Origin of the sequence: Pseudomonas gregormendelii, from assembly GCF_017114825.1 — a bacterium.
Classification (GTDB): Bacteria; Pseudomonadota; Gammaproteobacteria; order Pseudomonadales; family Pseudomonadaceae; genus Aquipseudomonas; species Aquipseudomonas gregormendelii.
The window spans coordinates 1-45,398 of the sequence record NZ_JADEVO010000042.1 but is presented as its reverse complement, the minus strand read 5'-3'; the positions used below and the strand labels follow the sequence as shown (position 1 = coordinate 45,398).

The 45,398-nt window shown below is 58.8% G+C and carries 41 protein-coding genes and 1 pseudogene; 17 read left to right on the top strand and 25 right to left on the bottom strand.

The annotated features are described in order from the left end of the window. Positions 1-308: 308 nt before the first annotated feature. A pseudogene (locus tag IMW75_RS27050) lies at positions 309-386 on the top strand (outer membrane lipoprotein carrier protein LolA); the annotation flags it as partial. On the opposite strand, the gene IMW75_RS22840 reads toward IMW75_RS27050, so the two are convergent. After that, positions 382-1,386: an amidohydrolase family protein gene (locus IMW75_RS22840; protein ID WP_045060550.1), complete on the bottom strand. Its 1,005-nt coding sequence runs from the start codon at positions 1,384-1,386 to the stop codon at positions 382-384. The pseudogene IMW75_RS27050 and the gene IMW75_RS22840 overlap by 5 nt on opposite strands. Positions 1,387-1,539: 153 nt before the next feature. Here IMW75_RS22840 and IMW75_RS22835 point away from each other — a divergent pair, with 153 nt between their 5' ends. Both IMW75_RS22835 and IMW75_RS22830 read left to right on the top strand, forming a co-directional pair. Then, positions 1,540-1,956 carry an OsmC family protein gene (locus IMW75_RS22835; protein WP_205893846.1) on the top strand — a complete coding sequence of 139 codons (417 nt, stop codon included), beginning with the start codon at positions 1,540-1,542 and terminating at the stop codon, positions 1,954-1,956. Positions 1,957-2,017: 61 nt separating this feature from the next. Beyond that, positions 2,018-2,878, top strand: a complete 861-nt coding sequence (locus IMW75_RS22830) for a pirin family protein (protein WP_205893845.1) — start codon at positions 2,018-2,020, stop codon at positions 2,876-2,878. 108 nt (positions 2,879-2,986) lie between these two features. Here the strand turns inward: IMW75_RS22830 and htpG are convergent, their stop codons facing one another. From htpG to IMW75_RS22815, 3 genes are all read right to left on the bottom strand, one after another. After that, entirely contained in the window at positions 2,987-4,891 is a 1,905-nt protein-coding gene (gene htpG, locus IMW75_RS22825) for a molecular chaperone HtpG (protein WP_045060594.1), read from the bottom strand. A gap of 81 nt (positions 4,892-4,972) precedes the next feature. Continuing rightward, complete coding sequence (locus IMW75_RS22820) at positions 4,973-5,425, bottom strand: PaaI family thioesterase (protein ID WP_045060547.1); 453 nt, start codon at positions 5,423-5,425, stop codon at positions 4,973-4,975. After that, complete coding sequence (locus IMW75_RS22815) at positions 5,422-5,898, bottom strand: PaaI family thioesterase (RefSeq protein WP_045060546.1); 477 nt, start codon at positions 5,896-5,898, stop codon at positions 5,422-5,424. The genes IMW75_RS22820 and IMW75_RS22815 overlap by 4 nt, the downstream gene beginning before the upstream one ends. A gap of 157 nt (positions 5,899-6,055) precedes the next feature. Here IMW75_RS22815 and IMW75_RS22810 point away from each other — a divergent pair, with 157 nt between their 5' ends. Continuing rightward, positions 6,056-6,292 (top strand): hypothetical protein, encoded by a 237-nt coding sequence (locus IMW75_RS22810; protein ID WP_045057766.1) that lies wholly within the window; start codon positions 6,056-6,058, stop codon positions 6,290-6,292. A 77-nt stretch (positions 6,293-6,369) separates the two neighbouring features. Here the strand turns inward: IMW75_RS22810 and IMW75_RS22805 are convergent, their stop codons facing one another. The 12 genes from IMW75_RS22805 to sdhC form a co-directional block, all read right to left on the bottom strand. Further along, positions 6,370-6,771 (bottom strand): MAPEG family protein, encoded by a 402-nt coding sequence (locus IMW75_RS22805; RefSeq protein ID WP_205893844.1) that lies wholly within the window; start codon positions 6,769-6,771, stop codon positions 6,370-6,372. Further along, a complete protein-coding gene (locus IMW75_RS22800; protein ID WP_045057764.1) occupies positions 6,771-7,508 on the bottom strand; it encodes a DUF599 domain-containing protein in 738 nt (245 codons plus the stop codon). Before IMW75_RS22800 ends, IMW75_RS22805 begins: the two co-directional genes overlap by 1 nt. A gap of 275 nt (positions 7,509-7,783) precedes the next feature. Beyond that, positions 7,784-9,097: a branched-chain amino acid transport system II carrier protein gene (gene brnQ / locus IMW75_RS22795; protein ID WP_205893843.1), complete on the bottom strand. Its 1,314-nt coding sequence runs from the start codon at positions 9,095-9,097 to the stop codon at positions 7,784-7,786. A 390-nt stretch (positions 9,098-9,487) separates the two neighbouring features. After that, on the bottom strand, positions 9,488-10,369 hold the full coding sequence (sucD, locus tag IMW75_RS22790) for a succinate--CoA ligase subunit alpha (protein WP_010166265.1): 882 nt from the start codon (positions 10,367-10,369) through the stop codon (positions 9,488-9,490). Then, the gene (sucC, locus tag IMW75_RS22785; protein ID WP_045057762.1) at positions 10,369-11,535 is read right to left on the bottom strand and encodes an ADP-forming succinate--CoA ligase subunit beta; all 1,167 of its coding nucleotides are present in this window, start codon (positions 11,533-11,535) and stop codon (positions 10,369-10,371) included. The genes sucD and sucC overlap by 1 nt, the downstream gene beginning before the upstream one ends. A 199-nt stretch (positions 11,536-11,734) precedes the next feature. Then, the gene (gene lpdA, locus IMW75_RS22780; protein WP_045057761.1) at positions 11,735-13,171 is read right to left on the bottom strand and encodes a dihydrolipoyl dehydrogenase; all 1,437 of its coding nucleotides are present in this window, start codon (positions 13,169-13,171) and stop codon (positions 11,735-11,737) included. A gap of 98 nt (positions 13,172-13,269) precedes the next feature. Then, positions 13,270-14,496, bottom strand: coding sequence for a 2-oxoglutarate dehydrogenase complex dihydrolipoyllysine-residue succinyltransferase (odhB, locus tag IMW75_RS22775; RefSeq protein WP_205893842.1), 1,227 nt, complete (start codon positions 14,494-14,496; stop codon positions 13,270-13,272). Between the two features lie 42 nt (positions 14,497-14,538). After that, on the bottom strand, positions 14,539-17,370 hold the full coding sequence (locus IMW75_RS22770) for a 2-oxoglutarate dehydrogenase E1 component (protein ID WP_045057759.1): 2,832 nt from the start codon (positions 17,368-17,370) through the stop codon (positions 14,539-14,541). A 265-nt stretch (positions 17,371-17,635) separates the two neighbouring features. Beyond that, the gene (locus tag IMW75_RS22765) at positions 17,636-18,340 is read right to left on the bottom strand and encodes a succinate dehydrogenase iron-sulfur subunit (RefSeq protein WP_045057758.1); all 705 of its coding nucleotides are present in this window, start codon (positions 18,338-18,340) and stop codon (positions 17,636-17,638) included. 11 nt (positions 18,341-18,351) lie between these two features. Beyond that, the gene (gene sdhA, locus IMW75_RS22760) at positions 18,352-20,124 is read right to left on the bottom strand and encodes a succinate dehydrogenase flavoprotein subunit (protein ID WP_205893841.1); all 1,773 of its coding nucleotides are present in this window, start codon (positions 20,122-20,124) and stop codon (positions 18,352-18,354) included. Positions 20,125-20,127: 3 nt separating this feature from the next. Further along, positions 20,128-20,496: a succinate dehydrogenase, hydrophobic membrane anchor protein gene (gene sdhD / locus IMW75_RS22755; RefSeq protein WP_045057756.1), complete on the bottom strand. Its 369-nt coding sequence runs from the start codon at positions 20,494-20,496 to the stop codon at positions 20,128-20,130. Next, on the bottom strand, positions 20,490-20,864 hold the full coding sequence (sdhC, locus tag IMW75_RS22750; protein WP_045057755.1) for a succinate dehydrogenase, cytochrome b556 subunit: 375 nt from the start codon (positions 20,862-20,864) through the stop codon (positions 20,490-20,492). Before sdhC ends, sdhD begins: the two co-directional genes overlap by 7 nt. A gap of 362 nt (positions 20,865-21,226) precedes the next feature. On the opposite strand from sdhC, the gene gltA reads away from it, so the two are divergent. Continuing rightward, positions 21,227-22,516 carry a citrate synthase gene (gene gltA / locus IMW75_RS22745; protein ID WP_003222994.1) on the top strand — a complete coding sequence of 430 codons (1,290 nt, stop codon included), beginning with the start codon at positions 21,227-21,229 and terminating at the stop codon, positions 22,514-22,516. A 684-nt stretch (positions 22,517-23,200) separates the two neighbouring features. Here gltA and IMW75_RS22740 read toward each other — a convergent pair. The 3 genes from IMW75_RS22740 to IMW75_RS22730 form a co-directional block, all read right to left on the bottom strand. Beyond that, entirely contained in the window at positions 23,201-24,859 is a 1,659-nt protein-coding gene (locus tag IMW75_RS22740; protein WP_045057754.1) for a cation acetate symporter, read from the bottom strand. Further along, the gene (locus tag IMW75_RS22735) at positions 24,856-25,167 is read right to left on the bottom strand and encodes a DUF485 domain-containing protein (RefSeq protein WP_042558286.1); all 312 of its coding nucleotides are present in this window, start codon (positions 25,165-25,167) and stop codon (positions 24,856-24,858) included. Before IMW75_RS22735 ends, IMW75_RS22740 begins: the two co-directional genes overlap by 4 nt. A gap of 251 nt (positions 25,168-25,418) precedes the next feature. Then, entirely contained in the window at positions 25,419-26,270 is an 852-nt protein-coding gene (locus IMW75_RS22730) for a glycine betaine ABC transporter substrate-binding protein (RefSeq protein WP_205893840.1), read from the bottom strand. A gap of 300 nt (positions 26,271-26,570) precedes the next feature. On the opposite strand from IMW75_RS22730, the gene IMW75_RS22725 reads away from it, so the two are divergent. Next, positions 26,571-28,169 (top strand): glycoside hydrolase family 17 protein, encoded by a 1,599-nt coding sequence (locus IMW75_RS22725; protein WP_205893839.1) that lies wholly within the window; start codon positions 26,571-26,573, stop codon positions 28,167-28,169. Between the two features lie 144 nt (positions 28,170-28,313). Here IMW75_RS22725 and IMW75_RS22720 read toward each other — a convergent pair whose 3' ends face one another. Continuing rightward, the gene (locus tag IMW75_RS22720) at positions 28,314-28,682 is read right to left on the bottom strand and encodes a hypothetical protein (protein ID WP_205893838.1); all 369 of its coding nucleotides are present in this window, start codon (positions 28,680-28,682) and stop codon (positions 28,314-28,316) included. 223 nt (positions 28,683-28,905) lie between these two features. Here IMW75_RS22720 and IMW75_RS22715 point away from each other — a divergent pair, with 223 nt between their 5' ends. Then, positions 28,906-30,204, top strand: a complete 1,299-nt coding sequence (locus IMW75_RS22715) for a serine/threonine protein kinase (RefSeq protein WP_045057749.1) — start codon at positions 28,906-28,908, stop codon at positions 30,202-30,204. Beyond that, a complete protein-coding gene (locus IMW75_RS22710; protein WP_045057748.1) occupies positions 30,197-30,985 on the top strand; it encodes an MlaA family lipoprotein in 789 nt (262 codons plus the stop codon). The genes IMW75_RS22715 and IMW75_RS22710 overlap by 8 nt, the downstream gene beginning before the upstream one ends. Positions 30,986-31,130: 145 nt before the next feature. Here IMW75_RS22710 and IMW75_RS22705 read toward each other — a convergent pair whose 3' ends face one another. Next, complete coding sequence (locus IMW75_RS22705; RefSeq protein WP_205893837.1) at positions 31,131-32,045, bottom strand: DUF808 domain-containing protein; 915 nt, start codon at positions 32,043-32,045, stop codon at positions 31,131-31,133. A 134-nt stretch (positions 32,046-32,179) separates the two neighbouring features. Between IMW75_RS22705 and IMW75_RS22700 the strand changes: the two genes are divergently transcribed. Beyond that, positions 32,180-32,785, top strand: coding sequence for a TetR/AcrR family transcriptional regulator (locus IMW75_RS22700; protein ID WP_205893836.1), 606 nt, complete (start codon positions 32,180-32,182; stop codon positions 32,783-32,785). 99 nt (positions 32,786-32,884) lie between these two features. On the opposite strand, the gene IMW75_RS22695 is transcribed toward IMW75_RS22700, so the two are convergent. Then, positions 32,885-33,343 carry an REP-associated tyrosine transposase gene (locus tag IMW75_RS22695; protein ID WP_045057746.1) on the bottom strand — a complete coding sequence of 153 codons (459 nt, stop codon included), beginning with the start codon at positions 33,341-33,343 and terminating at the stop codon, positions 32,885-32,887. A 197-nt stretch (positions 33,344-33,540) separates the two neighbouring features. Next, positions 33,541-33,981 (bottom strand): GlcG/HbpS family heme-binding protein, encoded by a 441-nt coding sequence (locus IMW75_RS22690; RefSeq protein ID WP_045057745.1) that lies wholly within the window; start codon positions 33,979-33,981, stop codon positions 33,541-33,543. Between the two features lie 267 nt (positions 33,982-34,248). On the opposite strand from IMW75_RS22690, the gene gcl reads away from it, so the two are divergent. The 8 genes from gcl to IMW75_RS22650 all read left to right on the top strand — a co-directional run bounded on the left by gcl (position 34,249) and on the right by IMW75_RS22650 (position 43,840). After that, entirely contained in the window at positions 34,249-36,024 is a 1,776-nt protein-coding gene (gene gcl, locus IMW75_RS22685) for a glyoxylate carboligase (protein ID WP_205893835.1), read from the top strand. 65 nt (positions 36,025-36,089) lie between these two features. Beyond that, complete coding sequence (gene hyi, locus IMW75_RS22680) at positions 36,090-36,872, top strand: hydroxypyruvate isomerase (RefSeq protein ID WP_205893834.1); 783 nt, start codon at positions 36,090-36,092, stop codon at positions 36,870-36,872. Positions 36,873-37,021: 149 nt separating this feature from the next. Next, a complete protein-coding gene (locus tag IMW75_RS22675; RefSeq protein WP_045061178.1) occupies positions 37,022-37,912 on the top strand; it encodes a 2-hydroxy-3-oxopropionate reductase in 891 nt (296 codons plus the stop codon). 151 nt (positions 37,913-38,063) lie between these two features. Then, entirely contained in the window at positions 38,064-39,344 is a 1,281-nt protein-coding gene (locus tag IMW75_RS22670) for a glycerate kinase type-2 family protein (RefSeq protein WP_045061179.1), read from the top strand. Further along, entirely contained in the window at positions 39,334-40,749 is a 1,416-nt protein-coding gene (gene pyk, locus IMW75_RS22665; RefSeq protein ID WP_205893833.1) for a pyruvate kinase, read from the top strand. The genes IMW75_RS22670 and pyk overlap by 11 nt, the downstream gene beginning before the upstream one ends. Positions 40,750-40,894: 145 nt before the next feature. After that, on the top strand, positions 40,895-41,809 hold the full coding sequence (locus IMW75_RS22660) for an urea transporter (RefSeq protein ID WP_205893832.1): 915 nt from the start codon (positions 40,895-40,897) through the stop codon (positions 41,807-41,809). Between the two features lie 21 nt (positions 41,810-41,830). Further along, positions 41,831-42,655, top strand: coding sequence for an ion transporter (locus IMW75_RS22655; RefSeq protein ID WP_045061182.1), 825 nt, complete (start codon positions 41,831-41,833; stop codon positions 42,653-42,655). Positions 42,656-42,841: 186 nt separating this feature from the next. Continuing rightward, positions 42,842-43,840 (top strand): sulfate ABC transporter substrate-binding protein, encoded by a 999-nt coding sequence (locus IMW75_RS22650; RefSeq protein ID WP_205893831.1) that lies wholly within the window; start codon positions 42,842-42,844, stop codon positions 43,838-43,840. 199 nt (positions 43,841-44,039) lie between these two features. Here IMW75_RS22650 and IMW75_RS22645 read toward each other — a convergent pair whose 3' ends face one another. Both IMW75_RS22645 and IMW75_RS22640 read right to left on the bottom strand, forming a co-directional pair. Continuing rightward, entirely contained in the window at positions 44,040-44,438 is a 399-nt protein-coding gene (locus tag IMW75_RS22645) for a RidA family protein (protein WP_205893830.1), read from the bottom strand. 121 nt (positions 44,439-44,559) lie between these two features. Next, entirely contained in the window at positions 44,560-44,895 is a 336-nt protein-coding gene (locus IMW75_RS22640; protein ID WP_205893829.1) for a DUF6124 family protein, read from the bottom strand. Positions 44,896-45,398 lie beyond the last annotated feature (503 nt).

Sequence of the window (45,398 nt, the reverse complement as noted above, 5' to 3'; positions counted from 1 at the left end):
TGGTGAGAGAGGCGATCCTAATCTACAACCAGGAGCGCCCGCACCTGTCCTTGAAATACAAAACGCCCGATGCGGTGCATCGGGCGTTGGGGTGAAACAGGTGTAAACCTATTTCAGGACTAGACATCGATTTCTTGCACCCTGCGGCGCGCCCCAGGCTTTTCGCGAGCGATGGTCGTTAACAATGACTCTGGGCACCTGCCCCCCCGCGGCGCCTTCAGGTTTTTCGCGAGCAAGCTCGCTCCTACAACGGGCGACGTTTTCGCGAGCAAACGTACAATGCAACTGTAGGAGCGAGCTCGCTCGCGATGGTGGTTAACGATGACACTGGGCACCTGACACCCCGCGGCGCCCTCAGGTTTTTCGCGAGCAGGCTCGCTCCTACAAGGGGCGTGGCAGGATTGCGAGGAAATTGTCGCGGGCGACCTTTTTGGCAACGTCCTCGGGCAACGCATCCAGAAACGGATCGAAGCTGCGCATTTCCTTGCCGAGCTTGTTGAAGCGGCCCACCACGTCCGAACCGACCATGAAACGCTCCGGAAAGCGCTCCACCAGTGCCAGCCACTCCTGGCGCGGCTTGCCCTGCTCATCCAGCAGATACGGGGTCAGCAGGCTCCAGGACAGATCGATGAATAAATTGGGATAGGCCTCCAGCATGCGGGTCAGGGTCGGCAGCAGGAAATCCAGCTGGACTTGGTGCCGGTGAATTTCCGCACTGGTACCGGCATGGGCCCAGATGAATCGGGTGTGCGGATGGTTGCGCAACGGCTCTTCGATTTCCGCGAGGTAGAGCGGATTTTTCTCGCGCTTGGAGGTGATGTTGGAATGCACCATCACCGGTAGATCATTTTCCGCAGCCAGGTGATAAATCCGCGTCATGGCCTCGTTATTGGCCCGGGGGGTGTCACCGGAGGTCAAGGCGGTGACGTCGTCATGCCGGGTGAAGACCTCGCCGATGCCCTGCCACAAGCCTGGATAGAGGTCGAGCATGCGCTGGATATGCGCCGCTGAGTTTTTGTCGTTGGGATTGAAGCCTGACAGGAACGGGTGAAAACGTTGACGCTGTTCGGGCGTCAACTTGCTCACTGCCGCCGCCACTATGACGTCGGTTGCGCTGTACCAGTAGGCATCCGCATCATCACCTGCGTAGTAACGAGGTCGCTTGGGCTCATCTTCATGCCATTTCTTCGCGACCGGAATACCGGAGATCATCACATGCTCGATGCGATTGTCAGCCATCGCCTTGAGCAGCTTGGGCATGCCCGCCGTTTCCTGGAAAAAATCCACGTAATGCAGATGGGCATCGCTGTAGGCATATTCGCGCGCATTGGCCGCCGCGCTTGATAGCGCCAGCAAGCAGGCAAGGCTGAGTCGGAACGGATGCACGGGCTATCTCCAGCGGTCAGGAACAGCGTAGACCCTGGAGGGAGCATCAGGGTTCACCGCGCAGGAAAGTGGAACGCTCACCCAACAGAATGCTCTATAACTTCACGGTCCGTTTTCATTGAACGATTTTTCCTACTGCCTGCGAGGTGCACCATGACAGTTACCGTCAATACCGTCTCCGCCGAAGGTTTTCGACACAGCGTACAAATCGACGACCATGAACTCTTTGCCGATGTGCCAACCAGTTCAGGGGGTGAAGGCACCGCGCCGGAGCCGCATGACTATTTCGATGCAGCCCTGGGCGCCTGCAAGGCCCTGACCCTGAAGATGTACGCCAAAAAGAAAGACATCCCGCTGACCGGCGTAACAGTCGAGGTCAAGCGCGACAACAGTGAAGAGCAGAAAGGTAAATATGCCTTGCACGTCAAGCTGACGCTCAAGGGCGTACTCACCGACGCCCAGCGCGAAGAACTGCACCGCGTGGCCGATCGCTGCCCTATCCACAAGCTGATGACCACCACCGACGTCAGCATCGAAACCCATCTGGCCGAGGGTGCATTCAGCCAATAGCGGCAGGGGTTGCGCAGGCGGGTTATGCTCTTGGCGTCACCCGCTCAGCCTGGAATGCACCATGAACTCTCCGCTCGTGATCCGCCCTCGCATCGAAGATGTCGCGGGCCAGCCGATTCTTCGCCCGTTGCCGTCGGCCAAGTGCCGCAGCGTCGGGCCCTTCGTTTTTTTTGACCACATGCTCGAAACCCGTTATGCCGCAGGAACGGGCATGAATATCCGCCAGCATCCGCATATCGGCCTTTCCACCCTCACCTACCTGTTTCAGGGACAGCTGCAGCACAAGGACAGCATTGGCTCCGATCAGATCGTCGCGGCAGGTGATGTCAGCTGGATGACCGCGGGCAGCGCCATTGCCCATGTGGAGCGTACGCCCGCCGCCTTGACGGAAACCGGCTTCACGATGCATGGCTTGCAGGTCTGGCTCGCCTCTCCGAAGGCGCATGAACAGGGGCCGGGACATTACAGCCACCATCCAGCGGCCACCTTGCCGGTGAGTGACAACCTTGGGGTACAGATCCGCATGATTGCCGGCTCAGGCTTTTGCCTGGAATCGCCGGTGCCGGTGCTTTCTCCTACGTTGTACGCGGAACTGCACCTGCAAACGGCCACCACCCTGCTGATTCCCACCGAACATGAAGAGCGGGCGCTCTATGTACTCGATGGCGAGGCACAGCTCAACGGCGAGACGGTTGAAGCGCATTCGCTGGTGGTGCTGCCGGCCGGGGAACAGATGACCCTGTTCGCCGAGAGCGACTGTCATGCAGTGTTGTTTGGTGGCGCGCCACTGGACGGTCCGCGACGCATCAACTGGAATTTTGTCGCGAGTGACCCGGCAGCGATCGATGAAGCGCGACGGCGCTGGGCGGCTGGGGATTGGCCGACAGTGCCGGGGGAAAGTGAGCGTATTGAGTTGCCTTGAGAGCTGCTTTGTAAATGCCTCCGTCATCCAGCAAGCCGGTTCTTGCAGGGAAAGCAGAAAACTCGATATAAAAAAACCCGCCGAAGCGGGTTTTTTATTGCAGCTCGGTTAAACCGACAACTCAACCAACAGCTTGTTGAGACGACGCACATACGCCGCCGGGTCCTTCAAGCTGTCGCCGGCCGCCAGGGCCGCCTGATCGAACAGGATGTGCGACAGGTCGCCGAAGCGCTCGTCGCTCTGCTCGCTGTCGAGTTTCTCGATCAACGGGTGAGCCGGGTTGAATTCGAAAATCGGCTTCGAATCCGGCACCTTCTGCCCACTGGCTTCAAGGATCTGGCGCATCTGCAGGCCCAGGTCCTGTTCGCCGATGGCCAGGATCGCCGGCGAGTCGGTCAGGCGGTGGGAAACCCGCACTTCGGCAACGGAATCGCCCAGCGCAGTTTTCAGACGCTCAACCAGCCCTTCTTTGGACTTGGCAACTTCTTCAGCGGCTTTCTTGTCCTCCTCCGAGTCCAGGTTGCCCAGGTCCAGGTCACCGCGTGCCACGTCAACAAAGGTCTTGCCGTCGAAATCGCTGAGGTAGCTCATCAGCCACTCGTCGATACGGTCAGTCAGCAGCAGCACTTCGATGCCTTTCTTGCGGAAGACTTCCAGGTGCGGGCTGTTCTTGACCTGGGCATAGGTCTCGCCGGTCAGGTAATAGATCTTGTCCTGACCTTCCTTGGCGCGAGCCAGGTATTCGGCCAGCGACACGACCTGCTCGCCTTCTTCGCCCTGTGTGGAGGCGAAACGCAGCAGGCCGGCGATTTTTTCCTTGTTGGCGAAATCTTCTGCCGGGCCTTCTTTCATGACCTGACCGAAGTTCTTCCAGAAGCCTTTGTATTGCTCAGGCTCGTTCTTCGCCAGTTTTTCCAGCATGTCGAGGACGCGCTTGGTCAGCGCCGATTTCATCGAGTCGATGATCGGGTCTTTCTGCAGGATTTCCCGCGAGACGTTCAGCGACAGGTCATTGGAATCGACCACGCCTTTGATGAAACGCAGGTACAGCGGCAGGAACGATTCGGCCTGATCCATGACGAACACGCGCTGCACGTAAAGCTTCAGGCCTTTCGGCGCTTCGCGCTGGTACAGGTCAAACGGGGCACGGGCCGGTACGTAGAGCAGCGAGCTGTATTCCAGCTTGCCTTCGACCTTGTTGTGGCTCCAGCTCAGCGGGTTTTCGAAATCGTGGGCGATGTGCTTGTAGAACTCCTGGTATTCCTCTTCCTTCACGTCATTGCGCGGGCGGGTCCACAGGGCACTGGCGCGGTTGACGGTTTCCCATTCAACGGCCGGTTGTTCTTCGCCTTCTGCTGCCGTGACTTCTTTTGGCAGTTCGATCGGCAAGGCAATGTGATCGGAGTACTTCTTGACGATGTTGCGCAGGCGCCAGCCATCAGCGAATTCGTCTTCACCGGATTTCAGGTGCAGCACGATGCGGGTGCCGCGCTCGGCTTTCTCGATAGTCGCCACTTCGAAGTCGCCTTCGCCCTTGGACGACCAGTGCACGCCTTCGCTGGCAGCATCGCCGGCACGACGGCTGTACACGTCGACTTTGTCGGCGACGATGAATGCAGAGTAGAAACCGACGCCGAACTGACCGATCAGGTGCGAGTCTTTCTTCTGGTCGCCCGACAGGTGTTTCATGAAGTCGGCAGTGCCGGACTTGGCGATGGTGCCCAGGTGGGTGATCGCGTCTTCGCGATTCATGCCGATACCGTTGTCTTCGAGGGTGACGGTTTTGGCGTCTTTATCGAAGCTCACGCGGATTTTAAGTTCCGCGCCACCTTCCAGCAGCTCGGGCTTGGCCAGGGCTTCGAAGCGTAATTTGTCGACAGCGTCAGAGGCGTTCGAGATCAATTCGCGAAGGAAGATTTCCTTGTTGGAATACAGCGAATGGATCATGAGGTGCAGCAGCTGCTTCACCTCGGTCTGGAAGCCCAGGGTTTCCTTTTGAGTTTCCACACTCATGGTCATCAAACTCCAATCAGATGGCAGTGGCCGCGACCTTCAGGGTCGGCGGCGGGTTGTCATCAGAGTTGGGGGCATGGATCAGGATTTCAAGGGCTCATCGATTTTGAAATGCGCTCGCGCCGTGGCAATCGGTTCATGTTGGGTGCTTTGCCAGGCGGTAATGGCCACGTTGGCAACACGCCGCCCCTGGCGGCACACCTGGCATCTGGCCCAGGTATCACGAAACTGCCCGGCCCGCAGGTAATCCAGGGAAAAGTCGATGATCTTCGGCACGCCCGGCGAACCGGTAAACACCAGCAGGTGCAGCGCTGCAGACAACTCCATGAACCCGGCAATCACTCCCCCATGGATCGCCGGCAATAAAGGGTTACCAATGTTGTCCTTGTTCGCCGGCAAGCGAAACAGCAACTCATCCCCCACTCGCGAGCATTCGACACCGATCAGCTTGGCGTAGGGAATCAGGTGCAACAGCGAGGCATAGTCGCCCTGCTCATGAGCCTGCTGCAGTTGCGTCTTGAAGGCGTCATTCATTTTGCACCTCCAGCCACAGCGGCGCCTGTGCCTTTGCTGCCCTTGATCACCTTGCCCATGCGCATGAAGGTGCCCACCACATGGGCTATGGGTTGCCCGGGATCGTCCTGGTAAGCGAAACCGCGGGCGAAGATCACGTCGGTGGTCACGCGGTAGCATTGCGCGAAACCGTACACGTCCTTATGCGGTTCAGCCGCGTGCATGTAGTCAATGCGCAGGTCGAGTGTGGGACAGACTTCGAATTCGGGCAGGACACAGAGGGTGGACATGCCGCAAGCGGTGTCCATCAGCGTGGTCAGGGCACCGCCATGGATGACGCCGGTCTGCGGATTGCCAACGATTTGGGCGCTATAGGGCAGGATGACGGTGAGCCCCTCCTGGCTAGCGCTGTGGACGCTCAGCCCAAGTACGTGACAGTGTCTCAACGCCGAAAGAAACCGCGTCGCGCGCTCAAAAACGGGGTTTTCAGCCATTTATCAAAATCCTTCCAAATGTTAAAGAATCGCATCAAGCACTGTCGCCAAAAGTTCCTGTAAGAATATTCTTATATATCTGTGTGATAGGAGGAACTTAACGCTGACGGCCATGCTCGAAAGGCCAGTAGATACTTTCCATAAGGAGAAACACCCCATGCAAAAGACTTTAGCTATTGCCTTGATGTTGACCGCTTCCCTTGGTCTCGCTGCTTGCGATAAAAAATCCGAGGACAAAGCTCAAGATGCTAACCAACATGCTGAGCAAGCTCAGCAAGACATGAACAAAGCACAGGATAAAGTGAACGACGCGGCCAAAGAAAACGCCGAAGCTGCCAAAGCTCAGGCCGAATCGAACGAAGCAGCAGCAAAAGAAGCAGCGCCTAAAAACTAAGACAGTTTTTAGCCTGCCAAAGAAAACCCGCCAAGTGCGGGTTTTCTTTTGCTTGTCATTTATGGCGCAAGCTGCAGTTAGAGCAAAATCGTTCTAAAAGTCGGACTAATCATCAACAGTAATGAACACACTAACCCGACGATCCACACCAGGCTGCGCTGCCAGGCCAGGTCTGCCCAGTAGCACAACAGGTAGATGACGCGGGCAATCACGAAGATCATCGCCAGCGAGTCAATCAGCCATCCCGCGGTTTGCGTGGTATGCGCCATCAAGACACCCACCGCAAAAAGAATGAAGGCCTCGATGCTGTTTTGATGCGCCGCCAATGCCCGTGCACCAAACCCGGTGAGTTGTGCCTGTTGCTGGCGTGGCAGGTGATTATTGTAGCCCCCCTGCTCTTTCATGGCCTTGGCCACCGGCATACGGGCCACGTATATCAACAGCGCACTGATAAACACGCACCAGAACGGAATACTCATCAAACAGCCTCCTTGTTTGCGTCAGGCAACGGTGCCTCTGTAGGGGTATAGACCATCACATCAAGAACGTCGGAATGAAACTCCCGGCGATAGAGCACCAGCACCACGCCGGCACTCATCAACATGAACAGCCAGGGGCTGACAAACCAGGCCAGCATGGTCATGCCAAAGTAATAGGAACGCAGGCCGAAGTTGAACTGGTTGGCCGCCATGGAGATGACTCGTGCCGCCCGGGAGGCGAAAGCCTTGCGCTCCTGCTCGGAGACGTGACGCTCTCCCACCATTGGTGCCGAGCCAATCAGGATCGCCGCGAAGTTGTACTGGCGCATGCACCAGCTGAAGGTAAAGAACGCATAGACGAACACCAGTGCCAGGCACAGTAATTTGATCTCGGACATGCCCTGTGACGCCTGTTGCACCATGGGGATATCGGCCAGCAGCGAAACCGCCCGCTCCGACGCGCCGAGGACTGTCAGGATACCGGCGAGGATAATCAAGGTGCTGGAGGCAAAGAACGACGCGTTGCGCTCCAGGTTGCCGACCACACTGGCATCGGCGATACGGTTGTCGCGCAGCAGCATGCGGCGCATCCAGTCTTCCCGATACAGGTGCAGCACACTGGCCAGGCAGGCGGTGTCCCGGGCTTTCCACGAGGCGTATCGGGTGTAGCCGCCCCAGCAGATGACGAACCAGAGCGCGGCAAGAAGGTGGATCAGATTGGCTTGGATGAACGACATGCGGGTCCTTGTGATGGAGTGGCCGGAACACCATACCGCTGTAGGAACGAGCTCGCTCGCGAAGAACCTGAGAGCAACGCGTTTATCCGGAAAACACGCGCCATGGTTCGCGACCTTCGCCAGCAAGCTGGCTCCTGCAATGGGTATTGCAATGCTTCGACGTTAGCGCAGAAGAAAAGGCACCGCATCTCCCCATAAAAAAATGCCCCGTATCGATTGATACGGGGCATTTCCATGTGGGCTCCAGCCCGCTTTTGACGGGCTGGCAAACCCGTTTAAGCCAGTGCTTCTTCGCGCTTGCCCAACAGGCGGTCACACACCACCGCGACCACCAGGGTCATCACCGACGGCACCAGCCAGGCCAGGCCTTGCTCGCTCAGTGGCAGATGGGTCAGTTGGGTCGGCATCCAGTCCGCCAGGCCCGCACCCTTGAGGGCGTCGATCAGGCCGAAGATGAACGACACCAGCATCACCGGACCGACGATGCGGCCCTGCTCATGCCAGAAGTCCTTGCAGAAGCTCAGTGCGACCAAGGCGATGCACGGAGGATAGATCGCGGTCAGGACCGGGATCGAGAACGCGATCAGGTTGGTGAGGCCCAGGTTGGACACCAGCAGCGAGAACGCGGCAAGGATGATCACCAGGGTCTTGTAGGACAGTGGCAACACGCGGCTGAAGTATTCAGCGCAGGCACAGGTCAGGCCGACCGCGGTCACCAGGCAGGCCAGCGAGATCAGCACCGCCAGGAAACCACTGCCCAGGGAGCCGAAGGTGTGCTGGACATAGGCGTGCAACACCGCCGCGCCATTGGTTGCGCCAGCGGCCACTTCATGGCTGCCGGAGCCCAGGCGGAACAGGCTGATATACACCAGCGCCAGGCCCACACCGGCAATGAGCCCGGCGATGATCGCATAGCGGGTGATCAAGGCAGGTGACTCGACACCACGGGAACGAATGGCATTGACGATGACGATGCCAAACACCAGTGCGCCCAGGGTATCCATGGTCAGGTAACCATTGATGAAGCCTTGGGAGAATGGTGCCGCCACGTACTCAGGGGTGGCCACGCCGATATCACCGGCCGGCAGCGCGAACGCCGCTATACCGAGCGCCGCCAGGGCGATGATCTTCAGCGGTGCGAGGAAGCGGCCCACGGTGTCCAGCAGACGCCCCGGATACAGCGAGATGAAGAACACCAGCAGGAAGTACACCGAACTGTAGAGGAACAGCGCCAGCGGGCTTTCGCCGGTCAACGGCGCCAGGCCAACTTCGAACGACACGGTGGCCGTGCGCGGCGTGGCGAACAGCGGACCCACGGCGAGGTAGCACGCGGCGGCCAGCAGGCCACCGGCAATTTTGCCGATCGGGCTGCTCAAGGCATCCATTGCGCCGCCGACCTTGGCCAGCGCGACCACAGTGATCACCGGCAGGCCGACCGCCGTGATCAGGAAACCCAACGCCGCCATCCAGACGTGCGGCCCGGACTGCAAACCGACGATAGGCGGGAAGATGATGTTGCCAGCCCCGACAAACAGGGCAAACGTCATAAAACCAAGTGCCAGAATGTCCTGGCCTTTCAACACTTTCATTAAGGAAATACCACACTACTGAATCGGAATTTAGAGAGGGATTTCCCTTGTGGGTGAGGGAAATGCTGTCGATCCGTATGGGACTGACCCGTTAAGCGCATGGCTGCCTTGTGGGCGGCGGACGCAAAATGGCGGCTAGACTAACGAATTTGTGCGGCAAACGCACTGTTAGGGGGCGAACTATCCGATACACGACATTTCCATGTCGCGTTTGCGTATGTAAAAGTCAAAGGATCGCAGCCTCGTTTCTCTCGGCAGCTCCTACAGGGGATTGCATTCCAACTGTAGGAGCTGCCGAGAGAAACGAGGCTGCGATCCTCTGATCTTCACAAACGACAAAGGCCACCCGAAGGTGGCCTTTGCCTGTAGAGCGTCAGCTAAGCGCGAAGCTTACTTGACAGCCCAACCGGTCAGCTCGGACAGAGCCTTGCCGATGTCTGCCAGCGAACGCACGGTTTTCACGCCTGCGTCTTCCAGGGCAGCAAACTTCTCGTCTGCAGTGCCCTTGCCGCCAGAGATGATTGCGCCAGCATGGCCCATGCGCTTGCCCGCAGGGGCAGTCACACCAGCGATGTAGGAAACAACCGGCTTGGTCACGTGTGCCTTGATGTAGGCAGCCGCTTCTTCTTCAGCCGAACCGCCGATCTCACCGATCATGACGATCGCTTCGGTCTTCGGGTCTTCCTGGAACAGCTTCAGGATGTCGATGAAGTTCGAACCCGGGATCGGGTCACCACCGATGCCGACACAAGTCGACTGACCGAAACCGGCGTCAGTAGTCTGCTTCACAGCTTCGTAGGTCAGGGTGCCGGAACGGGAAACGATACCGACCTTGCCTGGCAAGTGAATGTGACCTGGCATGATGCCGATCTTGCATTCGCCCGGAGTGATCACGCCTGGGCAGTTAGGGCCGATCAGGGTAACACCCAGTTCGTCGCACTTAACTTTAGCGTCCAGCATGTCCAGGGTAGGAATGCCTTCGGTGATGCAGACGATCAGCTTGATGCCGCCGAAAGCAGCTTCCAGGATCGAGTCCTTGCAGAAAGGAGCTGGAACGTAGATCACGCTGGCGGTAGCGCCAGTGGCAGCTACAGCATCTTTCACGGTGTTGAACACTGGCAGACCCAGGTGCTCGGTGCCGCCTTTGCCCGGAGTTACGCCACCAACCATCTTGGTGCCGTATTCGATGGCTTGCTGGGTGTGGAAACTACCTTGCGAACCGGTAATACCCTGGCAGATAACTTTGGTGTCTTTATTGATCAGGACGCTCATTATTTGCCCTCCGCAGCTTTAACGACTTGTTGAGCAGCGTCGGTCAGGCTGGTAGCAGCGATGATGTTCAAACCGCTTTCTGCCAGTACTTTAGCGCCCAGCTCAGCGTTGTTGCCTTCAAGGCGAACAACAACCGGGATTTTCACGCCGACTTCTTTCACTGCACCGATGATGCCTTCGGCAATCATGTCGCAACGAACGATGCCGCCGAAGATGTTGACCAGTACTGCAGCGACGTTAGTGTCGGACAGGATGATCTTGAACGCTTCGGTAACGCGTTCTTTGGTAGCACCGCCGCCCACGTCGAGGAAGTTGGCTGGTTTGCCGCCATGCAGGTTGACGATGTCCATGGTACCCATGGCCAGGCCAGCACCGTTGACCATGCAACCGATGTTGCCTTCCAGCGCTACGTAGTTCAGTTCGAACTTGGCAGCGTGCGCTTCGCGCGGATCGTCTTGCGACGGATCGTGGAAAGTCTTCAGCTTAGGCTGACGGTACATGGCGTTGGCGTCGATGTTGATCTTCGCGTCGAGGCAATGCAGATCGCCGTCAGCCTTGATCACCAGCGGGTTCACTTCCAGCAGGGCCAGATCGTGATCCTGGAACAGTTTGGCCAGACCAACGAAGATCTTGGCGAACTGGGCAACTTGCTTGCCTTCCAGACCCAGCTGGAAAGCCAGCTCACGACCCTGGAATGGCTGAGCGCCCACCAGTGGATCGATAGTGGCCTTGAGGATTTTCTCAGGAGTATCGTGAGCGATTTTCTCGATGTCCACGCCACCTTCGGTGGAAGCCATGAACACGATGCGACGGCTCGAACGGTCAACAACAGCGCCCAGGTACAGCTCTTTGGCGATGTCAGTGCACGATTCAACCAGGATCTTGGTGACTGGCTGACCGTTGGCATCAGTCTGGTAAGTCACCAGACGCTTGCCCAACCACTGTTGAGCGAATGCTTTGGCGTCTTCCTTGCTGCGAACCAGCTTTACGCCGCCCGCTTTACCGCGACCACCTGCGTGAACCTGGGCTTTGACAACCCATTCGGTCCCGCCGATCTTGTCGCACGCTTCTGCTGCTGCTTCCGGGGTGTCTACGGCGAAACCCTGGGATACTGGCAGGCCGTACTCAGCGAACAGCTGCTTACCCTGATACTCGTGAAGATTCATGCTTATTACCGTCTTCGTTAGGTACTGCGCATTCGGTGCTGCACTTGTTCAGTGCCGCACCACCTGTGACTGCTGCTTGCGTAGACGTTCCGGATAACCGGTGAGACTACGCAAGGCTGCGTCCGGCGGACATTCCGCGGTGAGTCTTGCACGCAAGGCTCACGACGGGCCTTCCGCCGTGGTTTCTTATTGTCTTGTCTTAACGCTTCTTGCGGTTGGCAATGTGGATGGCGCCGCCATTCACTGCCAGGGCTGCTTCGTGCAAGGCTTCGGACAGGGTCGGATGGGAGAAAACCATCATGCCCAGGTCTTCAGCACTGGTGCCGAATTCCATACCGATCGCGCCTTGTTGAACCAGTTCTGCAGCGCTCGGGCCAATCACATGGACGCCCAACACGCGGTCAGTCTTGGCGTCGGCGATGACCTTGACGAAACCACCGGTATCGTTGGCTGCCATGGCACGGCCAGAGGCTGCAAACGGGAAGGTGCCGACGTTAACTTCAACGCCTTCAGCCTTCAAGACCTGCTCGGTTTTGCCAACCCACGCGATTTCCGGGTGAGTATAAATAACAGACGGGATCAGGTCATAGTTGATTTGGGCTTTGTGGCCCTTGATGCGCTCAACCACCATGATGCCTTCTTCGGACGCCTTGTGCGCCAGCATCATGCCGCGAACCACGTCGCCGATTGCGTAAACGCCCGGTACGCTGGTGGCGCACTGGTCGTCAACGAAAACGAAACCACGTTCGTCGATGTTCACACCGCTGTCAGCTGCCAGCAGCTCGGTGGTCACTGGACGGCGACCAACGGCAACGATCAGCTTGTCGAAGGTGATGTTCTGTTCGCCATTGGCATCGGTGTAGTTCACCACGACTTCGTCGCCGTTCACTTTCGAACCGGTGACGCGAGCGCCCAGCTTGATGTCCAGACCTTGTTTGGTCAGGGTCTTGAAGGCTTCCTTGGAAACGGCTTCGTCAGCCGCTGGCAGGAACTTCTCCAGTGCTTCCAGAACCACGACTTCGGAGCCCAGACGCGACCAGACCGAACCCAGTTCCAGACCGATCACGCCAGCGCCGATAACGCCCAGACGTTTTGGAACCGATTGGAATTCCAGCGCGCCAGTCGAATCGACGATCACGTTCTGGTCAACCGGAGCCGGTGGAATGTCGATAGGACGCGAGCCGGATGCCAGGATCACGTTCTCGGCTTCGATGATTTCCACGGTGCCGTCTGGCTTGGTCAGCTCGACTTTCTTGCCGGCCAGCAGTTTGCCGTGGCCTTGCAGGGAAGTCACACCGTTGGCCTTGAACAGGGTGGCAACGCCAGAGGTCAGGCCTTTGACGATGTTGGCTTTACGGCCAACCATTGCTGCCACGTCCATGGTCACGCCAGCGTGATTGATACCGTGGATCGCGAAGCCTTCTTTGGCTTCCTTGTACTTCCAGGAGCTGTCCAGCAGCGCCTTGGATGGAATGCAGCCGACGTTCAGGCAAGTACCGCCCAGAGCCAGTTTGCCTTCCTTGTCGGTGTATTTCTCGATGCAGGCAGTCGAAAGACCCAGCTGCGCTGCCTTGATGGCAGCCACGTAGCCGCCAGGGCCCGCACCGATCACTACTACGTCAAATTTCTGCGACATTCAAAAAATCCTCTTTTGGCAACAAGCTTGAAGCCACAAGCATCAAGCCAGGCTGCATATCCATGCAGCGCGTGGCTTGAGACCTGTGGCTGCTTCTATCAGATATCCAGCAGCAAACGAGCCGGGTCTTCCAGCAGGTTCTTGATGGTAACCAGGAAGGTCACAGCTTCTTTGCCATCGATCAGGCGGTGATCGTAGGACAGAGCCAGGTACATCATCGGACGGATAACGACCTGACCGTTGATCGCCATAGGACGCTGCAGAATGTTGTGCATGCCCAGGATGGCCGCTTGCGGCGGGTTGACGATCGGGGTCGACATCATCGAACCGAAGGTACCACCGTTGGTGATGGTGAAAGTGCCGCCGGTCATTTCGTCCATGGACAATTTGCCGTCACGCGCCTTCTTGCCGAAGGTGGCGATGCCGCCTTCGATTTCAGCCAGGCTCATCAGTTCGGCGTTACGCAGAACCGGAACCACCAGGCCGCGATCGCTGGAAACCGCTACACCAACGTCGGCATAGCCGTGGTAGACGATATCGGCACCGTCAATCGACGCGTTGACAGCCGGGAAGCGTTTCAGCGCTTCGGTGGCAGCCTTGACGAAGAACGACATGAAGCCCAGGCGTACGCCGTTGTGGCTCTTCTCGAACAGGTCCTTGTACTTCGAACGCAGGGCCATGACTTCAGTCATGTCGACTTCGTTGAAAGTGGTCAGCATCGCCATGTTCGACTGCGCTTCAACCAGGCGCTTGGCCACGGTAGCGCGAACGCGGGTCATCGGTACGCGTTTCTCGATGCGGTCGCCAGCGGCGAACACTGGCGCAGCGGCAGCAGGAGCTGCAGCCTTGGCAGGCGCGGCAGCCGGAGCGGATTTCTTGGCGGCAACAGCAGCCACCACGTCTTCCTTGGTCACACGACCGCCTTTGCCGGTGCCGGCAACGGAGGCGATGTTGATGCCGTTCTCTTCAGCCAGCTTGCGAGCAGCCGGTGCAGCAACAGGATCGTCTTCGCCTTCGGCAGCAGGAGCAGCAGCGGCTTGGGCAGCGGCTGGAGCAGCAGCGGCAGCCGCTGGAGCGGCAGCGGCGCCACCTGCTTCGATCGAGCCCAGTACTTCGTCGGACAGAACGGTTTCGCCTTCGTTCTTGACGATTGCGCCCAGCACGCCGTCGGCAGTAGCCAACACTTCCAGCACAACCTTGTCGGTTTCGATGTCGACGATCAGGTCATCACGCTTTACAGCGTCGCCCGGTTGTTTGTGCCAGGTGGCAACGGTGCCATCGGCAACCGATTCCGGGAAAGTGGGGGCTTTGATTTCGATAGCCATTATCTGTGGGTCCTTAAATTCGGTTTCAGGTGCGCGAAGGCGTTAAACAGTAAAGGCGGCTTGCAGCAGTTTTTCCTGCTGCTCGGCGTGCATCGATGCATAACCACAAGCAGGTGCAGCGGAAGCATCACGACCGGCGTACTCGAGTACGAGTGCCTTGTTGTGATTGCCAACGATGCGGCGCATGTGGTGCTGGCTGCAGTACCAGGCACCCTGGTTCATCGGCTCTTCCTGACACCAAACGATATGTTTGAGGTTGGTGTACGGAGCCAGGACTTCGTTCAAGTCGTCCTCAGGGAATGGGTACAACTGCTCGATGCGCACGACGGCGATGTCGTCACGACCTTCGGCACGGCGTTTTTCCAGCAGGTCGTAGTAGACCTTGCCGCTACACAGAACAATGCGCTCGACCTTGGACGGGTCCAGTGCATCGATTTCCGGGATAACGGTCTGGAACGAACCTTCGGCCAGATCTTCCAGGGTCGATACGGCCAGTTTGTGACGCAGCAACGACTTTGGAGTCAGCACGATCAGCGGCTTGCGCAGCGGACGGATCACCTGGCGACGCAGCAAGTGGTAGATCTGGGCCGGCGTGGTCGGTACCGCAACCTGGATGTTGTGCTCGGCGCACAGCTGCAGGTAACGCTCCAGACGAGCCGAGGAGTGCTCCGGACCCTGACCTTCATAACCGTGCGGCAGCAACATGGTCAGACCGCAGAGACGGCCCCACTTGTGCTCGCCACTGGTGATGAACTGGTCGATAACCACCTGGGCACCGTTGGCGAAGTCGCCGAACTGGGCTTCCCAGATCACCAGCGCCTCAGGCGTGGTGGTCGAGTAACCGTATTCGAACGCCAGTACGGCTTCTTCGGACAGGAACGAATCGTACAGGTCGAAACGAGGCTGGCCCTTGTACAGGTTCTGCAGCGGGATGTAGGTGCCCGCGTCTTTCTGGTTGTGCAGCACAGCGTGACGGTGCGAGAACGTACCGCGACCGATGTCCTGACCCGTCATGCGAATCGGGTGACCTTCGAACGCCAGGGTCGCGTACGCCATGGTTTCGGCGTAACCCCAGTTGATCGGCAGGCCGCCGGCTTGCATTTTCTGACGGTCTTCGTAGATCTTCGAAACCTGGCGCTGAACCACAAAGCCTTCCGGAATTTCCAGCAGCTTGGCAGACAGTTCCTGCAAGGTCTTGAGGTCGAAACGAGTGTCGTGACGCGCGGTCCAGGCGTGGCCCAGATACGGACGCCAGTCCACGAACAACTCTTTGTTCGGCTCTTTGACCAGGCTTTTAACAACATGCAGGCCGTTGTCCAGCGCGTTGCGGTATTCGTCGACTTTCGCCTGAACACGCTCTGCGTCGAGCACACCGCCCTGGGTCAGGCGATCAGCGTACAGCTCACGGGTGGTGCGCTGCTTGGTGATCTGCTGATACATGATCGGCTGGGTGCCGCTAGGCTCGTCGGCCTCGTTGTGGCCGCGACGACGGTAACAGACCAGGTCGATCACTACGTCACGCTTGAACTGCATGCGGTAGTCGATCGCCAGCTGGGTCACGAACAACACGGCTTCCGGATCATCGCCATTCACATGGAGGATCGGCGCCTGGATCATTTTCGCAACGTCGGTGGCGTACTCGGTGGAGCGCGAGTCCAGCGGGTTGCTGATGGTGAAACCAACCTGGTTGTTGATCACGATGTGCACGGTACCGCCGGTCTTGAAACCGCGGGTCTGCGACATCTGGAAGGTTTCCATCACCACGCCCTGACCGGCGAATGCCGCGTCACCGTGGATGGAGATCGGCAGCACTTTCTCGCCGGTAGGGTCGTTACGACGATCCTGACGGGCGCGCACCGAACCCTCGACCACTGGAGATACGATTTCCAGGTGGGACGGGTTGAATGCCATGGCCAGGTGAACTTCACCGCCGGTGGTCATGACGTTGGACGAGAAGCCCTGGTGATATTTAACGTCACCGGAACCCAGCTCGACCTTCTTCTTGCCTTCGAACTCGTCGAACAGCTCGCGCGGGTTCTTGCCGAAGGTGTTGACCAGCACGTTCAGACGGCCACGGTGGGCCATGCCGATAACGATTTCCTTGGTGCCGTAGGAACCGGAACGCTGGATCAGCTCGTCGAGCATCGGAATCAGGCTCTCGCCGCCTTCCAGGCCGAAACGCTTGGTACCCGGGTATTTGGTACCCAGGTATTTTTCCAGGCCTTCGCCGGCAGTGACACGCTCGAGCAGGTGGCTCTTGATGTCGGCGGAGTAAGTCGGACGGCCGCGTACGCTTTCCAGACGTTGCTGGAACCACTGGCGCTGCTCGGAATCGGTGATGTGCGTGAATTCAGCGCCGATGGTGCGGCAATATGTCTGCTGCAACGCTTCGTGAATTTCGCGTAGGCTCGCCTCCTCTTTGCCGATGAACAGGTCGCCGGCACGGAAGGTCGTATCAAGATCGGCATTGGTCAAGCCGTAATGATTGATCGACAGGTCTGCAGGTGCAGGACGCTGCCACAGCCCCAGCGGGTCAAGCTGGGCTGCCTGGTGGCCACGCATACGGTAGGCCTGGATCAATCGCAGCACTTCAACTTGCTTCTTCTCGTGCTCACTGCTCACGCTGCCGGCGGAAACCGGTTGGGCGCGGCGCTGGTTCTTTGCCAGCAAGACGAAATGATCGCGAATCGTGGAGTGCGAAACATCGGTGGCAGTGTTGCCATCAGCAGGCAACTTCTGGAAGTAGGTGCGCCACTCTTCTGGCACAGCGTTAGGGTCGTGCAGGTAGAGCTCGTAGAGCTCTTCCACATAGGCAGCGTTACTACCGGATAGGTAGGCGCTGTTCCACATGCGCTGCATCACGCTTTCTTGCATGCTTGGTCACCCTCGGTTAGGGGAACACCACCGGCGTCGACACCGAGCACGCTTGCAGAAGTCCGAATGCAGCGACTAAAACAAGCCACCTAGGATCACGCTGATAGTCCGGGTACCAGCCCGGATGCCCCTGCTTGTCTCATTTCTTCAAAATAAGAGCTGCAGCTTTTTGAGCTGCTGCTCAGGTTAAAACTACGGCGCCGGTTGAAGCCTGCGCCGTAGCATCTACGGGTACAGCGGTACTGCGCTTACAACAGCATCTGAATCACACGCCGCTTTGCAGCAGCATGTTACGGATGTGACCGATGGCCTTAGTCGGGTTCAGGCCTTTGGGACATACGTTGACGCAGTTCATGATCCCGCGGCAGCGGAATACGCTGAACGGGTCATCCAGCGAAGCCAGACGCTCGGACGTCTTGGTGTCACGGCTGTCTGCCAGGAAGCGGTACGCTTGCAGCAAAGCAGCTGGACCCAGGAACTTGTCCGGGTTCCACCAGAAGGACGGGCAAGAGGTCGAGCAGCAGGCGCACAGGATGCACTCGTACAGACCATCGAGCTTTTCACGCTCTTCAGGGGACTGCAGACGCTCGATGGCCGGAGCCGGCGTGTCGTTCTGCAGGTAAGGCTTAACCTTCTCGTATTGCTTGTAGAAGATGCTCATATCGACGACCAGGTCACGGATAACCGGCAAACCTGGCAGCGGACGAACAACCAACTTGTTACCTTTTACGACAGCGGACAATGGCGTAACGCACGCCAGGCCGTTTTTGCCGTTGATGTTCATGCCGTCGGAACCGCAAACACCTTCACGGCAAGACCGACGATAGGAGAAACCCTCGTCCTGCTCTTTGATCAGGGCCAGCACGTCCAGCACCATCAGGTCTTTACCACCGGTATCGACCTGGAATTCCTGCATGAACGGCGCGGCGTCCTGATCAGGGTTGTAACGATAAACGCTGACTTTCAACATGGCAGCCACCCTTAATAAGTCCGAATCTTAGGTTCAAAAGTCGGAACAGTTTTCGGCGAGAAGTTCACGGCACGCTTGGTTACGCGCTTGTCACCCGGGAAGTACAGGGTGTGGCACAGCCAGTTTTCGTCGTCGCGATCTTCGAAATCTTCACGGGCGTGAGCACCGCGGGACTCTTTACGCACTTCAGCAGCGATTGCAGTGGCTTCGGCCACTTCCAGCAGGTTCTGCAACTCCAGCGCTTCGATCCGCGCAGTATTGAACGCCTGCGACTTGTCGTTGATCTTGACGTTGGCGATGCGTGTACGCAGGTCGGCCAGCTGGGCAATCCCCTTCCGCATGTATTCGCCAGTACGGAATACACCGAAGTAGTTCTGCATGCAGCTTTGCAGCTCGCGACGCAGGGTTGCCACGTCTTCGCCATCGGTACGCTCGTTCAGGGCGGACAGACGCGACAGGGCTGCTTCGATATCGGCGTCGGTGGCGTCATCGTATTCGATGCCGTCGGTCAGCGCCTTTTCCAGGTGCAGGCCGGCGGCGCGACCGAATACCACCAGGTCGAGCAACGAGTTACCGCCCAGGCGGTTGGCACCGTGAACCGATACGCAAGCCACTTCGCCTACAGCGAACAGGCCATGAATGATCTCGTCCACGCCTTCAGCGTTCTGGGTGATCGCCTGACCATGAATGTTGGTCGGAACACCGCCCATCATATAGTGGCAAGTCGGAACAACCGGAACCGGGGCGACAACCGGATCAACGTGCGCGAAAGTCTTCGACAGTTCGCAGATGCCTGGCAGACGGCTGTGCAGCACTTCCTCGCCCAGGTGGTCGAGCTTGAGCATCACGTGGTCGCCATTCGGACCGCAACCGTTGCCGGCGATGATTTCTTTAACCATCGAACGGGCAACCACGTCACGACCGGCAAGGTCCTTCGCGTTCGGAGCATAACGCTCCATGAAACGCTCGCCGTGCTTGTTGATCAGGTATCCACCTTCACCACGGCAACCTTCGGTAACCAGTACACCGGCGCCGGCGATGCCGGTCGGGTGGAACTGCCACATTTCGATGTCTTGTACCGGAACGCCAGCACGCAAGGCCATGCCGACGCCGTCACCGGTGTTGATCAGGGCATTGGTGGTGGAGGCGTAGATACGACCGGCACCACCGGTCGCCAGGACGGTAGCCTTGGCACGGATGTAGCTGGTTTCGCCGGTTTCGATGCAGATGGCGATCACGCCGACGAATGCGCCGTCCTGGTTTTTAACCAGGTCAACCGCGTAGTACTCGTTCAGGAACGTGGTGCCGGCTTTCAGGTTGCCCTGATAAAGCGTGTGCAGCAGCGCGTGACCGGTACGGTCGGAAGCGGCGCACGTACGGGCAGCCTGCCCGCCTTTACCGTAATCCTTCGACTGACCGCCGAATGGACGCTGGTAGATACGGCCTTGCTCGGTACGGGAGAACGGCAGACCCATGTGGTCCAGCTCGAACACCGCGGCCGGGCCTTCCTGACACATGTATTCGATAGCGTCCTGGTCACCGATGTAGTCGGAACCCTTGACGGTATCGTACATGTGCCAGCGCCAGTCATCGTTTGGATCGGCAGAAGCGATGGCGCAAGTGATGCCACCCTGGGCCGAAACGGTGTGCGAACGGGTCGGGAACACCTTGGTGATCACGGCAGTCTTGTGACCGCCCTGGGCCAGTTGCAGCGCCGCGCGCATGCCGGCACCGCCACCACCAATAATGATGGCGTCGAATGAAATCGTTGGAATGTTAGCCATGGATCAGATACCCCAGAGAATCTGCACACCCCAGACGAAGTAAGCGAACATCGCAACGCCGCATACTGCCTGGAAAAGGAAACGTACTGCAGTCGCGGACTTGCCCAGCGCCATCGGCGTCAGGTAGTCGGTCGCGATGGTCCACATGCCGACCCAGGCGTGAGCACCCAGGGCAACGAGGGCCAGCAGACTGAAGATACGCATCCCGTTGTGGGCGAACAGGCCATGCCACTGCTCGTAGCCAATGCCCGGATTCGCTGCGAGGTATCCGATCAGGAAAATGAAATAAGCCGCGAGAACGACCGCAGACACTCGTTGTGCCATCCAGTCGTAGAGGCCAGAACGCGAAAGGTTCGTAACGCTGGTTACCATATCCAAACTCCTGCCAGAACGATCAACACCACGGAAACCGCGATGATAATTTTCGAGCCCAGGCGGCCGCCTTCCAGCGTCTCACCGATGCCCATATCCATGATCAAGTGGCGCACGCCGGCTACCAGGTGATAAAGCAGAGCGGACAGGAGACCCCATGCTACGAACTTGGCCAGCGGGCTGGTCAAGGTTGCCTTCACCTCGGCAAAACCTTCCTCGGAGCCCAGGGATTTGCCCAATGCATAAAGCATGAAGCCAAGGCCCAGGAAGAGGATGATGCCGGAAACACGGTGCAGGAACGACGTAACGCCGGTGATGGGGAGTTTGATGGTCCTTAGGTCTAGGTTTACAGGTCGTTGGCTTTTCACGGCTTTTTTTCACACTGAAGAGCCCCTAACAATCAGGGCAAAGTTGTTGGGGAGTGCACTGGTCAGGTAACCACCACCCAGGGATGCGACCCCCAATAAAGCAGGCCCAAAAGCCCCTGGAGGTCGGTGGCCGAGTATAGACAGTTAGGCTACTAATGACAACGCGTTCACCTTCCCCTAATAGCGCATTGCACAAGTTGGATAAAAGGCGTAAACGGCAGACAATTTCGAGGAAAAAGTCCGGTTAAAGCCTTCTGGAGCAAGACTTTAGGCAAATTGACATTCGAATTTATCTCACTATAGTGGTGCGGGCCCTGCGTGGGGGGTCTGTCTGATGATTTCAAGCATAAATAGGAGGCCACATGGCTGACAAAAAAGCGCAGTTGATCATCGAGGGCGCAGCCCCCGTCGAGCTGCCCATTTTAACCGGCACCGTTGGTCCCGATGTTATCGACGTTCGGGGCCTCACGGCCACGGGCCGTTTCACCTTTGACCCTGGTTTCATGTCGACCGCCTCGTGCGAGTCGAAGATTACCTATATCGACGGCGACAACGGCATTTTGTTGCACCGCGGCTACCCGATCGAACAGCTCGCTGAAAAATCGGACTACCTGGAAACTTGCTATCTGCTGCTCAACGGCGAATTGCCGACTGCAGAACAGAAAGCCCAGTTCGTCAGCACCGTCAAGAACCACACCATGGTTCATGAGCAGCTGAAGACCTTTTTCAACGGTTTCCGTCGCGACGCCCACCCGATGGCCGTCATGTGCGGTGTAGTTGGCGCCCTCTCGGCCTTCTATCACGACTCCCTGGACATCAATAACCCGCAGCATCGCGAAATCTCCGCGATCCGCCTGGTTGCCAAGATGCCGACCCTGGCAGCGATGGTTTACAAGTACTCCATGGGTCAACCCATGATGTACCCGCGCAACGACCTGACGTACGCGGAAAACTTCCTGCACATGATGTTCAACACCCCGTGCGAGATCAAACCGATCAGCCCGGTACTCGCCAAGGCCATGGACCGGATCTTCATCCTCCATGCCGACCACGAGCAGAACGCATCGACCTCCACCGTACGCCTGGCCGGCTCTTCGGGTGCCAACCCGTTCGCCTGTATCGCCGCCGGCATCGCTGCACTGTGGGGCCCTGCCCACGGCGGCGCGAACGAGGCTGTCCTGACCATGCTCGACGAGATTGGCGATGTGTCGAACATCGACAAGTTCATTGCCAAGGCCAAGGACAAGAACGATCCGTTCAAACTGATGGGCTTCGGTCACCGGGTCTACAAGAACCGCGACCCACGCGCCACAGTGATGAAGCAGACCTGCGACGAAGTATTGAAAGAGCTGGGCATCAACAACGATCCGCAACTCGAACTGGCCATGCGCCTGGAAGAGATCGCCCTGACCGATCCGTACTTCATCGAGCGCTCGCTGTACCCGAACGTCGACTTCTACTCGGGCATCATCCTCAAGGCGATCGGCATTCCAACCAGCATGTTCACCGTGATCTTCGCCCTGGCGCGGACCGTCGGCTGGATCTCCCACTGGAAAGAAATGCTCTCCAGCCCGTACAAGATCGGCCGCCCGCGCCAGTTGTACACCGGCTACGAGTCGCGTGACATTACCAAGCTGGAAGATCGTAAATAAGACCTGTCTTGCGATAACGTCTTGACGCTGCACCGGGAACGGCCTCTATGTGAATAGAGGCCGTTTTTGTTTGCCTGGGCTTTACGCAATGACTGAACCACCACTGTCGCCAGCAGGCTGGCTCCCACAGGAAGCACACATTCCAATGTGGGAGCCAGCCTGGGCTTTAGGCAATGTCTGAACCACCACTATCGCCAGCAGGCTGGCTCCCACAGGAAGCACACATTCCAACGTGGGAGCCAGCCCGGGCTTTAGGCAATGTCTGAACCACCACTATCGCCAGCAGGCTGGCTCCCACAGGAAGCTCATACTCCAATGTGGGAGCCAGCCTTGGTTTTAGGCAATGACTGAACCACCGCTGTCGCCAGCAGGCTGACTCCCACAGGAAGCTCACACTCCAATGTGGGAGCCAGCCTTGGTTTTAGGCAATGACTGAACCACCGCTGTCGCCAGCAGGCTGGCTCCCACAGGAGGCTCACACTCCAATGTGGGAGCCAGCCTTGGTTTTAGGCAATGACTGAACCACCGCTGTCGCCAGCAGGCTGGCTCCCACAGGAAGTACACATTCCAATGTGGGAGCCAGCCTGCTGGCGATGAGGCCGAACCTGACAACACACATTTTGGACAGGAACAAAAATGCCCCGATCTCTCGACCGGGGCATTTGTTAACAGCCTACGATGCGCTTAGTGCGAAACCGCCCCACTCGCCCCCAAACCTGTCTGCGAACGGACAAACTGCGGGAAGAACAGCGCCCGCTCCCTGTCTGCAGCCGCCGACTTGTCGGTGATCGAGAAGAACCAGATGCCCACGAACGCGATGATCATCGAGAACAGTGCCGGGTACTCATACGGGAAGATCGCCTTCTCGTGATGCAGGATCTGCACCCAGATGGTCGGGCCCAGGACCATCAAGCCAACAGCGCTCACCAGACCCAGCCAACCACCGATCATTGCCCCACGGGTAGTCAGCTTCTTCCAGTACATGGAAAGCAGCAGTACCGGGAAGTTACAGCTCGCCGCGATGGAGAATGCCAGGCCCACCATGAACGCGATGTTCTGGCTTTCGAACAGGATACCCAGGCCAATCGCCAGCACCGCCAGGGCGATAGTGGTGATTTTCGACACGCGGATCTCGTCCTTCTCGTTCGCCTTGCCTTTCTTGATCACGCTGGCGTACAGGTCGTGAGACACCGCCGAAGCACCGGCCAGGGTCAGACCGGCAACCACTGCCAGGATGGTCGCGAACGCTACCGCCGAGATAAAGCCCAGGAAGATACTGCCGCCCACTGCGTTAGCCAGGTGCACCGCCGCCATGTTGTTGCCGCCCAACAGCGCGCCAGCAGCATCTTTGAACGCCGGGTTGGTGCTGACCAGCAGGATCGCGCCGAAGCCGATGATGAAGGTCAGGATATAGAAGTAGCCAATGAAGCCGGTTGCGTACAGAACGCTCTTGCGGGCTTCTTTCGCGTCACTCACGGTGAAGAAGCGCATCAGGATGTGCGGCAGGCCAGCGGTACCGAACATCAGCGCCAGGCCCAGGGAGAACGCGGAGACCGGATCTTTCACCAGACCGCCAGGGCTCATGATTGCTTCACCTTTAGGGTGAACCTTGATCGCCTCGGAGAACAGCGCGTTGAAGTCGAAGTTGACGTGCTTCATTACCATCAACGCCATGAACGAGGCGCCGGACAGCAACAGTACTGCCTTGATGATCTGCACCCAGGTAGTCGCCAGCATGCCGCCGAACAGCACGTACATGCACATCAGGATACCGACCAGGATAACCGCAACGTGGTAGTCGAGGCCGAACAGCAGCTGGATCAGCTTGCCGGCACCCACCATTTGCGCGATCAGGTAGAACGCCACCACCACCAGCGAGCCGCAGGCGGACAGCGAGCGGATCTGGGTTTGCCCAAGGCGGTAGGACGCCACGTCGGCAAAGGTGTATTTACCCAGGTTACGCAGGCGCTCGGCGATCAGGAACAGAATGATCGGCCAGCCCACCAGGAAGCCGATCGAATAGATCAGGCCGTCGTAGCCAGAGGTGAACACCAGGGCGGAAATACCCAGGAAGGACGCCGCGGACATATAGTCACCGGCAATCGCCAGACCGTTCTGGAAACCGGTGATCTTGCCGCCGGCCGCATAGTAGTCGGCCGCCGAGTTGTTTTTCTTCGAGGCCCAGTAGGTGATACACAAAGTAGCGCCGACAAACGCCACGAACATCAGGATCGCCGGGACATTCAGTGGCTGCTTGGTCACTGCGCCGGTCAAGGCATCCGCCGCCCAGGCACCCGGTGCAAATGCTGCAACGCTCAATAGAGCCAATAGACGCCGGATCATTGCTGAGCCTCCTTGAGAATCGCATTGTTCAGGTCGTCAAATTCGCCGTTGGCGCGTTTTACGTAGATGCCGGTCAGGATGAAGGCGGAGAGGATCAGCCCAACACCGATCGGAATGCCCCAGGTAATGGATGACTCAGGACTGATTTTCGCGCCCAGCAAATGCGGCCCGTAAGCGATCAGAAGAATGAATCCGGAGTAAAGCCCAAGCATGATCGCCGAAAGAATCCAGGCGAACTTTTCTCGCTTGCTAACCAGCTCCTTGAAACGCGGGCTGTTTTGAATCGAGAGGTAAATGCTGTCGTTCATTGTTTTTATCCTCGCAGCACAGATTATTGTTGGAACGTTATCCACTCTATGCGGCTGCGGGCCAGGTTCCAGACGACCTTAGTATTAGAACGACATGACAGACTCGCCATTTTCCAGCAGCAAACAATTTCCCTGCCTTAAACACAACTGTAGGAGCTGCCGCAGGCTGCGATCTTTTGATCTTGAAAAATCAAAATCAGAAGATCGCAGCCTGCGGCAGCTCCTACAGGGTATAGATGCCTGACCTCAGATTACTTGATCCAGTCAGCTACACGCTCAGGGTGTTTCGCAACCCAAGCCTTGGCCGCGGCGTCCGGCTTGGCGCCATCCTGGATGGCCAGCATCACTTCGCCTATTTCGTCTTTCGACGCCCACTGGAAGTTCTTCAGGAACTTGGCCACTTCCGGTGCCTTGGTCGCCAGCTCTTTGCTGCCGATGCTGTTCACGGTTTCAGCCGCGCCATAGACGCCTTTCGGGTCGTCGAGGAAGCGCAGTTTCCACTTGGCGAACATCCAGTGTGGCACCCAGCCGGTAACGGCGATGGATTCGTTCTTTTTCTCGGCACGGGTCAGCTCGGCAATCATGCCGGCGCCGGAGCTTGCCTTGAGGGTGTAATTGCTCAGGCCGTAATCCTTGATCGCCTGATCGGTCTTGAGCATCACGCCCGAACCGGCGTCGATGCCAACGATGCGGCCCTTGAAGCTGTCGTCGGTTTTGAGGTCTTCAATCGACTTGGCTTTGACGTACTCCGGCACGATCAAGCCAATCTTGGCATCCTTGAAGTTCGGACCGTAGTCGACTACCTGGTCCTTGTTCTTGACCCAGTAGTCGCCGTGGGTCACCGGCAGCCAGGCGGAGAGCATCGCGTCGAGCTTGCCGGTGGCCACGCCCTGCCACATGATCCCGGTCGCCACCGCTTGCAGCTTCACGTCATAACCGAGTTTCTGCTTGATCACTTCGGCCGCCACATGAGTGGTCGCGACGCTGTCGGACCAACCGTCGACATAACCGATGCTCAGGGTCTTGCTCTCGGCATTGGCCATTGTGGAGCCAATCGCAAGCACCAAAGCGGCACCCGCGCCTAAAAGTCGTCGCATCTTCATCGTTACTTCCCCGAAAGTGCTGCGCTCGACGGATGCCGAGTCGCGTCAACGTATTGTTCTGGTGCGCCGCGCCCCCATCACGCACACCGCAAGCTCGTTCGATCATCAGCTCGGTTTTTCCATGAGAGCACTGACGCCTCGATAATCAACCTGACGCCGCGGGCGACCTGCTCTGCCAGCGACCTCAAGCCATCGAGAAACGACATCAGAACGCCATTAATGATCGCCACTCCCCCGCACCCGGCCAATCCGCCCGAACATTGCATGTCAAAACCATGCGAGGCACCAAGCGCGCGGTAAATGCAGGTAACATGCCCCGCTTTGCTCCCAGACGGCCTGACCATGTCCGCGATCTCGCGCTTTCCTTTTTTTGCCTATCTGTTCGCCTGCCTGCTTGGGCTTTTTGCCTTGTGTGGTTTCTGGTACGGCCTTGGTAAACCGGTGATCCTGCCGGACGTCGCCAGCGCTACGCACAAGTTGCAGTGCGCTTCCTACACGCCGTTCGACAAGGACCAGTCGCCGTTCGACGTGCCGTTCAAATTACGCCCTGAGCGCATGGACGCCGATCTCGCGCTGCTCGCCACGCGCTTTGAATGCATCCGCACCTACTCAATGACCGGCCTCGAAGCCCTGCCCGATCTGGCGCGCAAGCATGGCTTGAAGTTGATGATCGGCGCCTGGGTCAACAGCAACCCGGTGGACACGGCCAAGGAAGTCGACCTGCTGATCGCTTCGGCCAATGCCAATGCCGACGTGGTGACGTCGGTGATCGTCGGCAACGAAGTGCTGTTGCGCAAGGAAATCACCGGCCCGCAACTGGCCGTGCTGATCAACAAGGTCAAGAGCAACGTAAAACAACCCGTGACCTATGCCGACGTCTGGGAATTCTGGCTCAAGCACCCGGAAATCGCCCCGGCGGTGGATTTCCTGACCATCCATTTGCTGCCGTACTGGGAAGACGATCCCTCCAACATTGATGCCGCACTGCAGCATGTGGCTGAAGTGCGCCAGGTGTTCGGCAACAAATTCGCCCCGAAGGACGTCATGATTGGCGAAACCGGCTGGCCGAGCGAAGGACGCCAGCGCGAGACGGCCCTGCCCAGCCGGGTCAATGAAGCCAAGTTCATCCGCGGTTTTGTTGCCATGGCAGAACAACAGGGTTGGCACTACAACCTGATCGAAGCCTTCGACCAGCCATGGAAACGCGCCAGTGAAGGTGCGGTGGGCGGTTACTGGGGACTGTTCGATGCTGATCGCCAGGATAAGGGCGTGCTGGCCGGTCCCGTGTCGAACGTGCCGTACTGGGCGCAATGGCTGGTGGTCGGCGGTTTGATTTTCCTTGGCACCCTGGTGCTTGGCGGTCGCGTGCGCAGCACTCGAGCGGCCCTGGTGCTGCCTTTAATGGGCGCCTTGGCAGCGTGTTCCATCGGCGCCTGGGGCGACCTGGCGCGCGTCACCACCCGATTTGCCAGCGAATGGCTGTGGGTTGCGTTACTGACGGCATTAAATCTGTTGGTGCTGGCCCATGCCGCACTGACCTTGAGCGCTCGCACGGGCTGGCGTGGACGAGCATTCAATGTGCTGGAGCGCAGGGCCGGCTGGCTGGTCGCCGGCGCAGGCTTTGCCGGTGCGGTGATGATGCTGGAACTGGTGTTCGATGCGCGTTATCGCAGCTTCCCAAGCATGGCATTCATCCTGCCGGCGCTGATCTACCTGTGCCGCCCGGTGAGCGTGCCACGCCGGGAAATCGCCGTGCTGACTTTCATTATCGGCGCAGGCATTGCGCCGCAGCTGTTTGTAGAAGGGTTGCAGAACCAGCAGGCCTGGGCCTGGGCGCTGGTGAGTGGGCTGATGGTGGCGGCGTTGTGGCGGTGCTTGCGGGTTCGTCAGCAGGGCTGATCCTTCAGCGAACCTGCGGGCCTCATCGCGGGCAAGCCTTGCTCCCACAGAGGTCTGACTGAGCAAACTGTGGCGCAAGGCTTGTTCCCACAACGGGCTGACTCACCCTCCTGTGGGAGCAAGGATTGCCCGCGATGGCCGCTATCAGTCGCTACGAGCCGCCCGCACCAGCCGCAAAGCTGCAATCACCACCGCAAACACCGCCAACGTCGTGTTGTACAACGCCAATGCGGGAAACCCCAGCACCAGGGCCAACACCGCCAACCACCACCCTGCCCGGCCAGGCACAACAAAGCCCAGCACCGCTGCGGCGATCGCCGACCAGCCTAATACCTTGAAGTGAATCATCAAGCCCAGGCTCGAACGCGCCTGGCATTCCCAGCGACTGGCCTCATCCACGCAGATGCCCACCCACTGCGCGTCTTCCATGAAGCCATAACGCGCGCCGTAACTGGCGGCCAGCCACAACGGCAGCAAAACAAGCAGCAGAATCACGGGTAGACGGCGGGACATGGGGCACTCCAATAGGCGAAAACGGCCGCCAGCTTAATCTTCCTCACAATTTAATCAAACGCGCGCGACAGATAAGTAGTCATCAAATGGCTGCAAAGTGTATCGTCCAGCTACTATTACCCGAAATTACGCCTGTTTCGTGCCGATGCGTGGCACTTTGGCGGCAAAGCCGTGGTCATAGCCTGCGAACTTCATCCGGCACCTTCCTCTAAGGGATCTAGTCATGCTCCGTTCCTTGCGCTTCGCCGCCCTGTTTGGCGGCCTTATTTTGAGTGCGTCCGCACTGGCGGTCGACATCGACGCCGCCAGTTATGGCTACCCCTTGACCAACCCGTTTGAGGCCACCATTGCCACGACTCCACCGGACCTGCGTCCGGAGTTGCCGCTGGACGACGACATCAATCAGGAAGACCGCAGCGTCACCCTGCGGCCGGAGCGCGCATTCCAACTGCCGGACAACTTCTGGGCGGTCAAGAAGCTTACCTATCGCATCGCCACCCAGGACAAAGCCGCGCCGCTGATCTTCCTGATCGCCGGTACCGGCGCGCGCTATGACAGCAGCCTCAACGAATATTTGAAAAAGCTCTACTACAAGGCCGGCTACCACGTCGTGCAGTTGTCCTCGCCGACCAGCTTCGACTTCATCAGCGCCGCCTCGCGCTTCGCCACCCCGGGCATCACCAAGGAAGATGCCGAAGACATGTACCGGGTCATGCAGGCGGTGCGGGCGCAGAATCCGAAAGTACCGGTGACCGAGTACTACCTCACCGGCTACAGCCTGGGCGCCCTGGATGCGGCCTTTGTCGCGCACCTGGACGAGACCCGCCGCAGTTTCAATTTCAAGAAAGTGCTGCTGCTCAACCCACCGGTCAACCTTTACACCTCCATCACCAACCTGGACAAACTCGTCCAGACCGAGGTTAAAGGCATCAACAACAGCACCACCTTTTATGAACTGGTGCTGAACAAACTGACCCGCTACTTCCAGCAGAAAGGTTACGTCGACCTCAACGATGCGCTGCTCTACGACTTCCAGCAGTCCAAGCAGCACTTGAGCAACGAACAGATGGCGATGTTGATCGGCACCTCGTTCCGCTTCTCGGCAGCCGATATTTCGTTCACCTCGGACTTGATCAACCGTCGCGGCCTGATTACTCCACCGAAATACCCGATCACCGAAGGCACCAGCCTTACACCGTTCCTCAAGCGCGCGCTGCAGTGTGATTTCGACTGCTACATCACCGAACAGGTGATTCCGATGTGGCGTGCCCGCACGGACGGGGGCAGCCTGCTGCAGCTGATCGACCAGGTGAGCCTCTACGCGCTCGAGGATTACCTGCGCGACAGCCCGAAAATTTCCGTTATGCACAACGCCGACGATGTGATCCTGGGCCCCGGTGACCTGGGTTTCCTGCGCAAGACGTTCGGTGACCGCCTGACCGTTTATCCATTGGGCGGCCATTGCGGCAACCTCAATTACCGCGTCAACAGCGACGCCATGCTGGAGTTCTTCCGTGGCTAAATCTCTCCTGCTTATCGCAGCGTTACTCTGTGCAGGCGTCGCCCATGCCGACAACAGCAAAGCCAATGCGCCTATCGTCGTCGATAGCGATGGCTTCAAGGAACCGCTGAGCAAACTCAAGTTCAACCCGGGACTGGATCAGCGCGAGTTCGAGCGCTCGACGCTCAACGCGCTTAACGTCTATGACCCACTGGAAGAGTGGAACCGCCGGGTCTACCACTTCAACTACCGCTTCGACCAATGGGTGTTCCTGCCTGTGGTCGATGGTTACCGCTACATCACGCCGAGCTTCCTGCGCACCGGCGTGAGCAACTTTTTCAACAACCTCGGCGATGTGCCGAACCTGATGAACAGCCTGCTGCAGTTCAAGGGCAAGCGCTCGATGGAAACCACCGCGCGCCTGCTGCTGAACACCACGATCGGCATCGCCGGCCTCTGGGACCCGGCCACCGCCATGGGCCTGCCGCGCCAGAGCGAAGACTTCGGCCAGACCCTGGGCTTCTACGGCGTACCGGGCGGTGCCTACTTCGTGCTGCCAATCCTCGGCCCGTCCAACATCCGCGACACCGGCGGCCTGGCCGTGGACTTTACCGCCGAGTCGGCGATCAACTTCCTCAACGTTTCGGAAGTCAGCTCCAACCACCCGGAAGTCTGGATGCTGCGCGCAGTTGATCGGCGCTATCAGACCAGCTTCCGTTACGGCCAGCTGAACTCGCCGTTCGAGTACGAGAAGGTGCGCTACGTGTATACCGAATCGCGCAAGTTGCAGATCGCCGAGTAACAGCGGCAACATCAAAACCAATTGTGGGAGCGGGCTTGCCCGCGATGGGGCCACAACATTCACCCTCTACGTTGAATGTCGCGCCGCCATCGCGGGCAAACCCGCTCCCACATTGGACAGTATTAACTTTGAAATGCGTGCAGCTTCAGCTCTTCAGCGCTTTCCAGATTTTGCTCACCAGCATCACCCCCGCCAACACCACCGCACCCGCCACAATCCCTGCCACGGCATTAAGCAACATCGGCACGATAAAGCCGGCCCCGCCAGCACCCGCGCTGACTTCCTCGATCCAGTGATGAACCACCGGCACGCCATGGGTCAGAATCCCGCCGCCGACCAGGAACATCGCCGCGGTACCAATCACCGAAAGGCTTTTCATCATGTAGGGCGCGGCCCGCAGGATTCCATTGCCGATACTCTTGGCCATCTGGCCTGGCTTCTGGGTCAGCCACAAGCCCAGATCATCGAGTTTGACGATGCCCGCGACCAGGCCGTAGACGCCCACGGTCATCACGATGGCGATCCCCGACAACACGATGACCTGCTGGGTCAGCGAAGCGCCCGCCACGGTTCCCAGGGTGATGGCGATGATTTCCGCCGACAGGATGAAATCAGTACGAATGGCGCCCTTGATCTTGTCCTTCTCGAAAGCCACCAGGTCGGTCGCCGGGTCGGCTACCGCTTCGACCAGCTGGGCGTGTTCAGCCTCGTCCTCAGCCTTGCTGTGGAGGAATTTATGCGCCAGCTTCTCAAACCCTTCAAAGCACAGGTAAGCCCCACCGACCATCAACAATGGCGTCACCAGCCACGGGACGAATGCGCTGATCGCCAGCGCCGACGGCACCAGGATCAGCTTATTCAGGAACGAGCCCTTGGCAACGGCCCATACCACCGGTATTTCGCGCTCGGCACGTACTCCGGACACCTGCTGCGCATTGAGTGCCAGGTCATCACCCAGCACGCCTGCCGTCTTTTTCGCGGCCATCTTGGTCATCAGCGCTACATCGTCGAGCACTGCGGCGATGTCGTCGATCAGCAACAGCAAACTGCTTCCTGCCATGAATGAAATTTCCTGCAAAGAGTGAATGCTGGGCAGCATAGCCTGCCAGAGCCGTCGCGGGGCATTCTTGAGCGGTGCGCAAAGCCGGTGCTACCATGCGCCACCGCCAGTACAGGCAAGGAACCACCTGGTTTATGAGCACTATCCGCGAGCGCAACAAAGAACTGATCCTGCGTGCCGCCAGTGAAGAATTTGCCGACAAGGGCTTCGCTGCGACCAAAACCAGTGACATCGCAGCCAAGGCGGGTTTGCCCAAGCCTAACGTCTACTACTATTTCAAATCCAAGGAAAACCTCTACCGCGAGGTTCTGGAAAGCATCATCGAGCCCATCCTGCAGGCCTCGACGCCGTTCAACGCCGACGGTGTACCCAGTGAAGTGCTGAGCGGTTACATCCGCTCGAAAATCCGCATCTCCCGCGACCTGCCGTTTGCCTCCAAGGTGTTCGCCAGCGAAATCATGCACGGCGCCCCACACCTGAGCGCCGACCTGGTCGAACAACTGAACAGCCAGGCCGAGCACAACATCGACTGCATCCAGACCTGGATCGACCGCGGCCAGATCGCAACGATCGACCCTAATCACCTGATGTTCAGCATCTGGGCAGCGACCCAGACGTATGCAGACTTTGACTGGCAGATCACTGCAATTACCGGCAAGGCGAAGCTGGATGAAGAGGATTACGAAGCAGCGGCGCAGACGATTATCCGGTTGGTGTTGAAGGGGTGTGAGCCGGACTGATGTCATCGCCAGCAGGCTGGCTCACACAGTTGACTCTGACAATCAGATAACACCCTGTGGGAGCCAGCCTGCTGGCGATGGGGACGACTCCGATTCGGGTCAAACCCAGATAGCATCCCACAACGGATAGTCGCCAAGCTTCTCTACCAGTCCAGCCCGCAGCGGGTTGGCTACAACATATCGAGCCATTTTCACTAAATCCTCTTCCCGCCGCAGCGCCCGGTCGTGAAACCCTCTCTGCCAGAGACTGGTGGTTCGACCGGTAGACTGCTTCACTGCCTTGGTGCTCAAGGATTTAGTCCTTTGCACCAGTCCACCCAACGACCCCTGCCGCAACTCAATCAACCAATGAAAGTGATCGGGCATGACAACCCATGCCAGTGAGTTGGCGAAGCCTTGATCCTGAGCGCAGCGAAATTGATTGACCACCCCTCTACCCAAGGAGAAGTCCTTGAATATGGGCTCTCGGTCGCGAGTATTGATAGTCAGCAGGTAAATGCGGCTGGATTCAGCATAGCGGCCGATTCGCAGGCGCTTTGAAGCGGGTAAATCAGGCATTCCTTTGCCCTTTGCATGATTGATTCAGGAACTAGGCTAGTCCTGATATTCCCCAAGGGCGGGGCAGACAGTTAGCTGGATGTGTCTGAATGTCCGTCATCGCCAGCAGGCTGGCTCACACAGTTGATCTCTGACACTCCAGATAAACCCCTGTGGGAGCCAGCCTGCTGGCGATAGCGGTATCAATCACCCATAGATCAAGCCACTACTCCCGCATCCGCCCGCAACCCCGACGCCTCGATCGCACTGATTGCACACTGCTCATCAACATCCGAAAGATCGCCGCTGATCCCCACCGCTCCCAGTACATTCCCGTCCTGATCCCGGATCAACACACCACCCGGTGCCGGCACCACGCTGCCCTGCCCCAAACTGTTCAAGGCCGCGATGAATGCCGGGCGTTGTTGTGCGTCCAGTGCCAGCAGGCGCGACCCCTTGCCCAGGGCGATTGCGCCCCAGGCCTTGCCGATGGCCACTTGCGGGCGCAGCAGGCTGGCGCCGTCCTCGCGTTGCAAGGTGATCAAATGCCCGCCGGCATCCAGTACTGCAATGGTCAGTGGAGCCGCAGAGATTGCACGCCCTGCCGAAATGGCCTGATTGACCAAGTTGACTGCAACTTTCAAGGTTAAAGCGCTCATGGTGCCGTCCTCATTTTGTTATAGGGAAAGCCAGTGGCCTGCGCGCAAGTGCCGCAGCCCGATGCAACAAATAGAACACAATGAGTTATTTTTTTGTATACAATAATTATCGAAAAGCGCCACATGCGACGAAAAGCCACAGCACAAAGGGCTTCCGACGAATGAAACAGTCGCTTGAGAAAATGGATTGACCTGCGCCGTCCGCCGTGAATAAACTCTGCGCAAAGCCACTTGTATACAATTACAAAACGTAAGAGGCACAAAACCATGAGCAAAATGAGAGCAATCGAAGCCGCCGTTCTGGTGATGCGCCGTGAAGGGGTTGATACCGCTTTTGGCATCCCGGGCGCCGCGATCAACCCGCTGTACTCCGCCTTGCAAAAGGTCGGTGGCATCGATCACGTCCTCGCTCGCCACGTTGAAGGCGCGTCGCACATGGCCGAGGGCTACACCCGCACCAAGGCTGGCAACATCGGCGTGTGCATCGGCACTTCGGGACCCGCTGGTACGGACATGGTCACCGGGCTCTACAGCGCCTCGGCCGACTCGATTCCAATCCTCTGCATCACCGGCCAGGCCCCCCGCGCCCGTATGCACAAGGAAGATTTCCAGGCGGTGGACATCACTGCCATCGTCAAGCCGGTCACCAAGTGGGCGACCACTGTGATGGAACCGGGCCAGGTGCCCTACGCTTTCCAGAAAGCCTTCTACGAAATGCGCTCCGGTCGCCCGGGCCCGGTGCTGATTGACCTGCCGTTCGACGTGCAGATGGCCGAAATCGAGTTCGACATCGACGCCTACGAACCACTGCCACTGGCCAAGCCGACCGCTAACCGCGTGCAGATCGAGAAGGCCCTGGCCATGCTCGACCAGGCTGAGCGTCCATTGCTGGTCGCCGGTGGTGGCATCATCAACGCCGATGCCGCCGAGCTGCTGGTGGAGTTCGCCGAGCTGACCGGAATTCCCGTTATCCCGACCCTGATGGGCTGGGGCACGATTCCGGACGATCACCCATTGATGGTGGGCATGGTCGGACTGCAGACCTCGCACCGCTACGGCAACGCCACGATGCTCAAGTCCGACCTGGTGCTGGGCGTGGGTAACCGTTGGGCCAACCGTCACACCGGTTCCATCGACGTCTACACCGAAGGCCGCAAGTTCATTTACGTCGACATCGAGCCGACCCAGATCGGCCGCGTGTTCACCCCGGACCTGGGCATCGTTTCCGATGCTGCCGCCGCGCTGACCGTGTTCATCGAAGTCGCTCGCGAATGGCAAGCAGCCGGCAAGCTGAAAAACCGTAGCGCCTGGCTGCAGGACTGCCAGCAGCGCAAGGCCAGCCTGCACCGCAAGACCCACTTCGACAACGTGCCGGTCAAGCCGCAGCGCGTGTATGAAGAAATGAACCAGGTGTTCGGCAAGGACACCTGCTACGTCAGCACCATCGGTCTGTCGCAGATTGCCGGCGCGCAGTTCCTGCATGTGTACAAGCCGCGTCACTGGATCAACTGTGGCCAGGCCGGTCCGTTGGGCTGGACCATTCCGGCGGCACTGGGCGTGGTCAAGGCAGATCCGAGCCGCAAGGTCGTGGCACTGTCGGGCGACTATGATTTCCAGTTCATGATCGAAGAACTGGCCGTGGGCGCGCAGTTCAAACTGCCGTACATCCACGTTGTGGTAAACAACTCGTACCTGGGCCTGATCCGTCAGGCGCAGCGCGGTTTTGACATGGACTACTGCGTGCAGCTGTCCTTCGATAACCTCAACGCTCCGGAACTCAACGGTTACGGTGTCGATCACGTCGCGGTCGCCGAAGGCCTGGGTTGCAAGGCACTGCGTGTGTTCGAACCGGCTCAGATCCAGCCTGCCCTGCGCAAGGCCCAGGAACTGATCGAAGAGTTCAAGGTGCCGGTGATCGTGGAGATTATCCTGGAGCGTGTGACCAACATTTCCATGGGTACCGAGATCAACGCCGTCAACGAGTTCGAAGACCTGGCGCTGGTCGGCAACGACGCACCGACTGCGATTTCGTTGCTCGACTGATCCACTATTGTTGATGGTTCGCCGGTGTAGGAGCCGTCATTCTCAATTTATAACAGGAGATCACCATGCCGCGTTTCGCAGCCAACCTGTCCATGCTGTTCACCGAACAGGATTTTCTTGCCCGTTTCGAAGCGGCCGCCAAGGCCGGTTTCAGTGGTGTCGAGTACCTGTTTCCTTACGATTTCAGCTCGGCCGAGATCAAGGCCACCCTCGACGCCAACGGCCTGACCCAGGTGCTGTTCAACCTGCCGGCCGGTGACTGGGCCAAGGGCGAGCGCGGCATCGCGTGCCTGCCGGATCGGGTTGAAGAATTCCGCGCCGGTGTCGACCTGGCGATTGCCTACGCGCAAGTGCTGGGCAATACCCAGGTCAACTGCCTGGCGGGCATTCGTCCACAAGGCGTGGATGACGCCACCGTGGAAAAAACCTTTGTCGCCAACCTCAAGTACGCAGCCGAAAAGCTGCAGGCGGCGGGGATCAAGCTGGTCATGGAAGCGATCAACACCCGCGACATTCCGGGTTTCTACCTGAACAACACGGCCCAGGCCCTGTCGATTCGCGAACAAGTGGGCAGCGCCAACCTGTTCCTGCAATACGACATCTACCACATGCAAATCATGGAAGGCGACCTGGCCCGCACCCTGCAATCGCACCTGGGCGAGATCAACCATGTGCAGTTGGCCGACAACCCGGGGCGTAACGAACCCGGTACCGGTGAGATCAACTACCGCTTCCTGTTCGAGCACCTGGACCGCATCGGTTACCAGGGGTGGGTGGGTTGCGAATACAAGCCGTTGACCACCACTGAAGCCGGTCTGGGCTGGCTCAAGACCCACAACGCGATCTAAACGAACATGACATCTCTGTAGGAGCTGCCGAAGGCTGCGATCTTTTGATCTTGATTTTGAAGATCAAGATCAAGATCAAAATCAAAATCAAAAGATCGCAGCCTTCGGCAGCTCCTACAGGGAACCGCATAAAACAAGAGGAATTTCTCATGGCTAAAATCGGATTTATCGGCACCGGCATCATGGGCCACCCAATGGCGGCGAACCTGCAAAAAGCCGGTCACAGCCTGTTCCTGTCGGCACACCACGACGCCGCGCCTGCTGACCTGGTTGCCGCCGGCGCGATCGCCCTGGCGAACCCGAAAGAAGTCGCCCAGGAAGCTGAAGTCATCATCATCATGGTGCCCGATACCCCACAGGTCGACGACGTGCTGTTCCGCGCCGACGGCGTCGCCGCCGGTATTGGCAAAGGCAAGATCGTCATCGACATGAGCTCCATCTCGCCGACCGCGACCAAGGCCTTCGCCGCCAAGATCAACGAAACAGGCGCCCAGTACCTCGACGCACCGGTGTCCGGTGGTGAAGTCGGCGCAAAAGCCGCGACCCTGAGCATCATGGTCGGCGGCGATACCGACGCCTTCGAACGCGTACTGCCGCTGTTCCAGGCCATGGGCAAGAACATCACCCTGGTGGGCGGCAATGGCGATGGGCAGACCGCGAAAGTGGCCAACCAGATCATCGTGGCGCTGAACATCCAGGCCGTGGCCGAAGCGCTGCTGTTTGCTTCGAAAAACGGCGCCGACCCGGCCAAGGTGCGTGAAGCGCTGATGGGTGGTTTTGCTTCCTCCAAGATCCTCGAAGTGCACGGCGAGCGTATGATCAAAGGCACCTTCGATCCGGGTTTCCGTATCAGCCTGCACCAGAAGGACCTGAACCTGGCCCTGGCCGGTGCCCGCGAGTTGGGCATCAACCTGCCGAACACCGCCAACACCCAGCAAGTGTTCAGCACCTGCGCGGCGATCGGTGGCAGCAACTGGGACCACTCGGCACTGATCAAGGGCCTGGAGCACATGGCGAATTTCTCGATTCGCGATAAATAAACCCTGCACAAACCCTGTGGGAGCTCGCCTGCTAGCGATGAAATCAACGCGGTGTGTCTGTTAGACCTCAGCGCCTGAATCGCCAGCAGGCTGGCTCCCACAAGGAGCAGAGTTGCTCCACCTCCAATAACAAGAATTCCGGGAGCCTGCCATGTCGGTCGATCCGCAACAATTTCTTCGCGACCTGTTCGCCACCGCCATCGACGCGGCCCATCCACAACACGTTCTCGAAGCTTACCTGCCACGTGATCGCACGGGCCGGGTGATCGTAATCGGCGCCGGCAAAGCCGCTGCTGCCATGGCTCAAGTGGTCGAACGCTGCTGGCAGGGCGAAGTCTCCGGCCTGGTGGTCACCCGTTACGGCCATGGCGCACCCTGCGAAAAAATCGAAGTGGTCGAAGCTGCGCACCCGGTGCCCGATGCCGCCGGCCTGGCCGTGGCCAAGCGCGTGCTGGAGCTGGTCAGCAACCTGAGCGAAGACGACCGCGTGATCTTTCTGCTCTCGGGCGGAGGCTCGGCGCTGCTCGCCCTGCCCGCTGCCGGCATTACCCTGGCTGACAAGCAGTCCATCAACAAAGCCCTGCTCAAGTCCGGCGCCACCATCGGCGAGATGAACTGTGTGCGTAAGCACCTCTCGGCGATCAAGGGTGGCCGTCTCGGCAAGGCCTGCTGGCCTGCCACCGTTTACACCTACGCCATTTCCGACGTACCGGGCGACCTCGCCACGGTCATCGCGTCCGGCCCGACCGTGGCCGACCCAAGCACCAGCGCCGAAGCCCTGGCGATCCTCAAGCGCTACGCCATCGAAGTTCCGGCGTCCGTACGCGAGTGGCTGCAAAATCCCGAATCGGAAACTGTAAAACCTGACGACCCGAGCTTGGCCCGCAGTCATTTCCAGCTGATCGCCCGGCCTCAACAGTCGCTGGAAGCGGCCGCAGTGAAAGCCCGGCAAGCCGGTTTCAGCCCGCTCATCCTCGGTGACCTGGAAGGCGAATCCCGGGAAGTGGCCAAGGTTCACGCCGGCATTGCGCGGCAAGTGGTGCTGCATGGTCAGCCCCTGCCCGCCCCCTGCGTGATCCTTTCCGGCGGCGAAACCACCGTGACCGTGCGTGGCAATGGCCGGGGTGGGCGCAACGCCGAGTTTCTCCTCAGCCTGACCGACAGCCTCAAGGGCCTGCCTGGGGTGTACGCCTTGGCTGGGGACACCGATGGCATCGATGGTTCCGAAGACAATGCCGGCGCGATCATGACGCCCGACAGCTACGCCCGTGCCACCGCCCTGGGCCTGAGCGCCAGCGATGAACTCGACAACAATAACGGCTACGGTTATTTCCAGGCGCTGGACGCCCTGATTGTCACCGAGCCGACCCGCACCAACGTCAACGATTTCCGCGCCATCCTGATCCTCGAGAGCCCTAAAAATGACGCCTGACAAGAAGGTTAAAATCCTCGCCACCCTCGGCCCCGCCACCGACGGTATTGACGACATTCGCGAGCTGGTCGAGGCCGGGGTCAATATTTTTCGCCTGAACTTCAGCCATGGCGATCACGCCGATCATGCTCAGCGCTACCAGTGGATCCGCGAAGTCGAGCGCCAGCTCAACTATCCGCTGGGCATCCTGATGGACCTGCAAGGCCCCAAGCTGCGGGTCGGCAAGTTCGCCGAAGGCAAGGTGCAGCTGGTGCGCGGCCAGGCCCTGCGCCTGGACCTGGATGCAACACCGGGTGATGAGCGACGAGTCAACCTGCCCCACCCGGAAATCATCGCCGCGCTGGAGCCGGGCATGGACCTGCTGCTCGATGACGGCAAGCTGCGCCTGCGGGTGGTAACCAAATACGCCGACGCCATCGACACCACGGTGCTCAATGGCGGCGAGCTGTCGGACCGCAAAGGCGTGAACGTACCGCAAGCGGTGCTGGAGTTGAGCCCCCTGACGGCCAAGGACCGCCGCGACCTGAGTTTCGGCCTGGAGCTGGGCGTGGACTGGGTGGCGCTGTCGTTTGTACAGCGCCCGGAAGACATCCGCGAAGCACGCTCACTGATATGCGACAAAGCGTTCCTGATGGCCAAGATCGAGAAGCCCTCGGCGGTCACCCAGTTGCGCGAAATCGCCGAATTGAGCGATGCGATCATGGTGGCTCGCGGCGACCTCGGCGTGGAAGTGCCCGCCGAAAGCGTGCCGCAGATCCAGAAGAACATCATCAGCACCTGCCGCGAGCTCGGCAAACCGGTGGTAGTGGCCACGCAGATGCTCGAATCGATGCGCTTCTCCCCTGCGCCCACCCGCGCCGAGGTGACCGATGTCGCCAACGCCGTGGCTGAAGGGGCTGACGCGGTGATGCTCTCGGCGGAAACCGCCTCGGGCGAATACCCGCTGGAAGCCGTGCAGATGATGAGCAAAATCATCCGCCAGGTGGAAAACGGTCCGGACTACCAGGCGCAACTGGATGTGAGCCGGCCAAAAGCCGAGGCCACGGTGTCCGATGCCATCAGCTGCGCGATTCGCCGCATCAGCAACGTGCTTCCGGTGGCGGTGCTGGTCAACTACAGCGAGTCGGGGGCCTCCAGCCTGCGCGCTGCCCGTGAGCGGCCGACGGTGCCCATCCTTAACCTGACACCAAACCTGCAGGCCGCCCGCCGCTTGACCGTGGCCTGGGGTGTGCACTCGGTGGTCAATGACCGGCTGCGCCAGGTGGACGAAGTGTGCTCGACGGCACTGGAGATCGCACAGGCCCAGGGCATGGCCCAGCGCGGCGACACCTTGCTGATCACTGCGGGTGTGCCGTTTGGGCAGCCGGGGTCGACTAACTCGTTGCGTATCGAGACGTTGATCTAGAACGCCTATATCGGCCTCATCGCCAGCAGGCTGGCTCCCACATTGGTTTTGTGTCGTTCACATCATCAAGGCTGAACGGAGATTCAGTGTGGGAGCCAGCCTGCTGGCAATGCAGGCGCCCCATTTCACCTGACACACAATAAAAATGCCTGCCAACCACTTCAACACCCACTGCCCCGATTGGGCGACTGCCCTGCTCAACGGCTTCAGCCAGATTTTCCTCCAGCGGCACCCGCTGTTTGGCTTGCTGTGCCTGTTGGCCATTCTGTTCACCGCGCCTGCCCTGCTCGGCGGTGCACTGCTGGGCGGTGTCGCCGGCTTGCTTACCGCGCAACGTCGCGGCTACGCCAAGGCCGACCGTCAGGCTGGACTGTTCAGCTACAACGGCGTGCTGCTCGGTTTGCTGCTGAGCCTGTATTTCCCTTGGTCCGCGTTGCTGCCACCGCTGATCATTGCTGCGGGCGGGCTGAGTGCGATGTTCACCCAACAGTGGCTCAAACGTGTGCGCTTCAGCCAGTACCTGCCAGCCTATACGGCGCCATTCGTGGTACTGGGCTGGTTGCTGTTGTGCTTCGCCACGCCCTCGAGCAATGCGCAGTTGATCGAAATCAGCCCGCAGAACATCCTCGCCGCTCCACTCAAAGGCCTGGGCCAGGTGATGTTCCTCGGTCATCCGCTGGCCGGCGCGATGATTGCCGCCGGCTTGCTGATCGCCGACCGTCGTGGCTTCTGCTGGGCGATGCTGGCGTCTGTCGCGGGCATGGGCTGGAGCATGCTGCATCACGACTTCTACAGCGCATTGATCGGCCTGGGTGGCTACAACGCCGTACTCGCCGCCCTTGCCTGCAACTCACTGCACCAGAAGCCTTGGCTGCCGCTGCTCGGAATTGCATTCGCACTGATACTGACTCCGGTGTTTGCCGCCATCGGCCTGCCGACGCTGACCGCCCCTTTCATCCTCGCCTGCTGGCTGATCCGCACGGTTGTGCAAATGCTCGGAAAGGCCGCTGTCGCCCATACGCCTTGCGCTCTGGAGGAGAATCAACCTAGGCTTCGCTGATCATTGGTTCAGGCGGTATCCATGGACAGCAGCAGAAACTGGCGTGAAGAGCTTTACGTCATGGTTTTCCAGAGCGACACCAAGGCGGGGCGGCGCTTCGACGGCATTTTGCTGTTGATCATCCTCGCCAGCATTGTGATTGTGATGCTCGACAGCATCGACTCGATCCACCAGAACTACGCCAACGTGCTGGCGTATATCGAGTGGGGCTTTACGATTATTTTCGCCATCGAGTACGGCTTGCGGTTGTACTGCTCCCCCAAGCCGTTGCGCTACGCATTCAGCTTTTACGGGCTGGTGGATTTGCTGGCGATCGTGCCCGGCATCCTGGCGCTGTATTACGCCGACGCGCAGTACCTGCTGATCATCCGCATCATCCGCATGTTGCGGATATTCCGCGTGCTCAAGCTCAGCCCCTATCTCAAGCAAGCCAACTACCTGATGTCGGCGCTGCGTGGCAGCAAGCAGAAGATCGTGGTGTTCCTGGTCAGCGTATGCACCCTGGTGACGGTGTTTGGCACGCTGATGTACGTGATCGAAGGCCCGGAACATGGCTTCACCAGCATCCCCAAAGGCATCTATTGGGCGATCGTTACGCTGACCACCGTGGGCTTTGGCGACATCGTGCCGAAGACCCCGCTGGGCCAGGTAATTTCGTCGCTGGTGATGATCACCGGTTACTCGATCATCGCCGTGCCCACCGGGATTTTTACCGCAGAACTGGCCAACGCCATGCGCGGTGAGCAGCTGCAACACGACTGCCCGGTGTGCCGCAAGAACAGTCACGAACACGGCGCCGCATTCTGCTCGCGCTGCGGCAATGCGCTGTTCAAGAAACTGGAATAAGCACAGAGCTTTTTAATCTTTAAAGGACTATGCCGCTGCCGTTATAGTCGCTGCGGTAAGATGCCGACACCTACTGGACCTGAAAAAATGACCCCGTAGGAGCTGCCGAAGGCTGCGATCTTCTTCCTCAAATCAGGATCAAAAGATCGCAGCCTTCGGCAGCTCCTACCAAACAAGGAATGCGCAGTGAAAAAACTCTTTGGTGCCTCACTTCTCGCCGCTGGCCTGGCACTGACCGGCATGGCTCAGGCCGCACCGACCCTGCTCAACGTTTCCTACGACGTGATGCGCGATTTCTACAAGGACTACAACACTGCCTTCCAGAAGCACTGGCAAGCCGAGCACAACGAAAACATCACCGTACAGATGTCTTTCGGCGGCTCCAGCAAACAGGCGCGTTCGGTGATCGATGGCCTGCCCGCTGACGTGATCACCATGAACATGGCCACCGACATCAATGCCCTGGCGGACAACGGCAAACTGGTCCCGGACAACTGGGTCACCCGCCTGCCGAACAACAGCGCGCCATTCACCTCGGCCACCGTGTTCATCGTCCGCAAGGGCAACCCGAAAGCCTTGAAAGACTGGCCCGACCTGCTCAAGGAAGGCGTGCAAGTCATAGTGCCGAACCCGAAAACCTCGGGTAACGGTCGCTACACCTACCTCTCGGCCTGGGGTTACGTGCTGAAAAACGGCGGTGACGAGAACAAAGCCAAGGACTTCGTCGGCAAACTGTTCAAGCAGGCTCCGGTGCTCGATACTGGCGGCCGCGCGGCCACCACCACCTTCATGACCAACCAGATCGGCGACGTGCTGGTGACCTTCGAAAACGAAGCGGAAATGGTTGCCCGCGAATTCGGTCGCGACCAGTTTGAAGTCATTTACCCCAGCGTCTCCGCCGAAGCCGAGCCGCCAGTGTCTGTGGTCGACAAAGTCGTCGAGAAAAAAGGCACCCGCGCAGCCGCCGAGGAATACCTGAAGTACCTGTGGTCCCCGCAAGGCCAGGAAATCGCGGCGGCGAACTACCTGCGCCCGCGTGACCCGGCTGTGCTTGCCAAGTACACCGATCGCTTTCCGAAAGTGGATTTTCTTTCGGTAGAGAAAACCTTCGGTGACTGGCGCACCGTGCAAAAAACCCACTTCAATGATGGTGGGGTTTTTGACCAGATCTACGGCGGCCAGTGATCGCTGAGCGGTAATGAAAAAGGCGACCTGAGGTCGCCTTTTTTGTGGGTGTGCACTTTAACTGGAGCTCCCCCCAAACTGCAGGGGGAAGGTCTGTTGGAGCAAGGCCTGTGGGGCCAATGTCTGCTGTGCTAAGTATGTGGGAGCAAGGCTTGCCCGCGATGAACGATGACACGGTCTTCTCAGGGCTCTGCGACCATCAAGGCAAAACCGCCTCCACCTCAATCTCGATCAACCACTCCGGCAAAGAAAGCCCACTGACAATGACCCACGAAGACGCAGGCGGCTTACCCGAAAACCGTTCCAGCAGGACGCGGGTTATCTGGTCCTGCTCATCCCTGGCAGACTCCGCGACGTAAATCCGCATCATGACCACATGCGCCAGATTCCCACCGGCCTCATTCAAAATGCTCTCGATATTCTGGAAAGCTTTGACCGTCTGCTCGTACAGCCCGGGCGCAACCGTGCGCTCGAACTCATCGACCCCCACCTGACCAGACAGCAGCACCCGCCGCCCACCAGTGACTTCCACGGCCTGGCTGAATCCGTATTGAAGAGAATCAAAAACGGTCGATGGATTGATAGTTGTTTTCAGCATGGAAACTCCCTGTTCGTTGAAACGAATCGGGAAAACTAAACCAACCCAATGGCGAGTTCTACCCGGAGTATGGCCGCTGCAACACCGGGAAACTCAATAACCAGCGACCGTCGATTCGTCGCTACTCCTGAGGTTCGATGTTATCCAGCGCACGGTTTACCGCCAATTCGGCCAGCATGATGATCTGCGCTATTCCCAACAGGGCGTTGCGATACGGGCCAGTGATAAAGCCTGCCAGGTAATTGGCCATCACATTCGCCGATGCCAGGGATTCGCAGGCGTGGGCCAGCAAGGTTTCGGTGGCGATGTCAGGGGCGATCATGAACATGCTTTCGGGTTTGTAGGGGGTTTCAGCGTGTTTAAGGGCGCTGAAGTTGAGGTAGTTTTGCTGGGCTGAATCGTCAGATTCAGTGTGCTCTTGGTCTGGCTGCGGGGGGTTGGGCGTGGGTTTGAACATGGTGAAGCTCCTTGATTAATGGAGCCGCCACTGTTCGCTGCGAAACGAGGGAGGTGGCAGCTGTACGCAGGTTCGCAGACCGGGAATCAAGGAACCCGGCAGACCCGAAGATCTCCCGCGCACAGCCGCCATAACGAAATGCCGCGGACGTAAAAAACGCCAACTGAACGTAACGGTAGCGCTGAGCGCCTTGATTGACCCGGGCTGCGAAACCCGATCACTGATGAGCAGTGACGGAAATCAAGCTACCGGACGTGTCCAAACCGCACAAGCCGGCGGATTCTGACGTAGTTGTAGGCAAAGGCGCAAGGCGACGTAGCCTGCTTCCTACATCCGACATCATGCGGTGTTTGTCAGACTGCCATCGCGGGCAAGCCTGAACTGGTCAAGCAATCCCGGACACCGTTTACGGTGCTTATGCCGCTTTTTGCTCCATAGCTATTGGCGACAGGTAGTTGTTGTAGCTGTGGAGCCTGGTGCGGTTGTAGTACATGAAGAAACGC

Excerpts from the sequence above, each read along its gene's own strand:
- IMW75_RS22835 (WP_205893846.1), top strand. The coding sequence starts at position 1,540 with ATGACAGTTACCGTCAATACCGTCTCCGCCGAAGGTTTTCGACACAGC.
- IMW75_RS22830 (WP_205893845.1), top strand. The coding sequence starts at position 2,018 with ATGAACTCTCCGCTCGTGATCCGCCCTCGCATCGAAGATGTCGCGGGC.
- htpG (WP_045060594.1), bottom strand. The coding sequence starts at position 4,891 with ATGAGTGTGGAAACTCAAAAGGAAACCCTGGGCTTCCAGACCGAGGTG.
- IMW75_RS22820 (WP_045060547.1), bottom strand. The coding sequence starts at position 5,425 with ATGAATGACGCCTTCAAGACGCAACTGCAGCAGGCTCATGAGCAGGGC.
- IMW75_RS22815 (WP_045060546.1), bottom strand. The coding sequence starts at position 5,898 with ATGGCTGAAAACCCCGTTTTTGAGCGCGCGACGCGGTTTCTTTCGGCG.
- IMW75_RS22810 (WP_045057766.1), top strand. The coding sequence starts at position 6,056 with ATGCAAAAGACTTTAGCTATTGCCTTGATGTTGACCGCTTCCCTTGGT.
- IMW75_RS22805 (WP_205893844.1), bottom strand. The coding sequence starts at position 6,771 with ATGAGTATTCCGTTCTGGTGCGTGTTTATCAGTGCGCTGTTGATATAC.
- IMW75_RS22800 (WP_045057764.1), bottom strand. The coding sequence starts at position 7,508 with ATGTCGTTCATCCAAGCCAATCTGATCCACCTTCTTGCCGCGCTCTGG.
- brnQ (WP_205893843.1), bottom strand. The coding sequence starts at position 9,097 with ATGAAAGTGTTGAAAGGCCAGGACATTCTGGCACTTGGTTTTATGACG.
- sucD (WP_010166265.1), bottom strand. The coding sequence starts at position 10,369 with ATGAGCGTCCTGATCAATAAAGACACCAAAGTTATCTGCCAGGGTATT.
- sucC (WP_045057762.1), bottom strand. The coding sequence starts at position 11,535 with ATGAATCTTCACGAGTATCAGGGTAAGCAGCTGTTCGCTGAGTACGGC.
- lpdA (WP_045057761.1), bottom strand. The coding sequence starts at position 13,171 with ATGTCGCAGAAATTTGACGTAGTAGTGATCGGTGCGGGCCCTGGCGGC.
- odhB (WP_205893842.1), bottom strand. The coding sequence starts at position 14,496 with ATGGCTATCGAAATCAAAGCCCCCACTTTCCCGGAATCGGTTGCCGAT.
- IMW75_RS22770 (WP_045057759.1), bottom strand. The coding sequence starts at position 17,370 with ATGCAAGAAAGCGTGATGCAGCGCATGTGGAACAGCGCCTACCTATCC.
- IMW75_RS22765 (WP_045057758.1), bottom strand. The coding sequence starts at position 18,340 with ATGTTGAAAGTCAGCGTTTATCGTTACAACCCTGATCAGGACGCCGCG.
- sdhA (WP_205893841.1), bottom strand. The coding sequence starts at position 20,124 with ATGGCTAACATTCCAACGATTTCATTCGACGCCATCATTATTGGTGGT.
- sdhD (WP_045057756.1), bottom strand. The coding sequence starts at position 20,496 with ATGGTAACCAGCGTTACGAACCTTTCGCGTTCTGGCCTCTACGACTGG.
- gltA (WP_003222994.1), top strand. The coding sequence starts at position 21,227 with ATGGCTGACAAAAAAGCGCAGTTGATCATCGAGGGCGCAGCCCCCGTC.
- IMW75_RS22740 (WP_045057754.1), bottom strand. The coding sequence starts at position 24,859 with ATGATCCGGCGTCTATTGGCTCTATTGAGCGTTGCAGCATTTGCACCG.
- IMW75_RS22735 (WP_042558286.1), bottom strand. The coding sequence starts at position 25,167 with ATGAACGACAGCATTTACCTCTCGATTCAAAACAGCCCGCGTTTCAAG.
- IMW75_RS22730 (WP_205893840.1), bottom strand. The coding sequence starts at position 26,270 with ATGAAGATGCGACGACTTTTAGGCGCGGGTGCCGCTTTGGTGCTTGCG.
- IMW75_RS22725 (WP_205893839.1), top strand. The coding sequence starts at position 26,571 with ATGCAGGTAACATGCCCCGCTTTGCTCCCAGACGGCCTGACCATGTCC.
- IMW75_RS22720 (WP_205893838.1), bottom strand. The coding sequence starts at position 28,682 with ATGTCCCGCCGTCTACCCGTGATTCTGCTGCTTGTTTTGCTGCCGTTG.
- IMW75_RS22715 (WP_045057749.1), top strand. The coding sequence starts at position 28,906 with ATGCTCCGTTCCTTGCGCTTCGCCGCCCTGTTTGGCGGCCTTATTTTG.
- IMW75_RS22705 (WP_205893837.1), bottom strand. The coding sequence starts at position 32,045 with ATGGCAGGAAGCAGTTTGCTGTTGCTGATCGACGACATCGCCGCAGTG.
- IMW75_RS22700 (WP_205893836.1), top strand. The coding sequence starts at position 32,180 with ATGAGCACTATCCGCGAGCGCAACAAAGAACTGATCCTGCGTGCCGCC.
- IMW75_RS22695 (WP_045057746.1), bottom strand. The coding sequence starts at position 33,343 with ATGCCTGATTTACCCGCTTCAAAGCGCCTGCGAATCGGCCGCTATGCT.
- IMW75_RS22690 (WP_045057745.1), bottom strand. The coding sequence starts at position 33,981 with ATGAGCGCTTTAACCTTGAAAGTTGCAGTCAACTTGGTCAATCAGGCC.
- gcl (WP_205893835.1), top strand. The coding sequence starts at position 34,249 with ATGAGCAAAATGAGAGCAATCGAAGCCGCCGTTCTGGTGATGCGCCGT.
- hyi (WP_205893834.1), top strand. The coding sequence starts at position 36,090 with ATGCCGCGTTTCGCAGCCAACCTGTCCATGCTGTTCACCGAACAGGAT.
- IMW75_RS22675 (WP_045061178.1), top strand. The coding sequence starts at position 37,022 with ATGGCTAAAATCGGATTTATCGGCACCGGCATCATGGGCCACCCAATG.
- IMW75_RS22670 (WP_045061179.1), top strand. The coding sequence starts at position 38,064 with ATGTCGGTCGATCCGCAACAATTTCTTCGCGACCTGTTCGCCACCGCC.
- pyk (WP_205893833.1), top strand. The coding sequence starts at position 39,334 with ATGACGCCTGACAAGAAGGTTAAAATCCTCGCCACCCTCGGCCCCGCC.
- IMW75_RS22660 (WP_205893832.1), top strand. The coding sequence starts at position 40,895 with ATGCCTGCCAACCACTTCAACACCCACTGCCCCGATTGGGCGACTGCC.
- IMW75_RS22655 (WP_045061182.1), top strand. The coding sequence starts at position 41,831 with ATGGACAGCAGCAGAAACTGGCGTGAAGAGCTTTACGTCATGGTTTTC.
- IMW75_RS22645 (WP_205893830.1), bottom strand. The coding sequence starts at position 44,438 with ATGCTGAAAACAACTATCAATCCATCGACCGTTTTTGATTCTCTTCAA.
- IMW75_RS22640 (WP_205893829.1), bottom strand. The coding sequence starts at position 44,895 with ATGTTCAAACCCACGCCCAACCCCCCGCAGCCAGACCAAGAGCACACT.